Genomic DNA, 52,917 nt, shown 5'->3' with positions numbered 1-52,917 from the left:
ACCGGCGACGGCCTCCAGGGCATCAAGAAGGGCGTGCTGGAGCTCGCCGACGTGATCGCCGTGAACAAGGCGGACGGTCCGCACGAGCGGGACGCCCGCGCGGCGGCCCGTGAACTGGCGGGCGCGCTACGACTGATGCACGGCAAGGACGCCTTCTGGACGCCTCCCGTGCTGCACTGCAGCGCGCGTGAGGCGACGGGCCTGGACACGGTGTGGGAGCGGCTCGAACATCACCGGACCCTGCTCGACTCGACGGGCCGGCTGGCGGAGCGGCGCCGGGACCAGCAGGTCGGCTGGACCTGGGCGATGGTCCGCGACGAGCTCCTCGGAAGGCTCCACGCGGCACCGGCGGTGCGGGCTCTGTCGCCGGACCTCGAACAGCAGGTCAGGGCGGGCGAGTTGACGGCGACGGTGGCGGCGGAGCGGCTGCTCGCCGCGTTCCGCGACGGCGAACGCGCCACGGACCGGCCGGAGTAGAGCCTAGAGGGCGTCGCGGACCCGGCGTGAGGGCTTGAACGCGTAGAGGTCGAGGATGTCCGGGCACGGCGCGATGCCCGGACCGCCGGCCCGCACCCACGCGAGGATGTCCTCGGTCGCCTCCGCGTCGTTGACGAGCCCGAACCAGGCCGGACGGCCTCCGGCGGCACGGCCCTCGGTCGACGGCTGGACGACGATCACGTTGGCCTGGTCGCAGACGTCGAGGCACTGGGAGATCTGCACGGGCGCCCCCTCCCGCAGCCGCGCCCGCTGGGCGGCGTGGTCACCGGCGACCTTGGGGCTGCCGCAGCAGCAGTCGCGGCACACGACGATCCGGCACGGCGCTGCGGACTTCTTCGGCTTTCCCATGCCGATCATGCTATTCGGCACTCCGGCAGGCCCCTGAACCGGCCCCACCCCCCGGGTGGGGCCGTTCTGCGTGCCGCTCCGGAGGCGAACCCATTGACCAGAGGTGTCCCGCGAGTTACGTTGCCGAACAACTCAATCGTTAGCAGACGACTTGTTCAGGAACTCTTGATCCAGTAACTCGTGATCCAGCATCTCTTGACTCGGCACACCCCTCAGGAGTTCGCGCATGCCCTCCCAGCCATCCCCGCCACCGGCACTCGACGCCCCGGACTCCCTGGAGGCACCGGTGTTCGACCGGCGGCGCGCCTGGGCCGTCACCGCGCTGATCGTCACGTTCATGATCGTCAACTTCGCCGACAAGTCGGTCCTGGGCCTCGCGGCCGGGCCGATCATGCGGGAGCTGGACATCGGCCACGGCACGTACGGGCTGATCTCCAGCTCCTACTCGGTGCTGTTCAGCCTGTCCGGGCTCCTGGTCGGCTTCTTCTCGTCCCGGATCTCCAGCCGGGTGCTGCTCTTCGTGATGTGCCTGGTGTGGGGCGTGGCCCAGCTGCCGGTACTGATCGTCGCGGCGGTGCCGGCCCTGGTCGCGGGGCGGGTGCTGCTGGGCGCCGCCGAGGGTCCGGCCGCACCGATGTCGGTGCACGCCCTGTACAAGTGGTTCCCGGTGGGGCGGCGCGGGCTGCCGTCCGCGCTCCAGATCAGCGGGGCCGCGCTCGGGACGGTGGTGGCCGCGCCGCTGGTGACCTGGCTGGTCACCTCGTTCGGCTGGCGCTCCGCGTTCGCCGCCCTCGCCGTGGTGAGCGTGACCTGGAGCGCCGTGTGGTGGTTCCTCGGCCACGACGGCCCGTACGACCGCGCGGAAGGAGGGTCGGCGAGCGCGGCCGGCACGGAACCCGAGGAGCGGGGGCGGGTGCCGTACCGGCGACTGCTGCTGTGCGGGACGGTCGTCGGCAGCGTCGCGAGCGCGTTCGGCGCGCAGTGGGCGATGACGCTCGGGCAGGCGTGGCTGCCCTCGTACCTGCAGACGGAGATGGCGATGAGTCCCGGGGCGGCGGCCTCGACGATCAGCGCCGTGTCCGGGCTGAGCTTCCTGCTCCTGCTCGCGCTCTCCCCGGTGGTCGACCGGCTGACCCGGCGCGGCGTGTCACCGCGCTGGTCGAGCGGCGTACCGCAGGGCGTCGCGGTGCTGTGCGCGGGCGCGGCGATGGCTCTGATCCCCCTCGCGGCGCCGGGTGCGGGGCGGATCGCCCTGATCGCGGTCGCGTTCGGGGCGCACTCGATCGCGTTCCCACTGCACTACATGACGGTCGCGGCGGTGGCGCCGGGCGCGCAGCGGGGCGCACTGTTCGGCATCGTGGCGGCGACGGGGACGCTGCCGGCCCTGCTGGCGCCGGCTCTGACGGGGCGTTTCCTGGACTCGGGGGCGGGCTACGCGCGGTCCTTCGCGCTGGCGTCCGGGGTGATGATCGCCTGTGGTCTCGTCGCCGCCCTCCTCATCCGTCCGACCCGGGACGCCGCGCGGCTCGCCGCGTACCGTCAGGCGGCGCCGTCGGGCGCGGGCCCGTCCGGGCCGGAGAAGCCGCTGGCCCAGTAACGGCCACGCAGGGCCAGGTCGAGGAGCATGCGCACGGCCTCCTCGGCCGGCATGGGCGGGGCGTCCTGCTCGGCCCACCAGCGCAGCACGGCGACCTGTTCGCCGACCCAGACGCGGGCCAGGAGGTCGGCGTCGATGCGCGGCTGCACGTCGTTGCGCTCGGCGCGGGCCTTGAACTCCCGGGCGGCGTAGGCCGAGCAGGCTTCCATGAACATCTGGAGAGGCTTGCCGTCGCCCTCGCCGCGCAGCACCACCCGGTAGGTGTCGCGCTCGTCGCCGACGTGCCGGAGCATCTCCAGGACGGGCTTGCCGGTGAACCCGACGGCGCTGTCGGCCATCACGGGGTCGAGGCGCTGCGCGAGCTGGTCGAGCAGATCCCTCGTCACGCGGGCGAACAGGTCGTCCTTGCCCTTGAAGTGGGCGTAGAAGGTGGCGCGCGCGACATCGGCTCGCTCGGTGATGTCCTCGACGGTCAGCGCGCCGAAGCCGCGCTCCAGCACCAGCTCCACCAGTGCCCCGCCCAGCGCCCGGCGGGTACGCCTGGTGCGCCTGTCCTCGGCCATGCCGCTCCCCTTCGCCCTGCCGGGGCCGTCCCTGTCGTGGTCGCCCCTGTCGTGGTCGCGCACAGTCTAGATGCCTCTTGACAGTCCAGTAGATACCAAACAATGTGTTCAGTAACGGCCTGATTGTTTGAGATCCGGCTTCCCGCTGAACTTCCCCGGAGGAGACGGTCGATGAACCTCGGCACGTACCTGACCCGCAGCGCCCGCTACTGGCCCGACGCGACCGCCCTCGTCTGCGGCGAGCGCACCTGGACCTTCACGGAGCTCGACCGCGCCACGGACCGCCTCGCGGCGGCGCTGCTCGCCCGCGGACTGCGCCCCGGCGACGCGGTCGCCTCGCTCGCCTGGAACCGGGGCGAGCTGGTGGAGGTCGAATTCGCCCTCTACAAGGCCGGGTTGGTGCGCGCCCCGATCAACGCCCGGCTCGGCCGCACCGAGATCGGACACATCCTGGAGTACGCCCCCGTGCGCGTCCTCGTGTTCGACGCGGCGCACCGCGAGGACGCCCTGGCCGCGATCGAGGCGGCGGGCACCGACTGCCTCCCCGTCTCCCTCGACGGCACCGCAGGCGCCGAACTCGCCTACGACACCCTGCTCGACGAGGCGCCCGAGGGAGCGCCGGACCTCGTGGACGTCGACGAGCACGACGCCTGCGTCCTCAACTTCACCTCGGGCTCCACCGGCACCCTCAAGGCGGCGGTGCAGACCTTCGGCAACCGGCTCGCCAACATGCGCAAGCTGCTGATGAACGAGGAGTCCCGGCCGCGCCCGGACTCCCGCTACCTCGCCTGCGGCCCGATCACCCACGCGACCGGCATGACCCTGCTCGCCAACGTCTTCGCCGGCTCCGCGACCCATGTCCTGCCCGCCTGGGACGCCGGGACGTTCCTGGACACCGTGGAGCGGGAGCGGATCACGACGACGTTCCTGGTGCCGGCCATGGTCAACATGGTGCTCGCCCACCCCGGCGCGGACGGCCGCGACCTGTCCGGTCTGACCAGCGTCCGCGTCGGCGGCGCCCCCATCTCCCCGCAGCGGCTGAAGGACGCCGTCGCCCTCTTCGGGCCGGTCGTCGCGCAGGGCTACGGCCTGGGCGAGACCACCAGCGCCGTCGCCGCGCTCAGCAGCCGGGAGATCGCGCGTGGCCTGGCCGAGGACCCGGAACTGCTCCAGTCCTGCGGGCGCGCCGTCTACGACTCCGAGCTGCGGATCGTCGACGACGCCGGCCGGGCGCTGCCGCCGCGCGAGGTCGGCGAGCTGATCGTGCGCGGCCCGGACTGCGTTCGCGAGTACTGGCGCGAACCGGAACTGTCCGCCGAGACGTTCAAGGGCGGCTGGGTGCACACCGGCGACCTTGCCTGGATGCGCGAGGACGGCTACGTGTTCCTCGTCGACCGCAAGAAGGACATGATCATCTCGGGTGGCTTCAACATCTACTGCACCGAGGTCGAGGCCGCCCTCTACGAGCACCCGGGGGTCCAGGAGGCCTGCGTCGTCGGCGTGCCGGACGAGAAGTGGGGCGAGGCTGTCAAGGCCGTCGTCGTGCCGCGGCCGGGGCACGCGCCGAGCGCCGACGAGATCACCGCGTTCTGCGCCGACCGCCTCGACCGCTTCAAGAAGCCCCGCAGCGTCGACTTCGTCACCGCGCTCCCCCACAACCGCAACGGCAAGCTCGACCGCAAGGCCGTCCGCGAACCGTTCTGGGCCGACGCCGCCCGCCGCGTCAACTGACCCCCGCGCCCCACCCCTTGAGCCTGCCGAGGAACGACCGATGACCTTCTCCCTGCGCCCCTCCTACGCGCACGACTCCGAACTGGCCGACCTGGTCGAGCGCCTGCGCACTTATCTCGACGGCGAACTCGCCGAGTACGAGCGGCAGAGCGGCTTCACCCACGCGTCGCGGCTGACCCGCGCCGACCTCGAACCCGTCTGGAAGCGCAGCCGCGAGCTCGGCTTCTACGGCATCCACCTGCCCCAGGAGTACGGCGGCCGCGCCCTGTCGCACACCGCGCTCGCCGCCCTGAAGGAGGAGGTCGGCGCCTCCGGCCGAGTCCTCGGGCACAGCGTGCTCGGCGACATGGGCGGACCGCTGCGCGCCGGCGACATCCTGCGGCACGCCACCCCGTACCAGCTGGAGCGCTATCTGCTCCCGGTCGTCCGGGGCGAGCGGGCCTGCTGCTTCTCGCTCACGGAGACCGACGCCGGGTCCGACGTGCGCTCGATGCGGACGACGGCGGTACGGGACGGGGACGGCTACCGGCTCACCGGACACAAGGTGTTCAGCTCGGCGGGCCCGTTCGCGGACATCGCGATCGTCGTCGCGCGGATGGCGGGCGGCGGCGAGGCCGAGGGCGAGAAGCCGGCGTTCTCCGCGTTCCTCGTCGACCTCGACAGCCCCGGCTGCACGGTCGCGGAGGGCGCCACGCCGATGTCGGGCGAGCACATCGAGAGCGACATCGTGCTCGACGACTGCCGGGTCCCCGCCGCGAACCTGCTCGGCGAGGAGGGCCGGGGCATGCGGATCGCGCTCGGCCGCGTCACCACCAACCGCCTGCTGCACTGCCCGAGCGTCATCGGCGCGACACGCCGCGCCCTGGCCCTCACCCTGGAGCGGACCCGGACCCGCAAGGTCGCGGGCGGGCAGCCGCTGCTCACCCTCCAGTCCGTGCAGCACAAGGTCGCCGACATGGCCACCGAGCTGTACGCGGCCCGGTCCATGACGTACGCGGCGCTCGCCGCCCTGGACCGGGGCGAGGAGGTGCGCACCGAGGCGTTCATGAGCAAGCTGTTCGTCGCCGAGTCCGCGTTCCGCATCCTCGACCAGGCCGTCCAGATCCACGGCAAGGAGGGGCTGACGCAGGGGCACGAGATCGAGTTCCTGTTCCGCAAGATCCGCATGTTCCGGGTCCTGACCGGCACATCGGAGATCCAGCGCAACGGGATCGCCCACGGCCTCGCCTTCATGGAGTGACGGGGCGCCCCAGCAGACAGAACGGATGCCCCGCGGGGTCGGCGAACACCCGCCAGCCCCGTGCCGGTTCGCCCGCGTCGAGGAGTTCCGCGCCCAGCTCCAGGACCTGGGCCTGGGCCCGGTCCAGGTCGGGGACGTCCACGTCGAGGTGGAACTGGGCGGGGTGCCCGGGGTCCGGCCAGCGGGGCGGTCGGTGGTCCGCGACCCGCTGGAAGGCGAGGACGAGGCCGCGCTCGGTGTGCAGGGTCGCCCAGTCGTCCCCGACGGCCCAGCGCCGGTCCGGCCGGTTCACCTCGCCGCCCAGCAGCGCCGCGTAGAAACGGGACAGCACCTCGACGTCGGCGCAGTCGAGGACCACGCACTGCAGCTCTCCGATCATGGCGGCAGGGTCTCACGGGATCCGTGCCGCGCAAGGGCCGCGCCCCACTCAGCCCACCCCTGAGGCAGGACGGGTCGCGGCGGCGGAGAATCGGCCTTCCGAGACCCCTGCCGCGGAGAGGGAGGCCATGAACCGCCACCACTACCTGTGCCAAGGCTGTGCCCGGCCGCTGTTCGTGGTGGCGACCACCCAGGCCGGCAAACCCGATCTGCGCTGGGAGATCGACCACCAGGACGAGGGCAACCGCGGCTGCTCGGTGCTGCCCCTGCTCCCCCTCCTCGGCGAGGCGACGCAGCCGGAGGCCCTCGAGTACGCGTTGGACGTGCTCACCCCGCTGCGCCGCTGACCGGCCCCTCCCGGCGGCGCCCGGCGCCCGGCGTCCGGTCCGCCCCCGGCGCGCTCCCGGGCGCCGGAAAGCACCCGCCCGCACCCCCTCCCCGTGGCGGCGCGCCCGTGACACGATGCGCCGACACCGCGAGGACGGCCCACCGGGAGGCCCGTGATGTTCGGACGGACGGGCCTGGCGCCGGCGGCAGGTGACGGCGGCATCGTGCTGCGCGCCGAGAGCCGGCCGGGCGACGAGGACGAGCGCCGGGTCTCGGCGCGGACGGGCACGGGCACCGAGGTCGGCGAGATCCGCTTCCGGGTCTGCGGCCGCTGCCGGACCGGGCGCCTGCGATCGCTCTGGGTCGACGAGATGTCGCGGCGCGAGGGCATCGGGCTCGAACTGGTGCGGGCCGCCGTGCGGTCCGGGACCGGCTACCGGTGGACCACGACGGTCCAGTCGCGCCAAGGCCGACGCTTCTTCGCCGCGGCCGGGCTCCGGCTGGGCGTGGCGCTGCCCCCCGCGGGACCGTTGTGCCCGCATCTGGCGGGCCGGATCGAAGCGTGGTGGCGGCTCAGGCGGCCGGTCTGCTGATCCGCTCGACGAGATCGAGCCAGCCCGCTTCCAGCCGCTCCAGCGGCATTCCGCGCTCCTTCGTCAGGAAGTGGATGACGGCCGGGTCGAGGTAGCCGAGCAGGGCGTGGGCCTGCAGCTCGTGGTCGGCGCCGGGGTCGATCTCGCGCAGCAGGATCCTCGCGTGCAGGGTCAGGACGCGCTGCGAGGGATGGCCGACGCGGCGGGTGGGCTCGTCCTGCGCGGCGAGGAAGAGCTCCAGCTGCTCGGAGGAGCGGCGCAGCACCTCCAGGCCGAAGGCGCGCAGCCGCTCGATGGGCGGGGCGCCGGGGCCGAGCGGCGGGGGGCCGCCCATCAGGTCCGCCTGGAGCCGGGTCGCCGTGTGGTCGAGCAAGGCGGTGAGCAGGCCGACGCGGTCGCCGAAGCGGCGGAAGACCGTGCCCTTGCCGACGCAGGCCTCGGCGGCGACCGCCTCCATGGTGACGGCGGCGGCGCCGCGCTCCGCGACGAGGCGGGCGGCGGCCTCCAACAGCCGCGCCCGGTTCCGCGCGGCGTCCGCGCGCAGACAGGGCTCGTCGGCGGTCGTGCCGATCTGGAGCGGGAGGCTGCTGGACATGAACTCAGCGTAAAGCATTTCCCAGAGAAGTGGACCCCGGTCCGCTTAGGTGGTAGAAATCTAAACGGACCCCGGTCCGCATCTTCGATCGCTCGGTGACCAGCCTCAGTATCTTGGAGCTCCCCATGTCTGTTCGTATCCTCGCGCTCGTCGGCAGCCTCCGTGCCGGTTCGCACAACCGCCAGCTCGCCGAGGCGGCCGTCAAGCTCGCTCCCGAGGGCTCCGAGGTCGTGCTCTTCGAGGGCCTGGCCGAGATCCCCTTCTACAACGAGGACATCGACGTCGAGGGCAGCGTCCCCGCCGCGGCCGCCGCGCTGCGCGCCGCCGCCGGTGAGGCGGACGGCTTCCTGCTCTTCTCGCCCGAGTACAACGGCACCATCCCGGCCGTCCTGAAGAACGCCATCGACTGGCTGTCCCGTCCCTTCGGTGCGGGCGCCTTCACCGGCAAGCCGGTCGCCGTGGTCGGCACCGCGTACGGCCAGTACGGCGGCGTGTGGGCGCAGGACGAGGCCCGCAAGGCCGTGGGCATCGCCGGCGGCACCGTGCTCGAGGACGTCAAGCTGTCGATCCCGGGCTCGGTGGAGCGTTTCGCCTCGACCCACCCGGTCGACGACGCCGAGGTCGCCGCGCAGCTGACCGAGGTCCTCGCCCGCGTGCACGGCCACGCCGGTGAGGCCGTCGCCGCCTGATCGTCACCCTCCGAAAGAGCCCGGGCCGCGCGGCCCGGGCTCTTTCGTGCGCGGCAGGCTCAAACGGCCGACGCCGTCCCGGACCCGTCGGGGTGTTCGAGGCCCAGGTGGTGGCGGAGCGTCGGTCCCTCGTACTCGGTGCGGAAGACGCCGCGCTCCTGGAGCAGCGGCACGACCCGGTCGGCGAAGTCGTCGAGTCCGCCGGGCGTCAGGTGCGGTACGAGGATGAATCCGTCGGCGGCGTCGGCCTGGACGAGCGTGTCGATGCTCCGCGCGACGGTCTCCGGCGAACCGACGAAGTTCTGCCGGTTGCCGGTGTTGATGACGAGGTCGCGGATCGACCAGCCGTGCGCGGCGGCCCGCTCGCGCCACTCGCGGGCGGTGGCCAGCGGGTCCCGGTACATGCGGACCTGGGCCCGGCCCTCGGCGATGTGCCCGTCGCCGACCAGCGGGTCGATGTCGGGCAGCGGGCCGTCCGGGTCGTACGCGGACAGGTCCCGGTTCCAGACGAACTCCAGGTGGCGCAGGGCGGTGGCGCCGCTGACCTGCTGCCGGCGCACCTCGCGGGCCAGCTCCTCGGCCTCGGCGTCGGTGTCGCCGAGCGCGAAGGTCGCGGCAGGCAGGATCTTGAGCTGCTCGGGGCGGCGGCCGTACCGGGCGAGCCGCCGCTTGACGTCGGCGTAGAAGGCCTGCCCCTCCTCCAGGGTCGCGTACCGGCTGAAGATCGCGTCGGCGTCGGACGCGGCGAACTCGCGGCCCTCGTCGGAGTCCCCGGCCTGGAAGATCACGGGGCGCCCCTGGGGCGAGCGCGGAACGTTGAACCGGCCCTGGATGTCGAAGTGCCGGCCGGAGTGCACGAACGCACCGGCCTTGGCGTCGCCCAGGAAGGTCCCGGTCGCCGGGTCGGCGAGGATCTCGTCGCCGCGCCAGGAGTCGAAGAGTTCGTGCGCGGTGGCGAGGAACTCGGCGGCGCGCGTGTACCGCTCCTCCTGGGGCAGGAAGCCGCCGCGCCGGAAGTTCTCGCCGGTGAAGGCGTCCCAGGAGGTGACGACGTTCCAGGCGGCGCGGCCGTCCGTCAGATGGTCGAGGCTCGCGAACTGACGGGCCACCTCGTAGGGCTCGTTGAAGGTGGAGTTGATCGTGCCGGTCAGGCCGAGATGTTCGGTGACGGCGGCGAGCGCGGCCAGGACGGTGAAGGTGTCGGGGCGGCCGACGACGTCCAGGTCGTAGATCTCCCCCGCGTGCTCGCGCAGCCTCAGGCCCTCGGCGAGGAACAGGAAGTCGAACTTGGCGCGTTCGGCGGTGCGCGCGAAGTGGGTGAAGGAACCGAAGTCGATGTGGCTGCCGGCCCGCGGGTCGCTCCACACCGTGGTGTTGTTGACGCCGGGGAAGTGGGCGGCCAGATGGATCTGCTTCTGCGGCTTGCTCATGGCGTGCGGTCTCCGTCCGGCTCAGGCGGCGGTCGTGGCGTAGCGGTTGGCCGGGCGGGCGAGCCCGAGCAGGCCGCGCAGGGTGTCGGCCTCGTAGGCGCGGCGGAAGGCGCCGCGGTGCTGGAGCTCGGGCACGAGGCCGCGGGTGAGCGCGGGCAGGTCGTGGCCGAGCACGGCGGGCCGCAGCCGGAATCCGGACAGGCCCGCGGTCTGCAACTCCTGGAGGAGGTCGGCGAGTTGGGCGGGCGTGCCCGTGAAGACGGGGGCGTCGCTCTCGTACGGGGCTCCGGCGGCGGTGTCGAGCCGGGCCAGCCGGTCGCGGGCCGCGCGCTCCGTCTCGTCGAGGAGCACGACGATGTCGCCGAAGACGTGCAGGGGTTCGCCCGCGCGGCCCGCCGTCTCCTGCTCGGCGCGGATCTCGGCGACGATCGCCCGTGCCTGCCCGGGGTCGTGCGCGGTGACGTAGCCGATGTCGGCCTGGCGGGCGATGAGCCGGTACGGGACGGTCTGGTGGCCGAGGGCGGTGACGACGGGCTGGCCCTGGGGCGGGCGCGGGGTGATCGACGGGCCGCGCACGCTGAACCGGCGGCCTTCGAAGTCGATGGGGTGCAGCCGGTCCCGGTCGATGAAGCGGCCGGTGGCGGCGTCCCTGATCTCGGCGCCGTCCTCCCAGCTGTCCCAGAGGCGGCGCAGCACCTCGGTGTAGTCGGCGGCCTCGTCGAACAGGTCGGTGACGAGGTCCTGGGCGGCCGGGCTGTCGTAGGCGTCGATGGGCTCGATCGTGCGGCGGCCGAAGTGCGCGGCCTCGTGGGGGCGGGCGGTGATCTGCACGCGGACGCCGGCGCGGCCGGAGCTGACGTGGTCGAGGGTGGCGATGGCCTTGGAGAGGTGGAACGGCTCGGTGTGGGTGACCACCGCCGTCGGCACGAGGCCGATGTGCCGGGTGAGCGGGGCGACGCGCGCGGCGGTCAGGACCGCGTCGAGGCGGCCACGGACCTGGTCGGTGCGGTCGTCCGGCTCCAGGAAGTGGCTGGACTGGAGGCCGAGTCCGTCCTCGAAGGTGACGAGGTCGAGCAGCCCGCGCTCGGCCTCGGTGACGAGGTCGGCCCAGTAGCGGGCGGTGAACAGCTCGCGGGGCCGGGCGGCGGGCTCGCGCCAGGACGCGGAGTGCCAGCCGGTGCCGTCGAGCGCGACGGCGAGGTGCAGCGGTGCGGAGGATGCTGAGGACACGGGTGTGCCTTCCTGAGGTCCGGGAGTTCGGGTTCCGGGTGCGGCTCAGGAAGGACAGAGCGCGGCGGCCACGCGCTGGAGGTCGATGTACGGGCGGGTGTACAGGCGGACGCGCCGGCCGGGATTCACCGTGCGGGGCGCGGGCGCGCTGTCGACGTGCCGCACGTGTCTCCCCCTCCGCCCCCGGACCGGTCTTCCCGTCATGTCTAACAGGACTCGGGGCCGTGGTGCGTTGCGGCAGCGTGAAATCGTTCAGGCCCGGGCGGCGCCGCCGCTCTCCACGCGTGCGACGAGCCGCTCGTGCAGGGCCGCGAGGCCGTCCGGCGGTACGGGGACCGGGCTGCCGGTGAGCGTGTACCACTCGTCGGCGTCCGTGTACTGGATCTCGACGCGGGCCAGACCACCGTCCACCGGGACGGTGGCCAGCGTGACGTCGCCGGTGATGACACCGACCTCGTCGGTCATCGCGCCGCCGGGGCCCGCCTCGATCGCGCTGACCATCCGGCCGTCGTCCGCGGCACCGGCCGTCATGAGCAGGTGTCCAGCATCTCGGTGAGGGTGTTCTTCTCGGCCTCGGTGACGGTGAGCTCGTAGGTCGCCTTCACCGCGGTCCACGAGCGGGCGTACGCGCACCAGTAGGACTTGGCCGGCGGCTGCCACTCGTCGGGGCCCTGGTCGCCCTTGGAGCGGTTCGACGCGGCGGACACCGACAGGAGCTGCGGGTGTGTCAGGTCGTTGGCGAAGGCCTTGCGCTCGTCCTGGGTCCACTTCGAGGCGCCCGAGCGCCAGGCGTTGGCGAGCGGCACGGTGTGGTCGATGTCGAGGCCGGACGCCTCCGTGAAGGTCTTGTCGTCGTAGACGCTGACCCAGGTGCCGGACACGGCGCGGCACTCGGCGTCCTTCTTGACGTCCTTGCCGTCCCGGGCGAGCACGGTCTCCCGGGTGTTGCAGTCCTCGCCCTGCTCGGCCCAGTGCGGGAACTTGGACCGGCTGTAGCCCGACATCGAGCCGTGCGGGCCCACCTTCAGGGTCGTGAGCAGCTGCCGGGCCCGCTGGGCCGTCGGCATGCCCGGCAGGGTGCCGGTGGCCTCGGGCGCGCCCGCCGCGCCGCTCTCCTGCGGGGCGCTCGCCCCGGCCGCCGGGGTCGCCGCCCCGTCCGCGTCGTCCTGCTGCGCCGCGCAGCCGCCCACCGCGAGCACGGCCAGCAGGCTCAATCCGGCACTCCACCACCGCGTCTGACGCCCCATGACCCGCCCTTTTCCTTTTCCGCCGAACTCCGTACTCCGCGCACTCTAGGCGGAGAAACGTCTCGGCAGGGGCGTCTCGACGGCAGCTTCACGCGTGGACGGGCGATGTTCACCACCGTTCCGTACGGGCCGAACGCGCGCGCGACGGCCCGTCGTCGGAGCGGAGGTCAGGCGCCGGGCACGAGATGCTCGGCCACGATGCGGGCGGCGTCGGCGACCAGCTGGTTCTGCGAGGGGCCTTCGGGGGCGTACGTCGTGGACAGGACGGACAGGACGATCGGCGCGCGGCCGGGCGGCCGGACGACGCCCACGTCGTTGGCGACGCCGTAGTCCGAGCCGCCGCCCGTCTTGTCCGCGAGCACCCAGTCGGCGGGCAGACCCGCGCGGAAGCGGGCCTTGTTGGTCGTGTTGGCGACGAGCCAGCCGGTGAGGAGGTCACGGTCCCCCGGCGCGAGGGCCTTGCCGACGACGAGCCGCGCGTACGTGAGGCCGGCAGCGTGCGGGGTCGTGATGTCCGTACGGCGCCAGGGTTCGGCGGAGTTGAGCTGGGGCTCCCAGCGGTCAAGGCGGGTGATGTCGTCCCCGATCGAACGGCAGAAGCGGGTGACGGCGGTGGGGCCGCCGAGCTCGCGCAGCAGCAGGTTGGCGGCGGCGTTGTCGCTCTCGCTGACGGCGGCGGCGCACAGCTGCGCCACGGTGAGGCCGCCCGCGACGTTCTCGGGCCGGCCGGTGACCGGTGTGTGGCCCGCCTTGTCGACGTCGTCCTGCGTGTAGTGCAGGCGCCGGGCGAGGTAGGTGCCGTCGTGGTCGAGGTCGCGCAGGACGGCGCCCACCGCGATGCCCTTGAACACGGAGCAGACGGGGAAGCGTTCGCCGGCCCGGTGGCGGACGGTGCGACCCGTGCCGAGGTCGTGGGCGTAGACGCCGAGCCGGGCCGCGTACTGACGTTCCAGGGCGCGCAGCCGGCCGGTGACGGCGGAGCCGGGCGGGGTCGTCACCGTCTTCGTGGTCGTCTTCGTGACGGGGACGGTGGCCGAGGCGGCGCCGCTCGCGGTGAGAGTGGCCGCGAGGGCCGTGCCCGCGCCGAGGGCGAGGATCGCGCGGCGGGAGGGGGACGTGACGGTGGGCTCCAAGGTCGGTCTCCTCTGGGTCGTGCGGTGCGGGGGCCGGACCCCGTGGAGTCAACCCGCCGCCGGACGCCCATGTCGAATACGCTGTCGCCCTCGGATCGATTCACTACTCATATCGCCGCACGCCACAGGAGTGGAATGCTGACGGAACGGCATCTGGAGATCTTCGTCGCGCTCGCCGAGGAGGAGCATTTCGGTGCCGCGGCCCAGCGGGTGGGGATCACGCAGCCGCCGCTGTCGCAGGGGCTCCGCCGGCTTGAGGCGCTGCTCGGGGTGCGGCTGTTCGACCGCGACCGGGGTGTCGTGCTCACCGACGAGGGCGCGCTGCTGCTGCCGCACGCCCGGCGGGCGCTCGCGGCGCTGGCACGGCTGCGGGAGATCGGGGCCCGGGAGCAGGCCGACGGGCGGCGGCTGCGGCTCGGGTTCGCGCCCGAGGTGCCGGCCTCCCTCGCGGCGGCGGTGGCCGCGGCGCCCCACCGGGGCGGGGAGCGGCCCCGGCTCGCCGTGTCGACCGCGCCCACGACGACGCTCCTGTCCGACCTCTCCGCGGGCCGACTGGACGTCGCCGTCGTCCGGCATCCGGCGGTGCTCGACGGTCTGGCGGCGGGCGAGGTGGTGCTGGCGCCGACCTGGGTGCTCTCCCCCGACGCGCCGCGGGGCGGGTCGGCGCTGCGGCTGCCCTTCGCGGTGCGGCCTCGTGAGGAGGCGCCGGCCGCGTACGACCTGTTCGTCGACACGCTGGCCAGCCGGGGCCGTGCGGTGGAGACGGTCGTGATCTCGGACGAGCGGGCGGGGCTCGCCCTCGTCGCCGCCGGGCAGGCCGTCCTGGTCACCGCCGACCGGACGCTCGCCGCGACGGGTGTGGCGCGGCGTCCGGCCGACGATCCGGCGCTGCCACTGCGCTTGCGGGTGGTGTGGGATCCGCGCGGACCGGCGGCCGAGGAGACGGCTGTCACGGCGCGGCTGCTCGTGGACGCGCTCGCGCGGGAGGCGGCGCTGTGAGCGCGGGGCGCCGGCACGGCGAGGTGACGCGCGCGCTGCGGGAGTTGTTCGCGGACGCGGGGGTGCGGGGCCGGCTGCACGTGGCGGACCTGCGGCGGCCCGAGGCGGCCGTGACGCTCGACCCCGACGAGCGGATGCCGATCGCCTCCGTCTACAAGGTGCCGCTGATGGTGGCGTTCTGCCGGCTCGCCGACGCGGGCACGCTCGATCCGGCGGAGCGGGTGACCCTGGACCCGGCGCGGCGCGTGCCCGGGCCGACGGGGCTCTCGCTCCTCCGCGACCCCGTGTCCATGTCGCTGCGCGACCTCGTGGTGATGATGATGACGGTGTCCGACAACACGGCGGCCGACGCGGTGCTCCGCGCGGTGGGCCCGGCCGTCGTCGACGAGGTCTGCGGCGAACTGGGGCTGCCCGACACCCAGGTGCGCGGCGGCGTCACCAACACGTGGGCCCGGCTGGTGGAGGAGACCGGCGCCGGGTCGCTGAGCGCGGCGATGCGGCGCCTGTCCAGCAACGACGCGACGGTCCCCGAGGACGTCTACGAGCCGGCCCGCAAGTCGTCCTCCACGCCCGCCGACATCGCTCGCCTGCTGCACGCGATCTGGACGGACCGCGCGGCGTCGCCGGAACGCTGCGCGTTCATGCGCGAGGTGATGGCCCGCCAGGCCTGGCACCACCGGCTCGCCTCCGGATTCCCGTACGACGGCGTACGGGTGGCGGGCAAGACCGGCACACTCGGCTCCCTGCGCCACGAGGCCGGCGTCGTCGAGCTCGCCGACGGCAGCGCGTACACGGCCGTGATCTTCACGCAGGCGGCGCGGGCCGACAGCGTCCTGCCCCGGGCGGACGCGGTGATCGGAGCGGCGGCACGCTTGGCGGTGGAGGCCCTGCGCTCCGCGGAGGGCGTCTGACGGGACCGCTGCGCGGGGCTACCGGATGACGCCCCCGCCGGGCTAGCGCGCGGGGCTGCCACATCCCGCCCGGCACCGGGGGCGGCCGACTGGTGCGGGACGCGGGGCCGGTGTCCGATCAGCGACTCCGTCGCGGGGCGCGACCAGCCTGCCCCTGGGGGCGCACGAAGTGTGCCCTTCAGGGGCGCGGGGAACTGCGCGAGAAGCCCCACCGGGCGGCACCCGGCGACGATCCTCAACCCCTACGGCGATGTACCGCGGCACCCGGCAACCGCGCCGCACCCCGTCACCCCGTCACCCCGCACCACACCCACCCCGCCCCGCCGATTCGAGCCGCCCCACCGCCACCCGCCACGCCGCGATCACCGCCTTCCGGGCCCGCTCCGTGCGGGTCACCCGATCGCCGCCGGTCAGGCGAAGGGCGGGGCCGGCGTGGACGTGGAGGGCGGGGCGGCGGAGCGGCGCCGTGGCGAGGCCCGCGAGTTGCTTGGCGGCGCTGCCCGAGACGAGGCGCCGGGAGCCGGCCTGCCCCAGCGGGACGACGGGCGCGCCGGTGCGTTCGGCGAGACGCGCCAGGCCGCTGCGGAACGCGCCGGGTTCCGCCTCCCCCGCGTCGCGGCGCCGCGGCAGCCCGCCCTCGGCGTAGATGAGGACGGAACGCCCGCTGTCCAGGGCCTCGGCGGCGAGATCGAGCGAGCGGCCCGCGCGGGCGTCGGCGCGATGCACCGGAATGTGGCCCTCGCGGGTGAGGGCGCCCCCGAGCACCGGTATCCGCCACAGCCCCGCGGCGGCCATCACGGCGGGCTCCGCGCCGAGCCGGTGCAGGGCGGCGAGGACGACCGCGGGGTCGGCGGTCGAGGTGTGGTTCGCGACGAAGATGCTGCCGGGGACGAACGCGGCGTCGTCGTCGGCGCTCACGGTCAACCGTCCGGCGGCGGGCACCAGAACATCGGCGAGGCGGCTGAGCATGAGGTCTCCCCAGGTCATCGGGCTGGTCGACCCCCATCGTCCGACCCCCGCAACCCCGGCGGCCTGAGCCCTCGTACTCAACCCGCCTACTCACCCCGGCACCCGTCCACCCAGCAGATCCGCCCGGGTCACATACGCCGGACCACCACCATGGCGACGAGCAGCACGGTCGCTCCCGCGCTCATGCCGTGCGCGACGACCGCGGCGAGCGGAAAGTGCCGCTCGGCGGTGCCCGCCTGGGAGTGCCGCCCGGAACTGGGCAGCCAGCGCAGCAGCATCGTGAACCCGAGCGCGGCGACGACCAGGACGACGGCGCAGGCGGCCCAGGCCGAGCTGCGCGCGTCGCCTATCAGGAACACCCCCCACGCGACGAGCCCGCCGACCGCGAGCACGACGTGCCCGAGCACGAGCCAGAGCGGCAGCCGGGTCACCCCCGGCGTGCGCTGGCGCAACCCCCCGTTGCGCACCCACACGGTGGCGAGATAGCTCCCGAGCGCCGCCGTCACCAGCCATGCGCACAGCACGAAGACCCGCATACGCTCCCCCTGAAATCCCCGGTCGCCCCGATACCGTCCCGAGCGCTCTCGGTCCAGCACAGCGCAGTCCAGGGGGAGCTGACGGACATCCATTCACCAATTCACTCGTTGGCGTGAATGTGCGGGCTTCCCTCGCGTGTCAGCCACGCACGGATTCGAACTCCCGCTCCTGTGCGGCGGGTTCGGCCGCGGCCAGGTCCCGGTGCAGCTTCTCGCCTTCGACGTCGACGTTCGGCAGCAGCCGGTCGAGCCACTTGGGGAGCCACCACGCGGACCGACCGAGCAGCGCCATGACCGCGGGCACGATCGCCATGCGGACGACGAACGCGTCGAACAGGACGGCCACGGCGAGGCCGAAGCCCATCATCTTGATCATGTCGTCGTTCTCCAGGATGAAGCCGGAGAAGACGCTGATCATGATGATCGCGGCGGCGCCGACGACCCGCCCGCCGTGCCGGAATCCGGTCACGACTGCCTGCCCGGGCCGCGCCCCGTGGACGTACGCCTCCCGCATCCGGGTCACGAGGAACACCTCGTAGTCCATGGCGAGACCGAAGACCACGCCGATCATGAAGATGGGCATCATCGACATGATCGGGCCGGGCTGGTCGACGCCCACGATGTCCGCGAGCCAGCCCCACTGGAAGACCGCGACGACCGCGCCGAGCGCCGCCGCCACCGAGAGCAGGAAGCCGAGCGCCGCCTTCAGCGGGACCAGGACCGAGCGGAACACGAGCATCAGGAGCAGGAACGCCAGGCCGACGACGAGCAGCAGGTACGGGACGAGGGCGTCGTCGAGGGTCTGCGAGAAGTCGATCGTCATGGCGGTCTGTCCGGTGACGAGCACCTCGGAGGAGGTGTCCGCCGACCAGTCCCCCGCGTCCGCGCGGATCGTCCTGACGAGTTCCTCGGTGGCGTGGTCGCTGGGGCCCGTGGTCGGGACGACGGTGAGGATGGCGGTGTCGCCCGCCTCGTTGACCTGGGCCGGGGTGACGGCGGCGACGCCTTCGACCTTGCCGAGCGAGGTCCTGACGGTCTTCGCCGCGGCGGCCGCGTCGCTGCCGTCGACGGTCACCATCAGCGGTCCGTTGAATCCGGCGCCGAAGGACTCGGACAGCATGTCGTACGCCTTGCGCTGGGTGCTGTCCGGCGCCGAGGAGCCCTCGTCGGGCAGGCCGAGTTCGAGGCTCGCGGCCGGGACGGCGATCGCGCCGAGACCGAGGACGGCGACGAGGAGGACGGAGAGCGGGCGGCGCAGGACGAACCGGGACCAGCGGGTGCCCAGATTCGGCTTGCCCTCGCCCGGGGCCTGCGCGGGCGCCTTGCGGTCCTTGCGGCGCAGCACCTTGCGGCCGGCGAAGCCGAGCAACGCGGGGATCATGGTGAGGGCGATGAGGACGGCGATCGCGACGGTGGCGGCCGCGGCCAGGCCCATCTTGGTGAGGATCGGGATGTTGACGACGGACAGGCCCGCGAGGGCGACGATGACGGTGAGTCCGGCGAACACGACGGCGGAGCCGGCCGTGCCGACGGCGCGGCCCGCGGCCTCCTCGCCCTTGCGGCCCTCGGCGAGCTCGGCCCGGTACCGGGAGACGATGAACAGGGCGTAGTCGATGCCGACCGCGAGGCCGATCATCATCGCGAGGGTGGACGTGGTGCCGGAGAGGTTGAGGACGCTGCCGAGCGCGGCGATGCCGGAGACGCCGATGCCGACCCCGATGATCGCGGTGAGCAGCGGCATGCCGGCGGCGACGAGCGAGCCGAAGGTGATCAGGAGGACGACGGCGGAGACGGCGATGCCGATCATCTCGGCGCTGCCGCCCATCTCCTGCTCGGCCTGCACGGCGTCACCGCCGGACTCGACGGTGAATCCGTCGGCGCGCGCCTCGTCGGTGGCCTTGGTCAGGGCGTCGTGCGCGGCGTCGGTCAGCTCGGTCCCGGGGACCTTGTAGGAGACGGACGCGTAGGCGGTCGTGCCGTCCTTGCTGACGGCGTTCGCCTTGAAGGGGTCGGCGACGGAGGCGACCTGCGGGCCGGCGCCGAGCGCCTTGACCAGCTGCTCGACCTCGGTCTTCTGCGCGGGATCGGTGAGCTTCTCGCCCTGCGGGGCGCGGATCACGACGCGAGCCGTCGCGCCCTCCGCGCTCGCGGCCGGGAACTTCTCCTCCAGCAGGTCGAAGGCCTTCTGCGACTCGGTCCCCGGCATGGAGAACGTGTCGGCGGGCGGTGCGGGCGCGGCCGACGAGGCGAAGCCGATCCCGCCGAGCAGCAGCACCCACAGGAGGGCGACGTAACGGCGGCGTCGGAAGGACAGCCGCCCCAGTTTGTACAGGAAGGTAGCCACGGCGAAAGGGACTCCCGTCGGGGATGGAAGAGGCAGGATCGACCGTCCGACGGTGCGTCGGTGCACGTCAGAGTGGTCGGCAGGATCGTGTTTCCATCGTCACCGCTGCCCGGGCCCGATCCGTCAGCCTGCGGGTCGGAGTCCGAGCCCGCGCTCGGCGTAGATGCCGGTGGGGTGTGTCATCCCAGGGGAGGAGTCGTGGTGGATACGTGTAGACCCCCCGAATCGGTCACGGTCTCCTCGACTGCTCCCGTGGGTGTAGGCCTCTTGGCCGGGGCCGGGTCGTCCTGGCAGATTGGGCCCGTCGCGCCCGTACTCGGATCCGGCGTCAACTTCAGACGTGCCGACCCCACAGACGCGCCGACCCCACAGACGTGCCGACCCCACAGACGTGCCGACTTCGCAAAGGTGGACGATGAGCCCGCAGTTCGGTGACTACCAGTTCGAGATCTATCTGAACGGGCTGCGCGGGGTGACACCCACGCTGCCCATGGACTGGGCCTCCCTGGAGCAGCGGGCGCAGGCCGCGATGCCTGCCTCGATCTGGTCCTACGTGGCCGGTGGCGCCGGCGACGAGCACACCCAGCGGGCCAATGTCCGGGCCTTCGAGCGGTACGGGCTGATGCCCCGCATGCTGGTGGGCGCCGCGCGGCGCGACCTGTCGGTGGACCTGTTCGGGCTGCGCCTGGAGTCGCCGCTGTTCATGGCGCCGGTCGGCGTGATCGGCCTGTGCGCCCAGGACGGGCACGGGGATCTGGCGACGGCGCGGGCGGCGGCCCGCACCGGGGTGCCGATGGTGGCGTCCACTCTGTCGGTCGACCCCATGGAGGACGTGGCGGCGGAGTTCGGCGACACCCCGGGCTTCTTCCAGCTCTACACGCCCACCGACCGGGAGCTCGCCGAGAATCTCGTGCGGCGGGCCGAGGCCGCCGGCTTCAAGGGCATCGTCGTCACCCTGGACACCTGGGCCACCGGCTGGCGCCCCCGCGACCTGTCGACCTCCAACTTCCCGCAGTTGCGCGGCCATTGCCTGGCCAACTACACCTCCGACCCGCGCTTCAGGGAGCTTCAGCCGTCGACGGCCACGGACGACGTCGTCGGCACTTGGGCCGGTGTCTTCGGCAACCCCCTCACGTGGGACGACCTGCCCTGGCTGCGCTCCCTCACCGATCTGCCGCTGATCCTCAAGGGCCTGTGCCACCCCGAGGACGTGCGGCGGGCCAAGGACGGCGGCGTCGACGGCATCTACTGCTCCAACCACGGCGGCCGCCAGGCCAACGGCGGGCTGCCCGCGCTCGACGCGCTGCCCGGTGTGGTCGAGGCGGCCGACGGGCTGCCGGTGCTCTTCGACTCCGGGGTGCGCTCGGGCGCGGACGTGGTCAAGGCGCTGGCGCTGGGCGCGACCGCGGTGGGCGTCGGCCGCCCGTACGCGTACGGGCTGGCCGTCGGCGGCGAGGACGGGCTCGTGCACGTCCTGCGGTCGCTGCTCGCGGAGGCCGATCTGACGATGGCCGTGGACGGCTATCCGACGCTCGCCGATCTCACCCCGGAGTCACTCGTCACCGTTCCGCGCGCCTGACGGGGAGCCGCGCGAGGGCGGCGCGGGCCGCGTCCCAGCCGAAGTCGCCCTCGGCGAACCGCACGCCCATGTCGCGCAGCCGTCGCACGCTCGCCCCGTACGCGGGGTGCTTCGCCAGCGGGCCGTTCACGCTGGGCAGGGCGAGGACGGGGACGCCCGCCCCGTACGCCTCGCAGAGCGTCGCCACGGCGAGGGTGTCCGCGATGCCTCCCGCCCACTTGTTGACGGTGTTGAAGGTCGCGGGGACGACGACCATCGCGTCGGCGGGCGGGAACTGACGCGGGTCGGCCGGGGTGCGCCACTCGGAGCGGACCGGGCGCCCGGTGCGGGTCACTACGTCGTCCACGTCGAAGAACTCGCTGCCGAGGGCGGTGGGCGTCGCGATGACGCCGACCTCCCAGCCGCGGTCCTGTGCGGCGCCGATGAGTCCCCCGACCCCGTCGGCGGCCCCGGCCGCGCACACGACCACGTAGAGGAAGGGCGCGTTCGCCTCAGCCACGCCCCTCCCCCTCCGTGATCTCTGTTCCGATCTCTGTTGCGTCTGCGACGAAGGCGGCGAGCGCGGCGGCGGCCAGGTCCAGGCCGTCGTGCGGGGTGACGGGTTCGTCGAGATACGTGTCCCGGCGCAGCTCCAGCATCAGGGCGCTCACCCTCGGGTCGGTGCGGTAGTGGCGCAGGGGGACGTAGACGCCGGCGAACGGGGTGTCGAGCGCGCTCTCGCCCAGCGGGGCGAAGGCCTTGCGGGCCAGGTCGGTCAGGGCGGCGGGCGTGTGGAACGGGTCCGTGCCGAGGCACACCGGCGGGCGCGGGTCCGTGCCGTGGAGTTCGTACGGCAGGGCGCGGCTCGGGTAGGAGTGGACGTCGACGATCACGGCGCGGCCGGTCGCGGCGAGCCGGTCGTCCACGGCGCGGGTCATCGCCTCGGCGTAGGGGGTGAAGTAGGTGTCGAGGAGCGCCGCCTCGTCGGCGGGCGGGTCGGGGCGCAAGGGTGCGCGGTGCGTCGTGCGGGTGTAGACGGCGCCCATGCCGACGGCGCGCATCTCCTCTCGCTCGTCGGGGAACCGTTCGGGGTCGACGACGAGGCGTGAGCGTTCGTTGACGAGCATCCACGGGGCGGGGGCCCGGGTCGAGCCCGCCGCCCGCTCGGCGAGGGTCGCCGTGTGCGCGTCCGTGATGAGGTCCAACTCCCGCTCCAGCTGCGCGTCATCGAGCAGCAGGCCCCTCCTGACCTGGGGCGGGACGGTGCGGGAGCCGTGCGGTACGTGCAGGATGACCGGCGACTGCGGGCTGCCGGGGACCAGCCGGAACGCGGGCCCGCAACCGTCGGGTACTGAGGTGTCCATGATTGCCATGCCGGGGAATATGCCCGGCCGGGGCCTGGTTGAGGCGGTCAGGCAAGGAGGAAACAGTGGAGCAGAAGTACTACGAGCACGGATCGGCCGCGGAGCGGTGGGAGCGTGCGCAGATGTTCTTCGACGCGAAGGAGTACACGACCGCGGCGAAGATCCTCGACGGACTGGTCGAGGAGGTCCCGGAGCAGACCGGACCGCGTCTCCTGCTGGCCCGTTCCTACTACCACTCGGCCCAGCTGCGCCGCGCCGAGACGGAGCTGCGCACGATCGTCGAGCGCGACCCGGTCGACCACTACGCCCGCCTGATGCTGGGCCGCACCCTGGAGCGCCAGGGCCGCGACACCGAGGCGTCCCCCCACCTGAAGATGGCGTCGGCCCTCGCGGGCGACTTCCCGGAATCCTGACGCGCCGCCTCACCGGCGGGGACGCGACCACCAGGCCCCCTGGGCGCACGAAGTGTGCCTCCAGGGGCGCGGGGAACTGCGCGACCAGCCACGACGGCGCAGCACTCGGCGACGGCGCTCAGCCACTACGGCGGCGACGCAGTAGCGGAAGCCGACCGAATCACGCACCCGGCACCTGGGTGCCGCCTTGCCCACCCGTGCCGCCCCAGGCGGCAGACTGCCCAAGGCTAGGTCGACCCGACCGAGTACGTACCCGGACACGGGCCCAGCGGCAGACGGGCGAGGGCTGATCACGAGGCGAGGGGCGGGCCCCGTCAGGGGCGCGGGGAACTGCGCGACCATCCACGACGAGACGGGAAACCGGACCACGACCACGGACCCCCGGCGGAGCCGAAGCGCTCCGGACCGATCAGCCACCGCACCCCCAGCGGAGCGCCTCCGTTAGCCTTGCCGGACGATGAACCGCACCGATCAGCCCACCCCCGCACTGCCCAGCCCCTGGGGCGACCTGAATCTCACCCGCTACCCCGTGGACCCCCGCGACCGACTCCGCGCCTGGGACGCCGCCGACGCGTATCTGCTCCGGCACCTCGCCGCCGCGGGCACCGATCTGTCGGGCTCCGTGGTCGTGCTCGGCGACCGCTGGGGCGCCCTCGGTACGGCCCTGTCCGGCGCCCCGGGCTGCGCTCCGGCCCTGATCACGGACTCGTACCTGGGCGAGTGCGCCGCGCGGGAGAACCTGCACCGGCACACCCGCGCCGGCACCCGCCTGCTCACGACGCAGGACGCCCCGCCGGAGCGGATCGACGTGCTGCTCGTCCGGGTCCCCAAGAGCCTCGCGCTCCTGGAGGACCAGCTGCACCGGCTACGCCCCGCGCTGCACGCCGGGACCGTCGTGGTCGGCACCGGCATGGTCAAGGAGATCCACACCTCGACCCTCCAGCTGTTCGAGCGGATCATCGGCCCGACCCGCACCTCGCTCGCCGAGCAGAAGGCACGGCTGATCTTCACGACTCCGGACCTCTCCTCGGAGCCGGGCCCGAACCCGTGGCCGTACCGCTACGAACTCCCGGGCGACATCGGAGTCCTCGCGGGCCGCACGGTGGAGAACCACGCCGGTGTGTTCTGCGCGGACCGCCTCGACATCGGCACCCGGTTCTTCCTGAAGCACCTCCCCGCGGGCACCGCGGCCCGCCGCATCGTCGACCTGGGCTGCGGCAACGGCGTGGTGGGCACGGCGGCGGCGCTCACGCACCCCGACGCGGAGGTGCTGTTCACGGACGAGTCGCACCAGGCCCGCGCCTCCGCGGAGGCGACGTACGCGCTGAACGCGGCGGACCGGCCGGGTTCGGCCGAGTTCCGGGTGGGCGACGGGCTCGCCGGCGTGCCCGAGGGCAGCGTGGACCTCGTCCTGAACAATCCGCCGTTCCACTCGCACCAGGCGACGACCGACGCGACGGCGCTGCGCATGTTCGCGCAGGCCCGCGAGGCGCTCGCCCCCGGCGGCGAGCTGTGGGTGGTCGGCAACCGCCACCTCGGCTACCACGTGAAGCTGCGCCGCCTGTTCGGCGGCAGTGAACTCGTGGCGAGCGACCCGAAGTTCGTGGTCCTCAAGGCGACGAAGCGCGCCCCGCGCAAGGGCCGCGCCTGACCTCACCGAGCCGGACGCGGCGTCAGCCGGCCGGCTCGTCGTCGGACGCGTAGGCGAAGCGCACGATCATCGAGTGGAACAGGTCCCGCTCCTCGGGCGTGAAGCACGCGGTCACCCGCTCCTCCGTACGCGCGACCGCCGCCGCGACCTGGTCGTACATCGCCCGACCCGCGTCCGTCACGACGATGGCGTGGGCCCGGCGGTCCGTCGGGTGCGCTTCGCGGCGCACCAGGCCGCGCGCCTCCAGGATGTCCAGCGTGCGGACCATCATCGACTTGTCCACGCCCATGCTGTCCACGAGTTGGCGCTGCGTCTGCATGCCGAGCAGGCAGATGTGCAGGAGGATCCCGGCGTGGTGGTTCTCCAGCTCCAGCGGCGCCAGCTCCTGCGAGAAGCGGCGCGCCGCCCGGAGATGGGCGTGACGAAGGGCCAGGCCCAGGGACGGCTGCTGCGGGGCGGGGGTCTCGTTCATCGAATCCAGTATAGGGGTGTGCAAGACAGTCTCATATGAGACTGTCTCTCCAGACACGACATTCGCTCTGGGGGGGTACGCCATGTCGCTCCAACCTGTCCGCCCGCGTTGGCCGTTGGTCACGCTGCGGATCACCGCCGCGCTCGTCGCTCTGCTGGCACTGACACAGCCGTTCCTGGCCGGGGGGTTCCTGCAGGGGTTCTACACGCTGCTCGACGCGCACGAGATGGCCGCGATGATCCTGGGGACGGCCGTCCTGCTCGCCATCGCGGCCGCGTTGCTGGTGTGGCGCCTCGGCGGTGGGCCCGCCGCGTTCGCCGTTCGCTACGCGATCCTGCTCGTCCTGTGCGTGGCGCAGATCAGCCTCGGGTACAGCCGCGTGCTGATCCTGCACATCCCGCTCGGTGTCGGCATCTTCGTGATGGCCGAGAAGTTCGCCGTCGATGTCTTCCGCCACAAGTCCGCGGCCGAGCCCGCCTCCGCGCACGACGCCGAAGCAGCCGCGTCCACCGAACCGGCCGGGGCCCAGGCATGAGCGACGCGAACGTCTGGAGCCGGCGCAGGTTCCTCGGCGTGGGCACCGCGGGCCTGCTCGGCGCCGGAGGCGTCGCCGTCGGCCTGCCCGCGCTCGGCGCGCTGATCCCTGCCGGACAGCCCGGCCTCCTGCTGCGCAGCAAGGTCCCGCTGCCCGAGCGGTACGCGACACGGCTGCCGGTCCCGCCCGTGCTCCGGCCGACCCGCACCGACGGCACCACCGACCATTACGAGATCACCGCGCGTCCGGGCCTGGCCCGGCTGGTGCCCGGCCACGACACCGCGGTCTGGGGCTACGAGGGCCTGTTCCCCGGCCCGACGATCGAGTCGCGCTCGGGACGCCGGACGGTGGTCACCCACCGCAACGAACTGCCGCGCCCGACCGTCGTGCACCTGCACGGCGGCCACACGCCGCAGTCCTCCGACGGTTATCCGACGGACCAGATCGCCCCGCTCGGCGCCGCCGGGCACCACGCGGGCGGGACGCACGGGATGCCGGGCATGGGCCGGCCGACGCTCCGGCCCGAGCGCGTCTACGACTACCCGATGAACCAGCGGGCCGCGACGCTCTGGTACCACGACCACACGATGGGCTTCACCGGTCCGCACGTGTACCGGGGGCTGGCCGGCTTCCACCTGGTCCGTGACGACGAGGAGGAGGCGCTCGGCCTGCCGCGGGGCCCGCGGGAGCTGCCCCTGATGATCGCGGACCGCGCGTTCGCCGCCGACGGCTCCTTCGCCTACCCCGCGCCGGGCGCGCACGGTTCCGAACCCGGCGTCCAGGACACCTACATGAACGGCGTGCTGGGCGACGTCATCCTGGTCAACGGCGCCCCCTGGCCGGTCGCTCCGGTGGAGCGCGCTCGCCACCGGCTGCGCCTTCTCAACGCCTCCAACGCGCGCCGCTACCGGCTGGAGCTGGACCCGCAACCGCCGGGCGGCGGCGGGCTGGTGCAGATCGGCTCCGACGGCGGCCTGCTGGAGCGCCCGGTCGCGCACGACGCCGTCGAACTGGCTCCGGCCGAACGCTTCGACGTGGTGGTCGACTTCGCCCGCTACCCGGCCGGCAGCCGGGTGCGGCTGGTCAACCGGCTCGGCAGCGGCGGGACGGCCGAGGTCATGCGCTTCGACATCGGCACCGCCCGGGTGCGGGACGACTCCCGGGCGCCCCGCGGCAGACTGGCCGAGGTCGCGAAGCTGGATCCGGCCAAGGCGGTGGCCACGCGGACCTTCGTCTTCCAGAAGTCGGAGAAGAACTGGACGATCAACGGCCAGGACTACCGGCCCGGCCGTTCCCTGGCCGCGCCGAAGCTCGGGAAGGTGGAGATCTGGCGGTTCGTCACCGACTTCCACCACCCGGTCCACGTACACCTGGACCCGTTCCAGGTGGTCAGCCGCAACGGGGCCGCCCCCGGGAGGTTCGACGCGGGCTGGAAGGACACCGTCGACGTCCTGCCCGCCCAGGGCGTCGAGGTCGCGGTCCGCTTCACCGACTACGCGGGCCGGTTCCTGCTGCACTGCCACAACCTCGAGCACGAGGACATGGCGATGATGGCGGAGTTCGTCACCGAGCGGTGAGCGATGAGCGGCGGCAAGGCCGGGCGCCGTCATCGATGCGTGACGGCGCCCGGCCCCGGCGAAGAACGTCTGCGGCAGCAACCCGCGGCGGATTGTGGCTACTTGACGCAGGCGAGGCCCGCCGCGAGCAGGCACACGCCGCCGCAGCCGGCCAGGAACACACCGGCGCCCCAGGCCTCGGAGACCAGGCCCGCGAGGGGAAACAGGAGCGGGCTGAGCCCGAGCGTGCACAGGGAGGTGACGGAGGCGACGCGGCCGAGGTAGGCGGGGTCGGTGGCCTGCTGGAGCAGGGCGTGCCCGAGGACCATCGGGATCCCGCTCGCGGCGCCGAGCGCGGCGCACAGGGCGACGGCGGCGCCGGGGGCCGGCCCGGTCAGGCCGAGCGACGAGACGAGTGCGGCGGTGAGCAGCAGGGAGCCGGCGAGCACGACGCGGGGTGCGGGCACTCCTCGTACGGCGCTCAACGCGATGCCCGCCGCCGCGCCGGCCGCGCTGAACGCGCCCAGCAGCAGGGACAGCGTGCCGGGGCTCCAGCCGCGCTCGCCGGTGAGCAGGACGAGGGCGGTGCCGACGGGGCCGCTGAAGCACATCTCGCCGAGGCCGATGACGGCGACGAGGCGCAGGAGCGCGGGGTGGCCGCGCACGTACCGGATCCCGTCGAGGAGTTGGGCCCGCATCGAGATTCGTTCGCATGCGGGCGGGCTCGGGCCGCGCACCCGGAGCGCGACCAGAAGGACGAGCGAGACGGCGAACAGGATGCCGACGGCGGCGAACGCGCCGGACGCCCCGCCCGCGGTGAGGGCCGCGGCGGCGCCGAGCGGGCCGACGGTGTTGGCGAGGCGCACGGCGAGCGAGCGCAGTCCCTGGACCCGGGTGAGTCGGTCGCGGGTGGTCAGCCGGGCGGGCAGCGCTCCGACGGCGGGCAGGAACAGGGCGTCGGCGATACCGAAGCAGACGGCGAGCACGCACAGCGGGACGAGTTCGGGACCCCGGGCGTAGGTCACGGCCGCGGCGCCCAGGACGGTCAGGCAGCGCACCAGGTCACTGCCGATCAGGACGCCGCGGGGCCCGAACCGGTCGGCGAGCACGCCGCCGCCGAGCATCAGGAGGGCCCGCGGCACGGCGCCGGCCGCGAGCACGAGCCCGGCGCGGGCCGGTCCGGCGGCTTCGGCGACCGCCCAGGTCAGGGCCGTGAAGTAGGCGACATCGCCGGTGACCGAGCTGGTGTACGCGCCGAGCCAGCGCAGGACGTCGCGGTCCCGGCGGACGTGCGTGCCGTGCGCGGTGGCGGTCACGTCACGTCCCCGCGTCCGGATGTGCGGGGAACGCCTGGAACTGGACGACGGCGGACTCCGCGCCGGGGCTGGGCTCCCGCTGCCGGTACCGGTCGACGACGGCGTACAACTCGTCCTTGAGAGCCGCGAGTTCGCCCGGCGTGACCTGGACCGAGAAGTCGCTGAAGGCGGAGACGGCGAACCAGGCCTCGGGCAGGGCGGGCACCGTACGGGCGGCCGCACGGCGCAGCGTCTCGGCGGCGGCCAGTGCCACCGCCTGCGTGTAGGCGCGCCCGTCGGGCCCGCCGCGCTCCGCCGGGTCGTGCTGCGAGGCGGGGTGCAGGGCGCGCCACCAGCGGTCGCGCCGGGTGCCGCGCCCGGTGTCCTCCTCGATGAGCCCGCCGGCGGCGAGGCGCCGCAGATGGTAGCTGGCGGCGCCCGGGTCCAGCTCGAAGTGGCGGGCCAACTGCCGTGCGGTGGACGGGCCTTCGCGGCGCAGCCGGTCGAGGAGGGCGATCCGCGTCGGGTGGGCGAGGACCCGCAGGGCCTGAGTGTCGAGCGTGACGTCGTCGTCGGTCATGGCGCCTGAGCGTAGAAGCAGAAGAGTTCTTCCGGAAGACTTGTTCGCGAAGAACTCGCCGGGAAGAGGTCTTCGCGGTGCGACCGCCTTCCCGCCGAGGAACGCTCACCACGGTGAGCGTTTACTACGGCCGGCAGGGACATCGCCCCCGTCCGGCCATAGTAAAAAGCAGTAACTCCCCGCCCCCTCTTGCCAGTTCACAGCAACCGCTTACATCCTTCCGCCCATGAGACCTCCCACCCCACGCACACGCCGGGTGCTCGTCACCCTCGGCGCCGCCGCACTGCTCATTCTGGGCTCCGCCGGTCAGAGCTGGGCCTCGACCCCCACCGTCCGCTGGTCCTCGGGCGCACCGACACCCGTCACCGAACTGCGCCTGCCGATGTCGGTCGACGCCGCGCCGGACGCCTCCGGCCTCTACTTCGCGTACTACACGACGCTGGAGAGCGGCACGCGCCCGTACGCCGGGTTCCAGCCCAAGCCCGTGGACAGCAGCGGGCGCTCCCAACTCCAGGCCATCTTCAGCTCGTTCAACGCGAACGCCACCACGACCGACAGTCACTGCCAGTACGGGGCCGACGGCGGAGCGGGCGTCAGCTGCGCGGTCCGCTTCCCGTACACCAAGGGCACGATGTACAGCCTCGTCCTGAAGCGGGCCGGGGACGACGGGAGCACGCAGCTGATGACCGGCGACGTGGTGAACACGTCCACCGGGGCGCAGGTCGCGCACATCGGCAGCTTCCGGCTGCCCGTGGCCTCGGGCCGCTTCAGGGCGTCGGACTCCGGCTTCATCGAGCCGTATCTGACGGCGGGTTGCGCGCAGAAGGTGACCGTGACGTACGGCAAGCCGCAGGGCGTCGAGGGCGGCGCCACCTACACGGGCGGCCTGCCGACGGTCACCGATCCGTCCTCCGGCAGCTGCCTGAGCAGCACGTCCACGGACACCGGGGCGGGCCGGAGCGTCACCGTCACCGGGAATCAGTACACGGGCGGTTGACCCTCATCACCGCGCACCGGGACGAGGCTTGTCGGAACGAATCCCTCCGGGCGACGATGCCCCTATGAAGGGTGATCTTTTCGCGAGTGAGTTCATGGTGCAGCCCGCTGTCGCGCCGGGCATGACCGTCGAGAACGCCAAGTCGATCCGGTACGTGGTCGACGGCGAGATGCTGGCGCGGCAGGGGGCGATGATCGCCTATCGGGGGAACCTGCAGTTCGAGCGCAAGGGCCAGGGCGTGGGCGGCATGCTCAAGCGGGCCGTCACCGGCGAGGGCCTGGCGCTGATGAAGGTGCGCGGCCAGGGCGAGGCCTGGTTCGCGCAGGAGGCGCAGAACGTCTTCGTGGTGGACATCGAGCCCGGCGACGTCTTCACGGTCAACGGGCGCAACGTCCTGTGCTTCGACTCCACCCTGTCCTACGAGATCAAGACGGTGAAGGGCGCGGGCGTCACCGGCGGCGGCCTGTTCAACAGCGTGTTCACCGGCCAGGGCCGGCTCGGTCTGATCTGCGAGGGCAATCCGCTCGTGCTGCCGGTCTCGCCGCAGCAGCCGGTGTTCGTCGACACGGACGCGGTCGTCGGCTGGACCGCGCAGCTGCGCACGTCGCTGCACCGTTCGCAGTCGATCGGCTCGATGATCCGGGGCGGCTCCGGCGAGGCCGTCCAGCTGAAACTGGAGGGTGAGGGCTTCGTCGTGGTCCGCCCGAGCGAGTCGACGCCACAGAAGCCGCAGCAGCACTGAGCGGACGTTCCGCTACGTGCGGGCCGGGGTCCGGTGGCGGTGTTCCCGGACCGCGATCTCGGCGAGCTTGGTGAGCATCATGCCGTTGCGCACCTTCACCAGGTAGTCCACCGGGAGGCCGTGCATACGGGTGCCGGGGCCGCGCAGCGGATGCCAGTCGAGTTCGAGCAGGGTGTGCTCGCCCCAGGGGATCAGCCGCATGGCGATCCGTGCGGCGCCGAAGGGGTCGGCCTTCGCCTCCAGCTCGAGCCGGCGCTGCGGCTCGCAGATGCGGACCGTGCTGGTGTCGTCGAGCGTCAGCGGCCCCACGCCGACCCGTACCTTCAGTGCGGCGCCCACCTCGGGCCAGTCCGGATCGGCACCGAGCACCCGCTGCGTTCCGGTCACCCATTCCCCGTACCGGTAGCCGTCGCTCAACAACCCCCAGACCTCGGCGGGTGAACTGAGAATCAGCCGACGATTACGGGCCACGGCCCTCACGCTCCTTCCCGGACTCCAGATCCAGCCTCCGGCCGCGGACCGCGTCCTGCAACCGCCGCCGGGGCACTGGGCCGCTCCCCGCGGGGTACCCGGCACTCCCGTGGCGGAAGACCCGCGACGGACGACCACCGAGGGGACACGTCATGAACGGCGACGGCCTGCGCATCGCGGTCACGGGGGCGACCGGGAATCTCGGAACCAGCGTGGTGCGGCAGTTGGGCGAGGACCCACGCGTCGGCTCGATCCTCGGGATCGCCCGCCGCGTTCCCGAGCGGACGCCGGCGAAGACGGACTGGGCGGCCGTGGATCTCGCCGAGGCCGAGGGCGACGAAGTGGACCGCTTGTTCCAGGGCGTCGATGCCGTGGTGCACCTGGCGTGGCGCATGCAACCCGCCAGGGACCCGTTCCTCACCTGGCGGACGAACGTACTCGGGAGCGTGCGCGTGCTGCACGCCGTCGCGGCGGCCCGTGTCCCCGCGCTGGTCCACGCGTCGTCCGTGGGCGCCTACTCCCCCGGTCCCGAGGACCGGGCCGTCGACGAGTCGTGGCCCACGCACGGCTGGCCCGAAGCCGCGTACTGCCGGGAGAAGGCCTATCTCGAGCGGGCGCTGGACGCCTTCGAACAGGCTCACCGGGAGGTCCGGGTGGTGCGGATGCGGCCGGCGTTCATGTTCAAGGAAGGGTCGGCCAGTGAGCAGCGGAGGCTGTTCGCGGGGCGCTTCGTGCCGGGGTTCCTGGGCCGCCCCGATCTGCTGCCGTTCCTGCCGGACATCGCGGGGCTGCGCGTCCAGACGCTGCACACCGAGGACGCGGCCCGCGCCTTCGTCACCGCCACGCTGGGCACCGCGCGGGGCCCCTTCAACCTGGCGGCCGATCCGGTGCTGGACGCGCACGTTCTGGGCCTCAAGTTCGACGCGCGTCCGGTACGGCTCCCCCGGCCGCTCGCCCGCTCGGCGCTGGCCGCCGCGTACGGGCTGCGGCTGCTGCCGTCGTCGCCTCAGTTGTTCAACGCGGTCCTGCGCCTGCCGCTCATGGACTGCTCGCGCGCCCGCGCCGTCCTGGGCTGGCAGCCGCGCAAGACGGCGCTCGCGGCGGTCGACGAACTGCTGCACGGCATGCGCACCGGCGCGGGCGAGCCGACGGCCCCGCTGCGGGGAAGCGTCTTCGGCACCTGAGGGCCCGGGCCGCACGGCGTGCGCGGCCGGTGGGCGGGCTCAAGGGTGGTCGGGGAGCTCCTCGGGCGGGGTCCCGCCACCGGGCCCGCCGCCCTTGCTCCCCTCGACATCCGTCCCGTGCGCCTTCCCGCGCTCCCGGGTGCGGGCCTGCCGCGCCTTGAGTTCGGCACTGTCCTGCGGCGTCGCGGCACCCTTCGCGCTGCGGCGCTGTTCCGGCTGCTGCGGATTCGACATGTCGGCGGCTCCTTTCGTGTCCCGTCCACATCGGTTGTCGCCCCGGCCAGGTTCCCGGGTCCGAACTGCGCAAACTCCGTGCTGCGGCCGGAGAAATGTGGGTACCCGCTTCCTGCCCTGACCGACTTCGGCTCCCTCCGGAGGACCGCATGACGAAGGAACGCGCACGCGCACCCCGCGACGACGGTGACGACCGCGACGACGCCCGCAAGGACACGGCACCGGCCGACGGGGGCGCCGAGGAAGGGCTCAAGGAGTTCCTCCTCGCCCGGAAGGACGACGGCGAGGCGGCGGACGCACTCACGCCCGACGACAAGGCGCAGGAATCCGCCCGGAAGGACTGAACCGCCGGGAGCAAGCCGCGCACGCCGCCGAGCCGAGGAGCCCTTCGTGGACCGGATCGCACACCCCTGGGGTCCGCGGACCCCGTACACCGCCGGCACCCCGTGGCCCTACCGGACCGACCGGTATCTGGCCCCCGGCACGCGTGAGGAGGACGTGGAGCGGTGGGTGCCCTCCGCGTCCCTGCTGCATTCCAACGGCGACGCGATGGACATCGCCGTGGCGCGGGGCGAGATCGTCGGCGTGCGGGGCCGCGCGTCCGACCGGGTCAACCACGGCCGCCTCGGGCCGAAGGACCTGTTCGGCTGGCAGGCGAACGCCTCCCGCGACCGGCTGACCCGGCCCCTGGTGCGCGAGCACGGCCGCCTCGTCGACTGCGACTGGGACCGGGCCATGAGCCTGATCGTCCGGCGCTCGAAGGAGCTGCTGGAGCGGCAGGGCCCCCGCGCCGTCGGCTTCTACACCTCGGGGCAACTGTTCCTGGAGGAGTACTACACGCTCGCGGTACTGGCCCGGGCCGGTGTCGGCACCCCCCACCTCGACGGCAACACCCGCCTGTGCACGGCGACGGCGGCCGAGTCGCTCAAGCAGTCCTTCGGCTGCGACGGCCAGCCGGGCTCGTACACGGACGTCGACCACGCCGATGTGATCGCACTGTTCGGGCACAACGTCGCCGAGTCCCAGCCCGTTCTGTGGATGCGTATGCTCGACCGGCTGGAGGGGCCCACCCCGCCCCGCCTCCTGTGCGTGGACCCCCGGCCCACGCCGGTGGCCCGGCGCGCCACCGTACACCTGGCCCCGCGGCTCGGCACGAACGTCGCGCTCCTCAACGCCCTCCTGCACGAGCCGATCCGCACCGGCCGCGTCGACCGCGTCTTCGTCGAGCGGCACACCATCGGCTACGAGGAGCTGGCCGCCCGCGTCGAGAAGTGCACCCCGCGCTGGGCCGCCAGGATCTGCGATCTGCCCGCCGCCGCGATCCAGGAGGCCGCGGAGCTGGTCGGCGGCGCCGAGCGGCTGCTGTCCACCGTCCTCCAGGGCGTCTACCAGTCCCACCAGGCCACGGCCGCCGCCGTCCAGGTCAACAACCTGCACCTGCTGCGCGGCATGCTCGGCCGCCCCGGTGCCGGCGTCCTGCAGATGAACGGGCAGCCGACCGCCCAGAACACCCGGGAGTGCGGCGCCGACGGCGACCTGCCCGGCTTCCGGAACTGGCAGAACCCCCGGCACGTGGCCGACCTCGCCCGCGTCTGGAACGTGGCCCCGGAGCGCATCCCGCACGACGGCCCGCCCACGCACGCGATGCGGATGTTCCGCGAGGCCGAGGAGGGATCGCTGCGGATGCTGTGGATCAGCGGCACGAATCCCGCGGTGTCACTGCCCGAACTGGAGCGCGTCCGCGCGATTCTCGGCCGGGACTCGCTCTTCACGGTGGTGCAGGACCTGTTCCTGACCGAGACGGCGCACCTGGCCGACGTGGTGCTGCCGGCCGCGACGTGGGCGGAGAAGCGCGGCACGTTCACGAACGCGGACCGGACGGTGCACCTGTCGGAGAAGGCGATCGAACCGCCCGGTGAGGCCCGCCCCGACCTGGACATCTTCCTCGACTACGCGCAGCGCATGGGCTTCACCGACCTCGACGGCGCACCGCTGGTCGGCTGGCACGACGCGGAGTCGGCGTTCGAGGCGTGGAAGCGGTGCAGCGCGGGCCGCCCGTGCGACTACAGCGGGCTCACCTACGCCCGGCTGCGCGACGGCGACGGAATCCAGTGGCCCTGCCCCGATGCGTCGTCCCCCGGCACCGAGCGTCTGCACACGGCCGGATTCCCCTGGGCCGCTCCCGACGTCTGCGAGACGTACGGCAAGGACCTGGCGACCGGCGATCCGGTCGACCCCGCGACGTACCGGGCGCGCAACCCGCTCGGCAAGGCACTGCTGCGGGCCGCCGACCACACGCCCCCGGGCGAGGACACGACCGCCGAGCATCCGCTGCAACTCACCACGGGTCGCACGCTCTATCACTTCCACACCCGGACGAAGACGGGTCGCGTCCCGCAGCTGAACGCGGCCGCACGCGACGTGTGGGTGGAGATGAGCCGCCGCGACGCCGACGAACGCGGCCTGGCGGAAGGCGACTTGGTGGACGTCTCCACGCCGCGCGGGTCGGTCCGCGCCGCGCTGCGGGTCACCGGCCTGCGCGACGGCGTGGTCTTCCTGCCGTTCCACTACGGCTATTGGGACATGGGCGGCGCGCCCGAGGACGCCGCCGCCCCCGAGAACGTCCCGCCCACCACGGGCGGCCCCGCCGCCGAGGCCTCCTCCGGCGCCCAGCCGCCCAGTTGACGTCACGAGGCGGCGGTCGCCCCACGGGCCGCGATCACGTGGTCACGGTCACGGCCGGAACAGGGTCTTCACCATGCCGTCGGTCTTGGCCTGGAACATCTCGTACGCGCGGGGTCCGTCCTCCAGCGGCATGTGGTGCGTGGCGAACGTGTCCACCCCGAGCGGGTCCTCGTCGGTGAGCAGCGGCAGGATGTCCCCGACCCAGCGCTTCACGTTCGCCTGCCCCATGCGCAACTGGATCTGCTTGTCGAACATGGTCAGCATCGGCAGCGGGTCCGCCGCTCCGCCGTACACGCCGGAGACCGAGATCGTGCCGCCCCGGCGGACGATGTCGACGGCGGCGTACAGGGCGCTGAGGCGGTCGACGCCGGCGCGTTCCATGACGCGTGCGGCCAGGGCGTCGGGGAGCAGGTTCACGCCCCATTGGGCCGCCTTCGGGACCGGGCCGCCGTGCGCCTCCATGCCGACGGCGTCGATCACCGCGTCGGTGCCGCGCCCGTCGGTGAGGTCGCGGACGGCCCGCCCGATGTCCTTGCCGTGTTCGCGCAGGTCGAGGACGGTGGCGCCGTCCTGCCGGGCCCGGGCGAGCCTCGCGTCCACCAGGTCGACGCCCACGACGAGGCCGGCGCCCCGGTGCAGGGCGATGCGCGCGGCCATCGCGCCGATGGGGCCCAGGCCGAGCACGGTGACGCTGCCGCCGGGCGGGATGTCCGCGTACGCGACCGCCTGCCAGGCCGTCGGCAGGACGTCGGAGAGGAAGACGTACCGGTCGTCCGGCGGGCCGTGCGGGACCTTGACGGGCAGGTCGTTGCCGAACGGGACGCGCAGGAACTCGGCCTGTCCGCCCGGGACCTGACCGTAGAGCTTGGTGTAGCCGAAGAGCGCGGCTCCCGTGCCACGCTCCTTCACCTGCGTCGTCTCGCACTGGGAGTGCAGCCCGAGTCCGCACATGTGGCAGTGCCCGCACGAGATGTTGAACGGCACCACGACCCGGTCACCCACGGCGAGCTCCGTCACGTCCGCGCCGATGTCCTCGACGACGCCCATGGGTTCGTGTCCGAGGATGTCGCCGGGATCCAGGTAGGGCCCGAGGACTTCGTAGACGTGGAGGTCGGATCCGCACAGGCCGGTCGACGTGGTGCGGACGAGGATGTCGTCCGGTTCCTGGGGCACCGGGTCCTTCACGTGCTCCACTCGCACGTCCCGTTTGCCGTGCCAGGTCAGTGCGCGCATGGGGCTCCTCCGTCTCGGTCGCTGTCCCTGCTCAGTGCCTGCCGTGGGCGGTGTCGGACGCACCGCCGAAGAGGCGGGCGACGGCACGGAAGGGCAGGGTGACGACGGTGGCGATGGCGCCGCCGATCGCCCGGAGGACGTCGGCGATGGCTTTCAGCATGGCGAGCTCCTCCGCCTGGTGTGCTGTGGGGGGTGACCACGATGAAGCTGGCGGTCAGTCCTCGCCCCGGACGATGTTCGGTTCGCGTTCGCGCTTCGGCGGTCCTTCGATGATCGCCGTCGCCTGGACGCACGTGCGGATCGCGCTCTTGCGGAGCCGCCGTGCCTTGGCCCAGCCCGTCTCCGGTCGCTCGGTGATCGCGGCTTCTCTGACTTGCGCGGCCACGGCTTTCCATCCCCTTCCGGATCCTGCGTCCCACCCTCAGAACGGGTGTCGGTGGCGTCGTTCCGCCACTCACCTGCAGCCGGGTCCCCGTCGCCCTCACGGTCAAACGCGGCGCGTGGCCCGCCGTCCGGTGACGTTTCGCCCCGCACCCCAGGGGCACTCCGGGCAGCACGGGAAAGATCGGCGGACAGCGCGTCCCACCCCTACCAGCGCGAGGTCTCTCATGAGCGACCAGGAAGACCGCACCGACCCGGACGGCCAGGGCAGGGCGGACGACGCCTACCAGCCCGCCGGCGGCAACGAGGAGCAGGAGGACGCCGCGGCGCTCGATCTGCAGAACGCGGTGGACGAGCGGACGTACGACGACATGGTCGACGAGGGATACTCGCCGCCCGAGAAACCGCTGGGCGTCACCAAGAAGGGCACGACGGCGGCCGAGCAGCACGAGGGCGAGACGCTCGACGAACGGCTGCGGCAGGAGCGCGGCGAGCAGGAGCCGCCCCCGGGTGACGGTGTCGGCGATCTGCCCGGCGGCGAGGGCGAGCCGGTCGACCCTGAGGCCGGTGACCGCAGGTCCGGACGGCTTGTGGCACCCGACGAGGGCGCTCACCCGGATGCCACGAAGGAGTCCGTCGCGGCCGACCGGGGCGTCGACGGCGGCGCGGCCGGCGCCGAGGAGGCGGCGATGCACGAGATCCACGACGTGGACCTGCCGCCGCTCCCGGACGACCGTGAGGAACGAACGGAGCGGACATGACTCCGCACGCGGAGGGCGCCACGCCCCACCGGTCCGATGCGGTGACGGAGCTGCGGCCGGTCACTCCCGTGAGACCTCCCGCCGAGCTGCCGCCCGACCTCAACCAGGCCATTCTGGAGGCGGCCAAACAAGTCGCCTCCGTACTGAAGAAGCAGGGCCATGATTTCGCCCTCGCCGGAAGCGTCGCGGTCTTCGCGCACGGCGGTGCCGGGAACCTCCAGCACGACGTGGACTTCTGCATCAGGCCCGACGACGCCGAGGCGGTCGCCGCCACGCTCGAGAACGCCGGCCTCACCGTCCACGTACCGCCCGAGGACTGGCTCATCAAGGCCACGTGTCTCGGCCAGGACGTCGACCTCATCTTCGAGCTGGCGCACCAGCCGGTGACCTCGGAACTGCTGGCCCGTGCGACGGAGTTGCCGCTCGACTCGGTCCGTATGCCCGTGCTGGCGCCGACCGATCTGCTGTGCGCGCTGCTGTCCGCGTTCTCCGAGCACTACTGCGATTTCGGCGCCGTGCTGCCGATGGCGCGGCAACTGCGGTAGAAGATCGACTGGCAGCGGGTCGACCGGGAGTGCGGGGACGCGCCCATGCCCGACGCGTTCCTCTATCTGCTGGAGCGTCTGCAGATCATCACGCCCCGGATCCGCGCCCTGGACGAGGAGGAGCGGTCGGCACCGGGGAGGCACCCATGACGTCGCCCGGCACCATCGAGTACCGCATCGCCCATCTTCACGAGCATCTCGCGGAGGGCGGGGCGGGTGAGCTCGGCCTCCGCATCGAGGCCGGTGGAACGCGGGTGACGGTCATCGGCTCCGTGCCCACCGCCCGCTGCCGCGCCGAACTGATGGAGACCGTGCGCCGGGAACTGGCCGACCTCACCGTCCACTTCGACATCGTGGTCACGGAGGCGTCGGTGCCGACCGGGGAGGAAGAGCTGCCATGACGCGCGTCGCAGCGGTGGGCGACATTCACATGGGTCCGGACAGCCAGGGCCTGCTGCGGCCCGCGTACGAGACGCTGCCCGAGCACGCCGACCTGCTGCTGCTGGCCGGCGATCTCACCCGGCACGGCACACCGGAGGAGGCCCGGGTCGTGGCGCGCGAGGTCGCGGGGCTCCCGGTGCCGGTGATCGCCGTCCTCGGCAATCACGACCACCACGACGACCGGCCGGACACCGTCCGCGCCGTGCTCCGCGACGCGGGCGTCCACGTCCTGGAGGGGCAGGGGACGATCGTCGACGTGGACGGCGTACGGGTGGGGGTCGCCGGGACCAAGGGGTTCGGCGGCGGTTTCGCAGGGCGGTGCGGCAGCGAGTTCGGTGAGCCGCTGATGAAGGAGTTCATCCGGTACAGCCGCCGCTGCGCCGAGGGACTGCGCACCGCGCTGGAGGAGTTGGCGGAACAGGACTGCGCGGTCCGCGTCGCGCTCACGCACTTCTCACCGGTGCCGGACACGCTCGCCGGGGAGCCGCCCGAGATCTATCCGTTCCTCGGCAGTTATCTGCTGGCGGAGGCCATCGACACGGCGGGCGCCGACCTCGCCGTGCACGGGCATGCGCACGCGGGCACGGAGCACGGGATGACCGGCGGCGGCGTCCCCGTACGCAATGTGGCGCAGCCGGTGATCCGGAAGGCCTTCAGCGTGTACAGCTTCCCCGACGCGGCCTGATCCGCCCGCTGTTGCCGGCCGGGACGTTTACGCGTCCCGCATCGGGTCACTCGGGTGGCAGGCCGGACGGGACGGCCGTGAGGGAGTGTGGGGACACATGTGGAGGCGCCGCTGCTGCGGCGCCTCCATCATGATGCGTGGGCCTCAGCGGCCGGACCGCTTCGCCCGGTCGGCCACCTTCGACGCGGCCTCCTGCATCTGACCCTGGGCCTGTTCGGCGCGTCCTGCCGCCCGCATGCCCTGGTCGTCCATGGCCTTTCCGGCGGCCTCCTTCATCTTGCCCTTGACCTGCTTCGCCTTGCCCTTGGACTTACTCATGGTGAGCACTCCTTTACGTTGAGTGGTGGGAGTGCTTCCACCTTGCGCCGCCCTGCGGGACCCCGCAACCGAGACAAACACGCAGGGTCAGCAAAACGGGAGGGGCCCGGATCGACCGGGCCCCTCACCACATCAACGCACCACCGCTGTCGACTACTTGACCCCGAGGAGCTGCTCGATCGGGTCGATGGCGAAGTAGACGAGGAAGAGGACCGAGGTCCCCCACAGCAGCCAGTGCACCTCACGCGCCTTGCCGAGCGCCGTCTTGATGATGACGTAGGCGAGGAAGCCGGCGCCGATGCCGTTGGTGATGGAGTACGTGAACGGCATGACGGCGATCGTGAGGAACGCCGGGATGGCGATGTCGTAGCGGTCCCAGTCGATGTGCTTGACCTGCGTCATCATCAGGAAGCCCACGGCCACGAGGGCGGGGGCGGCGGCCTGGAGCGGCACGATGGTGAGCACGGGGGTCAGGAACAGCGCGAGGGCGAACAGGCCGCCGGTGAAGAGGTTGGCGAAGCCCGTACGGGCACCTTCGCCGACGCCCGCCGCCGACTCGATGTAGGTCGTCGCGGAGGACGCCGACGCGGCGCCGCCGGCCACGGCCGCGGCACCGTCGATGAGGAGCACCCGGCCGAGGTTGGGGACCTGGCCGCGCTCGTCGAGGAGTCCGGCCTCCGCGGTCACGCCGACGACCGTGCCCATCGTGTCGAAGAAGTCCGACAGGATGAGCGTGAAGACGAGCAGCAGCACGGTGATGACGCTGACCTGGCCGAACGCACCGAACACGTCGAAGTGGCCGAGCAGTCCGAAGTCCGGGGACGCGACGACGGAGTCCGGGATCGCCGGCGTGGTCAGGCCCCAGGTCTTGATGTCGGCGAGCTGGTCGAGGACGACGGCGAGGGCGGTCATCGCGACGATGCTGATGAGGATCGCGCCCTTGACCTTGCGGGCGAGCAGCACGATGGTCAGCACGACGCCGAGGGCGAAGACGAGCATCGGCCAGCCGGTGAGGCTGCCGGTGCCGAGCTGCACGGGCACGGTGGTGTGGGCGGCGTCGGGGACGCGGGTGACGAAGCCGGCGTCGACGAAGCCGATGAACGCGATGAACAGGCCGATGCCGACGCTGATGGCCTGCTTGAGCGGCTGCGGGATGGCGTGCATGACGGCTTCGCGCAGGCCGGTCAGGACCAGCACGCAGATGATGAGCCCCTCCAGCACGATGAGACCCATCGCGTCGTCCCAGGTCATGAGCGGGGCGAGCTGGAAGGCGACGACGGCATTGAGGCCGAGGCCCGCGGCGAGCGCGAGGGGGAGGTTGCCGCCGACGCCCATGATGACGGTCATGACGGCGGCGACGAGCGCGGTCGCGGTGACGAGCTGGACCGGGTCGAGCTGGGCGCCGGTCTTGTCCTCGGCGCTGCTCAGGATGATCGGGTTGAGCACGAGGATGTACGCCATCGTGAAGAAGGTGGCGACACCACCGCGTATCTCACGGCCGTACGTCGAACCGCGTTCGGTGATGCGGAAGTAGCGGTCGAGCGGCCCACCGGGGGTGCGGGAAGGGCTGCCGGCCGGAGGACGCGCGTCGTACGGTGCGCCGGTCGCGCTGGGGGAACTCATCGATTCTCCTGCATCTGCGTGTGTCGCGGGCACGACACATCGGCGGACATGGGGAATGCATCCGGAATCAAGGACAGTTGGGAGGATCCTCTGACATCGCGACAGCCGTCACGATGCACGAACGCACATGCGAAGCGCTGAGGATCATACGGACAACCACCGTGGCGAGCGGGGCGGAAGCTGTTCCATCGGTCAGTAGTTGCAAGGATGTTATGGAGATCCCACAACCCGGGCCCTGTACTGGCTGTTCATGGTCGGGCACGGTTTGGTGACCCTCACAAAACGCACTGTTGACTGAACACACAGTAGCCAAAACACATATGCCCCTCTATCATCCCGGCTGTGCCTGGTCCCCCCTCCCCCCATGCCCCGCCCCCACCCTTCGACGCGGTGGCGGCCCGCCGTATCCGCGAGTCGCTCGGCATGGCTCCGGCCCACGTCGCGCACGGCCTGAGCGCCTCGTTCGGCCTGACGCACATCACCCCCGGGACGGTCACCGCCTGGGAGCGCGGCCTCGCGTCCCCGAGCCCCGGTGAACTCACCGCACTGGCCAGCGTGCTGTGGTGCGATCCGACCCAACTCATCGGTACGCCACGCGCGTTGCGCGAGCATCGCCTGATCCGTGGCTACGCGGTCACGGACGTGGCGCGCGCGGTCGGCATGGACCTCGGCATGTACGAGGAAGCCGAGCGCACCGGCGTCTGGACCGGCGACGAACGGCAGACGAAGGCACTGGCCTCGGTCCTCGGCCTGTCGCAGCGCGACCGCATGACCGTCACCGGCGACAACGGCCGCCTCGCCGAACTCCTCGGCGAGGCGGTGACCACCCGCTGGCAGGCCCACGCCCGGGCGATCGCCAAGCTCACGGGGCTCGACCGCCGTACCCTCGCCGAGCCGCTGCGCACAATGCACCAGGAGTACCAGCACCTGATGACGGCCACCCTCAGCCGCGCCACGACCGCGGCGGCCTCCGGGGAGCAGGGCCGCGCCTATCTGGAGCGGGTCACCGACCGCTTCTGGGACCTGCTGGAGGCGCAGGACCAGGGCCGGCCTCTCTGAGTCCGGGGCGACGTCCTCGCGATCCGACGGCTTAGCGACGGCGCGACGAGTTCGGTCGCCTCGGGCAGTCTGTATGTGTGTCGGGTGGTCACCGGACCTCACGACACCCTGCGACCGCCACCTCGGAGTGAAGCCGATGTCCGACACCACCTGCCACATGTCGATCTCGCTCGACGGCTTCGTCGCCGGCCCCGGGCAGAGCCGGGACGATCCGCTGGGCCGGCGCGGCCAGGAGCTGCACGGCTGGCACATCGGCGACCCGCGCGCGACCGAAGCCGACCGGACGGCCGACGACTGGCTGATGCGCTCGCGCGGCGCCTACGTCATGGGCCGCAACATGTTCGGTCCGGTCCGCGGCGAGTGGGACGAGCCGTGGGAGGGCTGGTGGGGCCCCGAGCCTCCCTACCACGCCCCGGTCTTCGTGCTCACCCACTACGCTCACGAACCGATCGAGAAGGAGGGCGGGACCACCTTCCATTTCGTCACCGGAGGATTCGACGCCGCCTACGCGCAGGCGCTCGAAGCCGCGGGCGGCGAGGGGGTGGACATCGCCGGTGGCGCTTCGACGGTCCGACAGGCGCTCGACGCGGGCGTGATCGATGAACTCACCCTCGACATCGCCCCCGTCCTGCTCGGCAGCGGCGAGCGCCTGTTCGACGGCGTCGAGACCTTCGATTTCGAGCCCGTCGAGGTGCTCCACTCACCGCTGACCACCCATGTCCGCTACCGCAGGCGCGCCGCCGCCGGCTGAGCGGCCTCGGAAAAGGCGGCCGCGTGGTGGGCGACCCACTGCGCGTACGTACGGGCCGGGCGGCCGGTGATCTGCTCGACGGTCGTCCGGACGGGCACGGGCGCCGACCGGGCGGCGGAGAGCTGGTCCAGCAGGAAGTCGGCGGCGGGAGGCGGCAGCCGGTCGAGGAGCTGTCGGTGCGTGTCCTCGCGGGGCACCTCTTCGAAACGGGTGGAGATGCCGAGCGTCTCGCCGATGATCCGGACACGGTCGATCTGGCTGAGCGCCTGCGGCCCGGTGAGCTCGTACGTCGTTCCGGGGTTCGGCGCGAGGAGGGCCCGTGCGGCGACCGCGGCGATGTCACGCTCGTCGACCGGGGCCATGGCGGCGTCGCCGTAGGAGCCGCGTACGGTGCCGTCGCGCCGGATCGGGCGGGCCCATCCGAGGTCGTTGGCCATGAAGAGGCCGGGGCGGACGAACGTCCACGACAGCGCGGAGTCCGCGACCGCCCGCTCGCCGGCGAGGTGCCGCTCGCCGATCCAGCCGGGCCGGCGGAACGTGACGGAATCCGAGGAGAGCAGCACGATGTGCCGGACGCCGGCCTGTTCGGCGGCGGCGAGGAAGGCGTCGAGGGCGCCGTGGACGGGGAACAGGAAGGCTCGGTCCACACCCTGGAGAGCGGCGGGAAGGGTCTCGGGGCGGGTGAGGTCGCCGGCGACGGTCTCGACCCCGTCGGGCAGGCCGGCCGTGGCCGGGTCGCGCGTGAGGGCACGTACCGGCTCACCGGCGTCGACCAGTTCGCGCACGAGGTTGCGACCGACGTTTCCGGTGGCGCCGGTGACCAGGATCATGCGGATGTCTCCTCGTACTCGCTACAGCCTGAGTGTTGGTGGCACCAACACTATGCCCGCCGTGTTGGTGCCACCAACACTGTTACGGTGTCGGCCATGGAGCAGATGCCCGAGCGCATGGCGGCCAAGCCGAGTTGGCTGATCACACAACTGGCCGTGCACACCCGCCGGTTGGTGTTCGACACCCTCGCCGACGCGGGAGGCGGCGGCCACCCGTACCGGGTCCTGGCCGTGCTGCACGAGTTCGGGGCGATGAGCCAGGCCGAGCTGGGCCGCCGCGCCCGCATGGACCGCAGCGACGTCGCGGCGGCCGTCGACGCACTGGTGGAGCAGCGCTTCGCCGAGCGGGCACCGGACCCCGACCACGGGCGGCGCAACCGGATCACCGTCACCCGGCAGGGCGTACGGCACCTGCGGCGCCTGGACGACGTCGTCGACCAGGTCCAGGACGAGCTGCTTCAGCCGCTGTCCGCCGAGGACCGGCGAACCCTGACCCGACTCCTCCGCCGGGTCCTGGACCGGCACGAACCAGCCTGACCGCTCATCACCACGAGGCCCGGGCCCCGGTTCGGGGGTGGTGCCGGCACCACCCCCGAACCGGGGCCTGGGCCGACTGCCCTACGAACGATCGGGGAGGAGGCTGGTTCCCGTCGCCACCAGTGCGGCCGACGGAACCGGCATCGACCACGGGACGGGGATACATGATGGCCAGTCACACACGGCGGGGACTCCTCAAGGGAGCCGCGGTCGCCGCGGCGGGCGGCGCGGTCGGCAGCGGCCTCGGGACGGGCCTCTTCACGGCCGCGGCCGGGACGGGTGGCGCGGCCCGGACAGGTGGCGCGGCCGGGACGGGTGGCGCGGCGGGGAAGAACGGCCGAAGTGGTGCGAGGCCGTTCCTGGAAGGGGCCCTCGCCCCGGCCGGCGAGGAGGTGACCGCCTTCGATCTGGAGGTGACCGGGCGCATCCCCCGCGACCTCGACGGCCGCTACCTGCGCAACGGCCCGAACGCCCTGGGCCTGGAGGACGTCCGCGCCCATCACTGGATGCTCGGCGACGGGATGGTGCACGGGGTCCGGCTGCGCGGCGGACGCGCGGAGTGGTACCGCAACCGCTGGGTCCGTTCCTCCCAGGTGACCGCGAAGCTGGGCGAGCGGTACCCGGGGCAGGTGCCGCCGGACGACTTCGCGTGCAACACCCACGTGATCCCGTACAAGGGGCGCGTCCTGGCGCTGCAGGAAGGCGGCCCGCTCCCGTACGAGCTGGACGACGAGCTGGGCACGGTGCGTCCGTACGACTTCCGCTCCACGCTGGAGGGCGCGTTCACCGCGCACACCAAGTACGACGCGGCGGCGGACGAGTTGCACGCGATCGCGTACTACCCCACCTGGGACCATGTACGGCACATCATGATCGACCGGACCGGCCGGGTGGCGCGGGCCACGCGGGTGCCCGTCGCGGACGCGCCGATGATGCACGACTTCGCGCTCACGGAGAAGTACGTGGTGATCGTGGACGTGCCGATCACCTTCGACGCCGCGGCGGCGGAGGCGGGCGCGATCGTGCCGTACGTGTGGAACGACGAACACCCCATGCGGATCGGGCTGTTGCCGCGCACCGGCGGCAGCACGCGCTGGTTCGAGATCGACCCCGTCTACTACTCGCACACGCTCAACGCCTACGACCAGGGCGACACCGTCGTGCTGGAGTACATCGGGTTCCCCGCCCCGTTCTACGCCGCCGGGCGCGGCATGGGCGGTCCGTGCGCGACCGGTTCCCCGACCCTGGACCGCTGGACGATCGACACCCGCGCGGGCCGGGTCCGCAGCAGCCGCCTCGACGACCGTCCGCAGGAGTTCCCCCGCATCAACGAATCCCTGGTCTCGCGCCGCCACCGCTACGCCTACACCGCGAGCGCCGCCGAGATGTGGCGCGCGTACGAGACGGTCGACGGCGTGCCGCCGGACGAGAAGTTCACCAACCACCTGATCAAGCACGACATGCTGCGGGGCAGCCGGCAGCTGGTCCGTTTCCCCGCGGGCGCGGCGGTCAGCGAGCCGGTGTTCGTCCCGCGGCGCGGGGCGCGGGACGAGGACGACGGTTACGTCCTGTCGTACGTGAACGACCCCGACCGGGGCGCGACCGACCTCGTGATCCTCTCGGCCCAGGACTTCGGCGGCCGGCCCCTGGCCCGGATCCACCTGCCCGGCCGCGTCCCCCTGGGCTTCCACGGCAGCTGGGTCGCGGACGCGTAGGGCGTGTCCGGCGGCTCAGGCGCCGCGCCAGATGTTGTCGAACGCGGCGTTCTCGACGGACCTGCGCTGCCGCTCCGCCTCCAGTTCCAGTTCGGCGCCGCCGACCGCGGCCAGCACCGTCACCACGGGGTCCGGCAGGCCCGAGGCGTCGACCGCCGACTCGTCCGCGCGCCGGAGGGCGGCGGCCAGGGCCTGGAGCACCGGCTCGCCCTCCTCCCAGCGGGCGACCGCGGCCTGGCGCGCCGCCGACGGGAGGGCCTCGGGCCGGCCGGGCATCAAGTGGCCGGGCACCGCGCGGCGCGGCTTCCGGGCGACCAGACCCTCGGCCCGGAGGCCGGCCACGTACTCCGCGGCCAGCCCCCTCCCCCGGCGCCACAGCCAGTCGTCCACCACCTCGTACGGCTCCTCGCGCACCAGCGAGGAGACGGCCCGGCGCAGCAGGTCGTCGTCCTGCGAGGGCGCGAGTCCCGGCACGATGCGCTCGTCGGGCACGGCGACGGCCTCCACGCCGATGAGGTCGATCAGCTCCCCGCCGGCCAGCGCGAGCGACAGGGCGCCCTGGTCTGCGGGGGCTCCGTGCTCCGGATCCAGGGTGATGAGCAGCAGGTCACGTGCCGTGTTCATGAGCGCTCCCTCTGACGGTGTCGGCCAGCGTACGAGGCTTTGCCCCGAAGCGCCGCGCTCGGGGGTCGCGGGCGGCGGCCGGATACAGTGCGCGTCGGCAGCCCCTTCGCCCGGCTGCCCGAGGAGGGGAAGCGTGACCGACACCCACGAGCAGCGATCCGCCGACGGCACGACGCGCGAGGCACAGCAAAGACGCCTGCGTCGCCTGCTGCGCCTGCTCCCCCTGATCGCCCCCGTTCTGCTGTGGACCGTCCCCTGCTGGCTCCTGCTGTACGCCGGTCAGGACTGGCCGCTCCCCGCCACGCTGACCGGCACCGCCGTGTTCGCCCTCGGTCTCGTCGGTATGCCGTTCGCCATGGTGCGCGGCCACGGCAAGCGGCAGCAGGACCGGGCGGCGATCGTCGGGGACACCCTGCTGGGCACCAGTTGGGTGCTGTTCACCTGGTCCGTGCTGCTCGGCGTCCTGCTGCGCCTCGCCCTGACCCTGGCCGGTGTCGGTGACGGCCAGGACCGGGCCCGGATCGTCACCTGGGCGACCCTCGGCACCGCCGCGGTGCTGCTCGCCTGGGGGTACGCCGAGGCCCGCCGGGTGCCGCGGGTGCGCCGACTCGACGTCGAACTCCCGCGCCTGGGCGCCGGCTTGGACGGCATCCGCGTCGCGCTCATCACGGACACCCACTACGGGCCCCTCGACCGCGCCCGCTGGTCGGCCCGGGTCTGCGACACGGTGAACACCCTCGACGCCGACCTGGTCTGCCACACCGGCGACATCGCGGACGGCACGGCCGCACGCCGCCGCGCCCAGGCCGCTCCGTTGGGCACCGTGAAGGCGGCGCACGCCCGGGTCTACGTGACCGGCAACCACGAGTACTACAGCGAGGCGCAGGGCTGGGTCGACCTCATGGACGAGCTGGGCTGGGAGCCGCTGCGCAACCGCCATCTGCTGCTCGAACGCGGCGGCGACACCCTCGTGGTCGCCGGCGTGGACGACGTCACCGCCGAGTCCTCCGGCCTGGCGGGCCACCGCGCCCACCTCGCCGGAGCCCTGGACGGCGCCGACCCCGACCAGCCGGTCCTGCTCCTGGCCCACCAGCCCAAGTTCGTCGACGAGGCCGCGGCCGGCGGCGTGGACCTCCAGCTCTCCGGCCACACCCACGGCGGCCAGATCTGGCCTTTCCACCACCTGGTCCGCATCGACCAGCCCGCCCTCGCCGGCCTCAGCCGCCACGGCGCCCGCACCCTCCTCTACACCAGCCGCGGCACCGGCTTCTGGGGCCCGCCGTTCCGCGTCTTCGCCCCCAGCGAGATCACCCTCCTCGTCCTGCGCTCCCCGGCCTCGGACCGGCCCTAGCCCCGGTAGGCCTCCAGCAGCCGCAGCCACACCTCGCTGACCGTCGGGTACGCCGGGACCGCGTGCCACAGGCGGTCGATCGGGACCTCGCCCGCGATCGCGATCGTCGCGGAGTGGATCAGTTCGCCGACTCCGGGGCCGACGAAGGTGACGCCGAGGAGGATCTCGCGGTCGAGGTCGACGATCATGCGGGCCTTGCCCGTGTAGCCGTCGGCGTACAGGCCCGCGCCGGCGACGTTCTCGATGGCCTGGTCGACGGCGCGCACCCGGTGGCCGGCCGCCTCGGCCTCGGCGAGGGTGAGGCCCGCGCTCGCCGCCTCCGGGTCGGTGAAGACGACCTGCGGGACGGCGTCGTGGTCGGCGGTGGCGCTGTGGGCGCCCCAGCGGTCGGTCTCCAGGAGCGGGACGCCCTGGGCGCGGGCGGTGATCGCGGCGCCGGCGATGCGGGCCTGGTACTTGCCCTGGTGGGTGAGGAGCGCGCGGTGGTTGGAGTCGCCGACCGCGTACAGCCAGTCGTGCCCTTCGACGCGGAGCGAGTCGTCGACGGGCAGCCACGTGCCCGGTTCCAGGCCGACGGTCTCCAGGCCGATGTCGTCCGTGCGCGGCGCGCGGCCGGTCGCGAAGAGGATCTCGTCGGCCTCGACGGTCGAGCCGTCGTCGAGCGTCGCCGTGACGGTGCCGCCCGAGCGCGCGACGCCCTTCACGGAGACGCCCGTACGGATGTCCGCGCCCGCCTCGCGCAGCGCGTCGGCGACCAGCTCCCCGGCGAACGGCTCCATGCGGCCCAGCAGGCCGTCGCCGCGCACCAGCACCGTGACCCGCGAGCCCAGCGCCTGCCAGGCCGTGGCCATCTCGGTGGCCACGACGCCGCCGCCGACCACGATCAGGCGGTCCGGGACCGTACGGGAGCTGGTGGCGTCGCGGCTGGTCCACGGCTTGACCTCGGCGAGTCCCGGCAGGTCGGGAAGGGCGGCGCGGGTGCCCGTGCAGACCGTCACGGCGTGCCGTGCGGTGAGCGTCGTGACCGTGCCGTCGTCGGCGGTGACGGTGACCGTGCGGGGTCCCGCGAGACGGCCGTGGCCGCGGTACAGGTCGGCGCCGATGGACTCCACCCAGCGGACCTGGCCGTCGTCCTTCCAGTGGGAGGTGTAGGCGTCCCGGTGATCGAGGACCGCCTGGGCGTCGAGGGGTCCCTGCACGGCCTGGCGCAGGCCCGGCACGCGGCGGGCGTCGGCGCGGGCGATCACCGGGCGCAGCAGCGCCTTGCTGGGCATGCACGCCCAGTACGAGCACTCGCCGCCGACCAGTTCGCTCTCCACGACCGCCACGCTCAGGCCCCCGGCCCGCGCCCGGTCGGCCACGTTCTCCCCGACCGGTCCGGCTCCCAGTACTACAACGTCGTACGCGATGGCTTCCGTCATGGACCCCAGTCTGGTGGCAGGTGTGCGCGCGGGCCACATGGGTACGAGCGCGGAATACGTCCGCGACGCGGACCGTTGTGCACAGCGGCATTGCCCCCACGGCTTCGCCCCCCGACCCAGGAAGCAGGAAGAGGGAAACACCATGAGCAGCACCACCGTGGAGCTGACCAAGGAGAACTTCGATCAGACGGTCACGGAGAACGGATTCGTGCTGATCGACTTCTGGGCGTCCTGGTGCGGGCCCTGCAAGCAGTTCGCTCCCGTCTACGAGAAGGCCGCCGAGGCCAACCCGGACCTGATCTTCGGCAAGGTCGACACGGAGGCGCAGCCGGAGCTGGCCGCCGCGTTCGGCATCCAGTCGATCCCGACGCTGATGATCGTCCGCGACCAGGTGGCGGTGTTCGCCCAGCCGGGCGCGCTGCCGCAGGAGGCTCTGGACGACGTGATCGGCCAGGCGCGCAACCTGGACATGGACGAGGTCCGCAAGTCCATCGCCGCGCAGCAGGAGCAGCAGGGGCAGTCCCCCTCCGCCGAGGGCTGAGCCACCGCACGGCCGAAGGGCCGGACCCCACCACCCGGGGTCCGGCCCTTCGCGCTGTCTCAGGTGGACGCGCGGACGACGGCCGTCGCGCCGAGCACGTCCCGTACGAGGGGCTCGGCGGCCGGGTCGCGGACCAGCCGGTCGACGAGCTCGGCGATCTCGCGGCCCGAGGGCAGGTCGATGCGGACGGTGCTCAGGCGCGGGCGCAGCAGCCGCCCCAGCATGAGGTCGTCCGCCCCCATCACGGCGACGTCCCCGGGCACGTCGGCGCCCGTGTCCTGGAGGGCGCGCATCAGCAGCATCGCGTACTCGTCGTTGTACGCGAACACGGCGCCGGGGCCGCCGTCGCGGAGCTCGCGGGCGAGTCGGGCGGCGTCCTCCTCCTCGTAGGAGAGCGGGAGCGGGACCGCGTCGGCGCCGGTGGCGCGGACGCCTTCGAGGCGAGGTTCGGCGTAGGTGCCGAGGCCGTGCTCGCGCGGCATGACGACACCGATCCGGTCGTGGCCGCGCGAGCGCAGGTGCTCGGCGGCGGCGCGGCCGACCGCGCGGTGGTCCATGAGCAGGGCGTGGGCGCCCTCGACGGGTTCGGGACCGAGGGTGAGGACGGCCTTGGTGCCGGAGCGCCGGAGCACGGCGGTGCCGTCGGGGCCGATGCCGGTGGGCGCGAGGACGGCGACGGGGCGCAGCTCGGCCCAGGCGCGGGCGGCGTCCTCGCCGGTCAGGCCGACGCTGCCGTACTGGACGACGGTGTGGTCGAGGCGGCTGAGCGCCCACTGGAGTTCGTTGAGGAACGCGCTGTGGAGCGGTCCCGCGGGCATCTCCGGGGTGGGCAGCAGGACGATGCGGGTGTGCCCCGCGCGCAGGCTGCGGGCGGCGGCGTGCGGGACGTAGCCGAGTTCTCTGGCGGCCTCGCGGACGCGGGTCCGGGTGGGTTCGCTGATGCGGACGGCGCCGGTGTTGTTGAGGACGTAGCTGACGGTGGCGCGCGAGACGCCGGCCAGGCGCGCCACGTCGGCGCTGGTCGGTACGGAGGACGAGGGCGGGCGCGGGTCGGGCTGCTGGTTCGGTATCTGCACCATGACCCCCGGCATCCTTCCAGACCGCCCCGCGGCGACGGCCCCCGGGCGTGCCGTTGCGCGCGCGGACCGCTAACGTGCGGGCACCACAGGGGAATTGGAGGTGTCGTTGATGGCCACGGAGACGCTGCCGGGTCTGCGGGACGCCGCGCGGGCCCTCGCCGAGGGGACGACGTCCTCGCGCGCGCTGGTGGAACGGTCGCTGGAGCGGATCGCGGCCACGCAGCCGGTGCTGAACGCGTTTCGGCTGGTGCGGGCCGAGGCCGCGCTCGCCGAGGCGGACGCGGCGGACGCGCGGCTCGCCGCCGGGGAGCGGCTGCCGCTGCTCGGGGTGCCGGTGGCCGTCAAGGACGACATGGACGTGGCGGGGGTGCCGACCGCGTTCGGCTGCGCCGGCGCGTTCCCGCCGCAGGTGCGGGACGCGGAGGCGGTGCGGCGGCTGCGCGCGGCGGGCGCGGTGATCGTCGGCAAGACCAACACGTGCGAGCTGGGCCAGTGGCCGTTCACGGAGGGGGCCGCGTTCGGCGAGACCCGCAATCCGTGGGCGCCCGGGCACACGCCGGGCGGCTCGTCCGGCGGTTCGGCCGCGGCCGTCGCGGCGGGTCTGGTGCCGGCGGCGCTGGGCTCGGACGGTGCGGGCAGTGTGCGGATCCCGGCGGCGTGGACGCATCTGGTGGGCATCAAGCCGCAGCGGGGCCGGATATCGACGTGGCCGTGGGCGGAGGCGTTCCAGGGGATCACGGTGAACGGGACGCTGGCGCGCACGGTAGGGGACGCGGCGCTGCTGCTCGACGCGGCGAGCGGCGCGCACGACGGCGATCTGCATCGGCCGCCCGCCGTGGAGGCGGCCGAGGCGGCGCGCCGCGAGCCGGGGCGGCTGCGGATCGCGCTGTCGCTGCGGATGCCGTTCACGGCGACGCCGAAGCGGCTCGATCCGCAGGTCAGGTCGCGGGTCGTGGCGCTCGCGGAGCGGCTCGCGGCGCTCGGGCACGACGTGGAGGAGGCGGATCCGCGCTACGGGCAGATCGGCCTGGCGTTCGTGCCGCGGGCGACGGCCGGGATCGCCGAGTGGGTGGAGCGGGTGCCCGACCCCGCGCTTCTGGATCCGCGGACCCGGGAGGCGGCCCGCATGGGCCGCACGCTCGGCAGGGGGCCGCTGCGGCTCGCCCGGCGCGCCGAGGCGGCCCTGCACCGGCGGGTCGGGGCGGTGTTCGACACCTACGACGTGGTGCTCGCCCCGACGACGGCGACGCCCGCGCCCCGGATCGGCGCGATGGCGGGGCTCAGCGGCTGGCGCACGGACCGGGCGATGATCGCGGCGTGTCCGTACGCGTGGCCGTGGAACGTGCTGGGCTGGCCCGGGGTGAACGTGCCCGCGGGCCTGGCCGGCGGCGGCCTCCCGGTGGGCGCGCAACTGCTGGGGCCCGCCCACAGCGAGCCGCTGCTGATCTCGCTGGCGGCTCAACTGGAGGCGGACCAGCGCTGGTTCGAGCACCGGCCGCCCGGTTCCTGCTAGAGCGTCCCCAAGGTGGGCCACAGTTCGGGTTCCTCGAAGCCGAGGGCCCACAGGGCGGTGGCGCGGACCCCGTACTTGCGCAGCACGGGCAGGTGCTGCGCGACGCCGCGCGCGTCCTGATACCAGACGTCGTGCTCCTCGCCGTCCTTCGTGTACGTGAAGTGCGGGGTGCGGGAGTCGGGGTCCAGGGTGTAGGCGGCACCGACCTCGCGGCGCAGGGTTTCGGCCTGCCGCGCAGTGACGTGCCCGGCGCGGCCGAGCTTGCCGCGTGTCCAGTCCCAGCCGTAGGCGGGCAGCCCCATCTCCAGTTTGTCCAGCGGGACTTCGGCGGTGGCGCGGGTGAGGATCTCGTCGTACCACTGCGGGCTGGAGAGGGGGCCGGGCGTGCCGGCGGCGTCGTGCAGGTTGTAGGCC

Annotated in this window: 59 protein-coding genes and 1 pseudogene (2 of these 60 only partly in view); 30 read left to right on the top strand and 30 right to left on the bottom strand. The window is 73.0% G+C overall.

What is annotated here, in order from left to right; all coding sequences use genetic code 11:
* On the top strand, positions 1-477 hold the 3' end of the coding sequence (gene meaB, locus ACZ4E1_RS22815; protein WP_467541907.1) for a methylmalonyl Co-A mutase-associated GTPase MeaB. 531 nt of this gene lie to the left of the window's left edge; 477 of the gene's 1,008 nt are visible here — the last part of the coding sequence; the start codon falls outside the window, past its left edge; it ends in the stop codon at positions 475-477.
* Positions 478-480: 3 nt separating this feature from the next.
* On the opposite strand, the gene ACZ4E1_RS22810 is transcribed toward meaB, so the two are convergent.
* Positions 481-846: a (2Fe-2S) ferredoxin domain-containing protein gene (locus ACZ4E1_RS22810; RefSeq protein WP_467541905.1), complete on the bottom strand. Its 366-nt coding sequence runs from the start codon at positions 844-846 to the stop codon at positions 481-483.
* Between the two features lie 226 nt (positions 847-1,072).
* On the opposite strand from ACZ4E1_RS22810, the gene ACZ4E1_RS22805 reads away from it, so the two are divergent.
* Positions 1,073-2,443, top strand: coding sequence for an MFS transporter (locus ACZ4E1_RS22805; RefSeq protein WP_467541903.1), 1,371 nt, complete (start codon positions 1,073-1,075; stop codon positions 2,441-2,443).
* On the opposite strand, the gene ACZ4E1_RS22800 is transcribed toward ACZ4E1_RS22805, so the two are convergent.
* A complete protein-coding gene (locus tag ACZ4E1_RS22800) occupies positions 2,386-3,006 on the bottom strand; it encodes a TetR/AcrR family transcriptional regulator (RefSeq protein WP_467541901.1) in 621 nt (206 codons plus the stop codon). The two genes, ACZ4E1_RS22805 and ACZ4E1_RS22800, sit on opposite strands and share 58 nt — an antisense overlap.
* A gap of 171 nt (positions 3,007-3,177) precedes the next feature.
* On the opposite strand from ACZ4E1_RS22800, the gene ACZ4E1_RS22795 reads away from it, so the two are divergent.
* Both ACZ4E1_RS22795 and ACZ4E1_RS22790 read left to right on the top strand, forming a co-directional pair.
* Positions 3,178-4,737: an AMP-binding protein gene (locus tag ACZ4E1_RS22795; protein WP_467541899.1), complete on the top strand. Its 1,560-nt coding sequence runs from the start codon at positions 3,178-3,180 to the stop codon at positions 4,735-4,737.
* Positions 4,738-4,777: 40 nt separating this feature from the next.
* Entirely contained in the window at positions 4,778-5,977 is a 1,200-nt protein-coding gene (locus ACZ4E1_RS22790; protein WP_467541897.1) for an acyl-CoA dehydrogenase family protein, read from the top strand.
* On the opposite strand, the gene ACZ4E1_RS22785 is transcribed toward ACZ4E1_RS22790, so the two are convergent.
* Entirely contained in the window at positions 5,967-6,356 is a 390-nt protein-coding gene (locus tag ACZ4E1_RS22785) for a VOC family protein (RefSeq protein WP_467541895.1), read from the bottom strand. The two genes, ACZ4E1_RS22790 and ACZ4E1_RS22785, sit on opposite strands and share 11 nt — an antisense overlap.
* A 127-nt stretch (positions 6,357-6,483) precedes the next feature.
* Here ACZ4E1_RS22785 and ACZ4E1_RS22780 point away from each other — a divergent pair, with 127 nt between their 5' ends.
* Both ACZ4E1_RS22780 and ACZ4E1_RS22775 read left to right on the top strand, forming a co-directional pair.
* Positions 6,484-6,702, top strand: a complete 219-nt coding sequence (locus tag ACZ4E1_RS22780; protein WP_467541893.1) for a hypothetical protein — start codon at positions 6,484-6,486, stop codon at positions 6,700-6,702.
* A 156-nt stretch (positions 6,703-6,858) separates the two neighbouring features.
* Positions 6,859-7,275, top strand: a complete 417-nt coding sequence (locus ACZ4E1_RS22775; RefSeq protein ID WP_467541891.1) for a hypothetical protein — start codon at positions 6,859-6,861, stop codon at positions 7,273-7,275.
* Here the strand turns inward: ACZ4E1_RS22775 and ACZ4E1_RS22770 are convergent.
* Positions 7,256-7,888: a TetR/AcrR family transcriptional regulator gene (locus ACZ4E1_RS22770; RefSeq protein WP_467541889.1), complete on the bottom strand. Its 633-nt coding sequence runs from the start codon at positions 7,886-7,888 to the stop codon at positions 7,256-7,258. The two genes, ACZ4E1_RS22775 and ACZ4E1_RS22770, sit on opposite strands and share 20 nt — an antisense overlap.
* Positions 7,889-7,995: 107 nt before the next feature.
* On the opposite strand from ACZ4E1_RS22770, the gene ACZ4E1_RS22765 reads away from it, so the two are divergent.
* Positions 7,996-8,559, top strand: a complete 564-nt coding sequence (locus tag ACZ4E1_RS22765) for an NAD(P)H-dependent oxidoreductase (protein WP_467541887.1) — start codon at positions 7,996-7,998, stop codon at positions 8,557-8,559.
* A gap of 59 nt (positions 8,560-8,618) precedes the next feature.
* Here the strand turns inward: ACZ4E1_RS22765 and ACZ4E1_RS22760 are convergent, their stop codons facing one another.
* The 6 genes from ACZ4E1_RS22760 to bla form a co-directional block, all read right to left on the bottom strand.
* Positions 8,619-9,989, bottom strand: a complete 1,371-nt coding sequence (locus ACZ4E1_RS22760) for an NtaA/DmoA family FMN-dependent monooxygenase (RefSeq protein WP_467541885.1) — start codon at positions 9,987-9,989, stop codon at positions 8,619-8,621.
* 21 nt (positions 9,990-10,010) lie between these two features.
* Complete coding sequence (locus ACZ4E1_RS22755) at positions 10,011-11,219, bottom strand: LLM class flavin-dependent oxidoreductase (RefSeq protein WP_467541883.1); 1,209 nt, start codon at positions 11,217-11,219, stop codon at positions 10,011-10,013.
* A 45-nt stretch (positions 11,220-11,264) separates the two neighbouring features.
* The gene (locus ACZ4E1_RS22750) at positions 11,265-11,384 is read right to left on the bottom strand and encodes a putative leader peptide (RefSeq protein ID WP_467541880.1); all 120 of its coding nucleotides are present in this window, start codon (positions 11,382-11,384) and stop codon (positions 11,265-11,267) included.
* Between the two features lie 87 nt (positions 11,385-11,471).
* A complete protein-coding gene (locus tag ACZ4E1_RS22745) occupies positions 11,472-11,750 on the bottom strand; it encodes a hypothetical protein (RefSeq protein WP_467541878.1) in 279 nt (92 codons plus the stop codon).
* Positions 11,747-12,466, bottom strand: coding sequence for an HNH endonuclease family protein (locus ACZ4E1_RS22740; protein ID WP_467541876.1), 720 nt, complete (start codon positions 12,464-12,466; stop codon positions 11,747-11,749). The genes ACZ4E1_RS22745 and ACZ4E1_RS22740 overlap by 4 nt, the downstream gene beginning before the upstream one ends.
* A 167-nt stretch (positions 12,467-12,633) precedes the next feature.
* Complete coding sequence (gene bla / locus ACZ4E1_RS22735; RefSeq protein ID WP_467541874.1) at positions 12,634-13,599, bottom strand: class A beta-lactamase; 966 nt, start codon at positions 13,597-13,599, stop codon at positions 12,634-12,636.
* A 135-nt stretch (positions 13,600-13,734) separates the two neighbouring features.
* Here bla and ACZ4E1_RS22730 point away from each other — a divergent pair, with 135 nt between their 5' ends.
* Entirely contained in the window at positions 13,735-14,598 is an 864-nt protein-coding gene (locus ACZ4E1_RS22730; RefSeq protein ID WP_467541872.1) for a LysR family transcriptional regulator, read from the top strand.
* A complete protein-coding gene (locus ACZ4E1_RS22725; protein WP_467541870.1) occupies positions 14,595-15,509 on the top strand; it encodes a serine hydrolase in 915 nt (304 codons plus the stop codon). Before ACZ4E1_RS22730 ends, ACZ4E1_RS22725 begins: the two co-directional genes overlap by 4 nt.
* 294 nt (positions 15,510-15,803) lie before the next feature.
* Here the strand turns inward: ACZ4E1_RS22725 and ACZ4E1_RS22720 are convergent, their stop codons facing one another.
* The 3 genes from ACZ4E1_RS22720 to ACZ4E1_RS22710 form a co-directional block, all read right to left on the bottom strand.
* A complete protein-coding gene (locus tag ACZ4E1_RS22720) occupies positions 15,804-16,478 on the bottom strand; it encodes a lysophospholipid acyltransferase family protein (protein ID WP_467541965.1) in 675 nt (224 codons plus the stop codon).
* A gap of 128 nt (positions 16,479-16,606) precedes the next feature.
* The gene (locus ACZ4E1_RS22715) at positions 16,607-17,014 is read right to left on the bottom strand and encodes a hypothetical protein (protein ID WP_399127060.1); all 408 of its coding nucleotides are present in this window, start codon (positions 17,012-17,014) and stop codon (positions 16,607-16,609) included.
* A 139-nt stretch (positions 17,015-17,153) separates the two neighbouring features.
* Positions 17,154-19,358, bottom strand: coding sequence for an MMPL family transporter (locus ACZ4E1_RS22710; protein ID WP_467541868.1), 2,205 nt, complete (start codon positions 19,356-19,358; stop codon positions 17,154-17,156).
* Between the two features lie 415 nt (positions 19,359-19,773).
* On the opposite strand from ACZ4E1_RS22710, the gene ACZ4E1_RS22705 reads away from it, so the two are divergent.
* Complete coding sequence (locus ACZ4E1_RS22705) at positions 19,774-20,937, top strand: alpha-hydroxy-acid oxidizing protein (protein WP_467541865.1); 1,164 nt, start codon at positions 19,774-19,776, stop codon at positions 20,935-20,937.
* On the opposite strand, the gene ACZ4E1_RS22700 is transcribed toward ACZ4E1_RS22705, so the two are convergent.
* Both ACZ4E1_RS22700 and ACZ4E1_RS22695 read right to left on the bottom strand, forming a co-directional pair.
* On the bottom strand, positions 20,918-21,436 hold the full coding sequence (locus tag ACZ4E1_RS22700) for a flavoprotein (protein ID WP_467541863.1): 519 nt from the start codon (positions 21,434-21,436) through the stop codon (positions 20,918-20,920). The two genes, ACZ4E1_RS22705 and ACZ4E1_RS22700, sit on opposite strands and share 20 nt — an antisense overlap.
* Positions 21,429-22,289: an N-formylglutamate amidohydrolase gene (locus ACZ4E1_RS22695; protein WP_467541861.1), complete on the bottom strand. Its 861-nt coding sequence runs from the start codon at positions 22,287-22,289 to the stop codon at positions 21,429-21,431. The genes ACZ4E1_RS22700 and ACZ4E1_RS22695 overlap by 8 nt, the downstream gene beginning before the upstream one ends.
* Before the next feature lie 113 nt (positions 22,290-22,402).
* On the opposite strand from ACZ4E1_RS22695, the gene ACZ4E1_RS22690 reads away from it, so the two are divergent.
* Together ACZ4E1_RS22690 and ACZ4E1_RS22685 are read left to right on the top strand one after the other, a co-directional pair.
* Positions 22,403-22,693, top strand: a complete 291-nt coding sequence (locus ACZ4E1_RS22690) for a tetratricopeptide repeat protein (RefSeq protein WP_467541963.1) — start codon at positions 22,403-22,405, stop codon at positions 22,691-22,693.
* 487 nt (positions 22,694-23,180) lie between these two features.
* Positions 23,181-24,344 (top strand): methyltransferase, encoded by a 1,164-nt coding sequence (locus ACZ4E1_RS22685; RefSeq protein ID WP_467541961.1) that lies wholly within the window; start codon positions 23,181-23,183, stop codon positions 24,342-24,344.
* A gap of 22 nt (positions 24,345-24,366) precedes the next feature.
* Here ACZ4E1_RS22685 and ACZ4E1_RS22680 read toward each other — a convergent pair whose 3' ends face one another.
* Positions 24,367-24,816, bottom strand: a complete 450-nt coding sequence (locus ACZ4E1_RS22680) for a MarR family winged helix-turn-helix transcriptional regulator (protein WP_467541859.1) — start codon at positions 24,814-24,816, stop codon at positions 24,367-24,369.
* Positions 24,817-24,898: 82 nt separating this feature from the next.
* Between ACZ4E1_RS22680 and ACZ4E1_RS22675 the strand changes: the two genes are divergently transcribed.
* Positions 24,899-25,351, top strand: coding sequence for a hypothetical protein (locus tag ACZ4E1_RS22675; protein ID WP_467541857.1), 453 nt, complete (start codon positions 24,899-24,901; stop codon positions 25,349-25,351).
* Complete coding sequence (locus ACZ4E1_RS22670) at positions 25,348-26,928, top strand: multicopper oxidase family protein (protein WP_467541855.1); 1,581 nt, start codon at positions 25,348-25,350, stop codon at positions 26,926-26,928. The genes ACZ4E1_RS22675 and ACZ4E1_RS22670 overlap by 4 nt, the downstream gene beginning before the upstream one ends.
* A gap of 98 nt (positions 26,929-27,026) precedes the next feature.
* On the opposite strand, the gene ACZ4E1_RS22665 is transcribed toward ACZ4E1_RS22670, so the two are convergent.
* Together ACZ4E1_RS22665 and ACZ4E1_RS22660 are read right to left on the bottom strand one after the other, a co-directional pair.
* Positions 27,027-28,223, bottom strand: a complete 1,197-nt coding sequence (locus tag ACZ4E1_RS22665) for an MFS transporter (protein ID WP_467541852.1) — start codon at positions 28,221-28,223, stop codon at positions 27,027-27,029.
* Between the two features lies 1 nt (position 28,224).
* The gene (locus ACZ4E1_RS22660) at positions 28,225-28,782 is read right to left on the bottom strand and encodes a helix-turn-helix domain-containing protein (protein ID WP_467541850.1); all 558 of its coding nucleotides are present in this window, start codon (positions 28,780-28,782) and stop codon (positions 28,225-28,227) included.
* A gap of 226 nt (positions 28,783-29,008) precedes the next feature.
* Between ACZ4E1_RS22660 and ACZ4E1_RS22655 the strand changes: the two genes are divergently transcribed.
* Both ACZ4E1_RS22655 and ACZ4E1_RS22650 read left to right on the top strand, forming a co-directional pair.
* The gene (locus ACZ4E1_RS22655) at positions 29,009-29,779 is read left to right on the top strand and encodes a DUF3472 domain-containing protein (RefSeq protein ID WP_467541848.1); all 771 of its coding nucleotides are present in this window, start codon (positions 29,009-29,011) and stop codon (positions 29,777-29,779) included.
* Positions 29,780-29,843: 64 nt separating this feature from the next.
* The gene (locus tag ACZ4E1_RS22650) at positions 29,844-30,521 is read left to right on the top strand and encodes an AIM24 family protein (RefSeq protein ID WP_467541846.1); all 678 of its coding nucleotides are present in this window, start codon (positions 29,844-29,846) and stop codon (positions 30,519-30,521) included.
* A 12-nt stretch (positions 30,522-30,533) separates the two neighbouring features.
* Here the strand turns inward: ACZ4E1_RS22650 and ACZ4E1_RS22645 are convergent, their stop codons facing one another.
* A complete protein-coding gene (locus ACZ4E1_RS22645; RefSeq protein ID WP_467541844.1) occupies positions 30,534-30,992 on the bottom strand; it encodes an SRPBCC family protein in 459 nt (152 codons plus the stop codon).
* Between the two features lie 152 nt (positions 30,993-31,144).
* On the opposite strand from ACZ4E1_RS22645, the gene ACZ4E1_RS22640 reads away from it, so the two are divergent.
* Positions 31,145-32,176, top strand: coding sequence for an NAD-dependent epimerase/dehydratase family protein (locus tag ACZ4E1_RS22640; protein ID WP_467541842.1), 1,032 nt, complete (start codon positions 31,145-31,147; stop codon positions 32,174-32,176).
* A gap of 39 nt (positions 32,177-32,215) precedes the next feature.
* Here ACZ4E1_RS22640 and ACZ4E1_RS22635 read toward each other — a convergent pair whose 3' ends face one another.
* Positions 32,216-32,410, bottom strand: coding sequence for a hypothetical protein (locus ACZ4E1_RS22635; protein ID WP_467541840.1), 195 nt, complete (start codon positions 32,408-32,410; stop codon positions 32,216-32,218).
* A gap of 149 nt (positions 32,411-32,559) precedes the next feature.
* On the opposite strand from ACZ4E1_RS22635, the gene ACZ4E1_RS22630 reads away from it, so the two are divergent.
* Both ACZ4E1_RS22630 and ACZ4E1_RS22625 read left to right on the top strand, forming a co-directional pair.
* Positions 32,560-32,754: a hypothetical protein gene (locus ACZ4E1_RS22630; RefSeq protein ID WP_467541838.1), complete on the top strand. Its 195-nt coding sequence runs from the start codon at positions 32,560-32,562 to the stop codon at positions 32,752-32,754.
* A 46-nt stretch (positions 32,755-32,800) separates the two neighbouring features.
* Entirely contained in the window at positions 32,801-35,095 is a 2,295-nt protein-coding gene (locus ACZ4E1_RS22625) for a molybdopterin oxidoreductase family protein (protein ID WP_467541836.1), read from the top strand.
* 48 nt (positions 35,096-35,143) lie between these two features.
* Here the strand turns inward: ACZ4E1_RS22625 and ACZ4E1_RS22620 are convergent, their stop codons facing one another.
* From ACZ4E1_RS22620 to ACZ4E1_RS22610, 3 genes are read right to left on the bottom strand one after another with little or no spacing between them, the layout of a single operon-like run.
* Positions 35,144-36,328, bottom strand: a complete 1,185-nt coding sequence (locus ACZ4E1_RS22620; protein ID WP_467541834.1) for an alcohol dehydrogenase catalytic domain-containing protein — start codon at positions 36,326-36,328, stop codon at positions 35,144-35,146.
* A gap of 31 nt (positions 36,329-36,359) precedes the next feature.
* Positions 36,360-36,488 carry an LPFR motif small protein gene (locus tag ACZ4E1_RS22615; RefSeq protein ID WP_262928305.1) on the bottom strand — a complete coding sequence of 43 codons (129 nt, stop codon included), beginning with the start codon at positions 36,486-36,488 and terminating at the stop codon, positions 36,360-36,362.
* 54 nt (positions 36,489-36,542) lie between these two features.
* Positions 36,543-36,713, bottom strand: coding sequence for a hypothetical protein (locus ACZ4E1_RS22610; protein WP_467541832.1), 171 nt, complete (start codon positions 36,711-36,713; stop codon positions 36,543-36,545).
* 223 nt (positions 36,714-36,936) lie between these two features.
* Between ACZ4E1_RS22610 and ACZ4E1_RS22605 the strand changes: the two genes are divergently transcribed.
* The 4 genes and pseudogenes from ACZ4E1_RS22605 to ACZ4E1_RS22590 all read left to right on the top strand — a co-directional run bounded on the left by ACZ4E1_RS22605 (position 36,937) and on the right by ACZ4E1_RS22590 (position 39,141).
* A complete protein-coding gene (locus ACZ4E1_RS22605; protein WP_467541830.1) occupies positions 36,937-37,470 on the top strand; it encodes a DUF5709 domain-containing protein in 534 nt (177 codons plus the stop codon).
* A pseudogene (locus tag ACZ4E1_RS22600) lies at positions 37,467-38,165 on the top strand (nucleotidyltransferase family protein). Before ACZ4E1_RS22605 ends, ACZ4E1_RS22600 begins: the two are co-directional and overlap by 4 nt.
* On the top strand, positions 38,162-38,416 hold the full coding sequence (locus ACZ4E1_RS22595; protein WP_467541828.1) for a hypothetical protein: 255 nt from the start codon (positions 38,162-38,164) through the stop codon (positions 38,414-38,416). The pseudogene ACZ4E1_RS22600 and the gene ACZ4E1_RS22595 overlap by 4 nt, the downstream one beginning before the upstream one ends.
* Positions 38,413-39,141, top strand: a complete 729-nt coding sequence (locus tag ACZ4E1_RS22590) for a metallophosphoesterase family protein (RefSeq protein WP_467541826.1) — start codon at positions 38,413-38,415, stop codon at positions 39,139-39,141. Before ACZ4E1_RS22595 ends, ACZ4E1_RS22590 begins: the two co-directional genes overlap by 4 nt.
* A gap of 144 nt (positions 39,142-39,285) precedes the next feature.
* On the opposite strand, the gene ACZ4E1_RS22585 is transcribed toward ACZ4E1_RS22590, so the two are convergent.
* Complete coding sequence (locus ACZ4E1_RS22585) at positions 39,286-39,459, bottom strand: CsbD family protein (protein WP_467541824.1); 174 nt, start codon at positions 39,457-39,459, stop codon at positions 39,286-39,288.
* 153 nt (positions 39,460-39,612) lie between these two features.
* Positions 39,613-41,082, bottom strand: a complete 1,470-nt coding sequence (locus ACZ4E1_RS22580; RefSeq protein WP_467541822.1) for an NCS2 family permease — start codon at positions 41,080-41,082, stop codon at positions 39,613-39,615.
* A gap of 342 nt (positions 41,083-41,424) precedes the next feature.
* Here ACZ4E1_RS22580 and ACZ4E1_RS22575 point away from each other — a divergent pair, with 342 nt between their 5' ends.
* Positions 41,425-42,141, top strand: a complete 717-nt coding sequence (locus ACZ4E1_RS22575; RefSeq protein WP_467541820.1) for a helix-turn-helix domain-containing protein — start codon at positions 41,425-41,427, stop codon at positions 42,139-42,141.
* 136 nt (positions 42,142-42,277) lie between these two features.
* Positions 42,278-42,892, top strand: a complete 615-nt coding sequence (locus ACZ4E1_RS22570) for a dihydrofolate reductase family protein (RefSeq protein ID WP_467541818.1) — start codon at positions 42,278-42,280, stop codon at positions 42,890-42,892.
* On the opposite strand, the gene ACZ4E1_RS22565 is transcribed toward ACZ4E1_RS22570, so the two are convergent.
* Positions 42,865-43,722, bottom strand: a complete 858-nt coding sequence (locus tag ACZ4E1_RS22565; RefSeq protein WP_467541816.1) for an NAD(P)H-binding protein — start codon at positions 43,720-43,722, stop codon at positions 42,865-42,867. The two genes, ACZ4E1_RS22570 and ACZ4E1_RS22565, sit on opposite strands and share 28 nt — an antisense overlap.
* Positions 43,723-43,818: 96 nt before the next feature.
* Between ACZ4E1_RS22565 and ACZ4E1_RS22560 the strand changes: the two genes are divergently transcribed.
* Together ACZ4E1_RS22560 and ACZ4E1_RS22555 are read left to right on the top strand one after the other, a co-directional pair.
* Positions 43,819-44,259 carry a MarR family winged helix-turn-helix transcriptional regulator gene (locus tag ACZ4E1_RS22560; RefSeq protein ID WP_467541814.1) on the top strand — a complete coding sequence of 147 codons (441 nt, stop codon included), beginning with the start codon at positions 43,819-43,821 and terminating at the stop codon, positions 44,257-44,259.
* Between the two features lie 167 nt (positions 44,260-44,426).
* A complete protein-coding gene (locus ACZ4E1_RS22555; protein WP_467541812.1) occupies positions 44,427-45,974 on the top strand; it encodes a carotenoid oxygenase family protein in 1,548 nt (515 codons plus the stop codon).
* 15 nt (positions 45,975-45,989) lie between these two features.
* Here the strand turns inward: ACZ4E1_RS22555 and ACZ4E1_RS22550 are convergent, their stop codons facing one another.
* On the bottom strand, positions 45,990-46,598 hold the full coding sequence (locus ACZ4E1_RS22550) for a GOLPH3/VPS74 family protein (protein ID WP_467541810.1): 609 nt from the start codon (positions 46,596-46,598) through the stop codon (positions 45,990-45,992).
* 133 nt (positions 46,599-46,731) lie between these two features.
* On the opposite strand from ACZ4E1_RS22550, the gene ACZ4E1_RS22545 reads away from it, so the two are divergent.
* The gene (locus ACZ4E1_RS22545) at positions 46,732-47,949 is read left to right on the top strand and encodes a metallophosphoesterase (protein ID WP_467541808.1); all 1,218 of its coding nucleotides are present in this window, start codon (positions 46,732-46,734) and stop codon (positions 47,947-47,949) included.
* Here the strand turns inward: ACZ4E1_RS22545 and ACZ4E1_RS22540 are convergent.
* Positions 47,946-49,370 carry a dihydrolipoyl dehydrogenase family protein gene (locus ACZ4E1_RS22540; protein ID WP_467541806.1) on the bottom strand — a complete coding sequence of 475 codons (1,425 nt, stop codon included), beginning with the start codon at positions 49,368-49,370 and terminating at the stop codon, positions 47,946-47,948. The genes ACZ4E1_RS22545 and ACZ4E1_RS22540 overlap by 4 nt on opposite strands.
* Before the next feature lie 142 nt (positions 49,371-49,512).
* Here ACZ4E1_RS22540 and trxA point away from each other — a divergent pair, with 142 nt between their 5' ends.
* A complete protein-coding gene (gene trxA / locus ACZ4E1_RS22535; protein ID WP_467541804.1) occupies positions 49,513-49,911 on the top strand; it encodes a thioredoxin in 399 nt (132 codons plus the stop codon).
* Between the two features lie 59 nt (positions 49,912-49,970).
* On the opposite strand, the gene ACZ4E1_RS22530 is transcribed toward trxA, so the two are convergent.
* On the bottom strand, positions 49,971-50,990 hold the full coding sequence (locus ACZ4E1_RS22530; RefSeq protein ID WP_467541803.1) for a LacI family DNA-binding transcriptional regulator: 1,020 nt from the start codon (positions 50,988-50,990) through the stop codon (positions 49,971-49,973).
* A 109-nt stretch (positions 50,991-51,099) separates the two neighbouring features.
* Between ACZ4E1_RS22530 and ACZ4E1_RS22525 the strand changes: the two genes are divergently transcribed.
* Positions 51,100-52,503, top strand: a complete 1,404-nt coding sequence (locus ACZ4E1_RS22525) for an amidase (protein ID WP_467541801.1) — start codon at positions 51,100-51,102, stop codon at positions 52,501-52,503.
* Here the strand turns inward: ACZ4E1_RS22525 and ACZ4E1_RS22520 are convergent.
* Positions 52,500-52,917, bottom strand: the final stretch of a protein-coding gene (locus ACZ4E1_RS22520) for a glycosyl hydrolase family 18 protein (protein ID WP_467541799.1). 746 nt of this gene lie beyond the right edge of the window; only the last 418 of its 1,164 coding nucleotides appear in the window; the start codon falls outside the window, past its right edge; the stop codon is at positions 52,500-52,502. The genes ACZ4E1_RS22525 and ACZ4E1_RS22520 overlap by 4 nt on opposite strands.

The sequence above is a fragment of the Streptomyces sp. NPDC025806 genome, from assembly GCF_055558275.1.
The sequence above is the reverse complement of the archived record's forward strand: the minus strand, read 5'-3'. Positions and strand labels throughout refer to the sequence as shown.

What these genes read in the sequence shown, in the direction of transcription:
- ACZ4E1_RS22810 (WP_467541905.1), bottom strand. Translation starts at nt 846, where the DNA reads ATGGGAAAGCCGAAGAAGTCCGCAGCGCCGTGCCGGATCGTCGTGTGC.
- ACZ4E1_RS22805 (WP_467541903.1), top strand. Translation starts at nt 1,073, where the DNA reads ATGCCCTCCCAGCCATCCCCGCCACCGGCACTCGACGCCCCGGACTCC.
- ACZ4E1_RS22800 (WP_467541901.1), bottom strand. Translation starts at nt 3,006, where the DNA reads ATGGCCGAGGACAGGCGCACCAGGCGTACCCGCCGGGCGCTGGGCGGG.
- ACZ4E1_RS22795 (WP_467541899.1), top strand. Translation starts at nt 3,178, where the DNA reads ATGAACCTCGGCACGTACCTGACCCGCAGCGCCCGCTACTGGCCCGAC.
- ACZ4E1_RS22790 (WP_467541897.1), top strand. Translation starts at nt 4,778, where the DNA reads ATGACCTTCTCCCTGCGCCCCTCCTACGCGCACGACTCCGAACTGGCC.
- ACZ4E1_RS22785 (WP_467541895.1), bottom strand. Translation starts at nt 6,356, where the DNA reads ATGATCGGAGAGCTGCAGTGCGTGGTCCTCGACTGCGCCGACGTCGAG.
- ACZ4E1_RS22780 (WP_467541893.1), top strand. Translation starts at nt 6,484, where the DNA reads ATGAACCGCCACCACTACCTGTGCCAAGGCTGTGCCCGGCCGCTGTTC.
- ACZ4E1_RS22775 (WP_467541891.1), top strand. Translation starts at nt 6,859, where the DNA reads ATGTTCGGACGGACGGGCCTGGCGCCGGCGGCAGGTGACGGCGGCATC.
- ACZ4E1_RS22770 (WP_467541889.1), bottom strand. Translation starts at nt 7,888, where the DNA reads ATGCTTTACGCTGAGTTCATGTCCAGCAGCCTCCCGCTCCAGATCGGC.
- ACZ4E1_RS22765 (WP_467541887.1), top strand. Translation starts at nt 7,996, where the DNA reads ATGTCTGTTCGTATCCTCGCGCTCGTCGGCAGCCTCCGTGCCGGTTCG.
- ACZ4E1_RS22760 (WP_467541885.1), bottom strand. Translation starts at nt 9,989, where the DNA reads ATGAGCAAGCCGCAGAAGCAGATCCATCTGGCCGCCCACTTCCCCGGC.
- ACZ4E1_RS22745 (WP_467541878.1), bottom strand. Translation starts at nt 11,750, where the DNA reads ATGACGGCCGGTGCCGCGGACGACGGCCGGATGGTCAGCGCGATCGAG.
- ACZ4E1_RS22740 (WP_467541876.1), bottom strand. Translation starts at nt 12,466, where the DNA reads ATGGGGCGTCAGACGCGGTGGTGGAGTGCCGGATTGAGCCTGCTGGCC.
- ACZ4E1_RS22730 (WP_467541872.1), top strand. Translation starts at nt 13,735, where the DNA reads ATGCTGACGGAACGGCATCTGGAGATCTTCGTCGCGCTCGCCGAGGAG.
- ACZ4E1_RS22720 (WP_467541965.1), bottom strand. Translation starts at nt 16,478, where the DNA reads ATGCTCAGCCGCCTCGCCGATGTTCTGGTGCCCGCCGCCGGACGGTTG.
- ACZ4E1_RS22715 (WP_399127060.1), bottom strand. Translation starts at nt 17,014, where the DNA reads ATGCGGGTCTTCGTGCTGTGCGCATGGCTGGTGACGGCGGCGCTCGGG.
- ACZ4E1_RS22705 (WP_467541865.1), top strand. Translation starts at nt 19,774, where the DNA reads ATGAGCCCGCAGTTCGGTGACTACCAGTTCGAGATCTATCTGAACGGG.
- ACZ4E1_RS22695 (WP_467541861.1), bottom strand. Translation starts at nt 22,289, where the DNA reads ATGGCAATCATGGACACCTCAGTACCCGACGGTTGCGGGCCCGCGTTC.
- ACZ4E1_RS22690 (WP_467541963.1), top strand. Translation starts at nt 22,403, where the DNA reads ATGTTCTTCGACGCGAAGGAGTACACGACCGCGGCGAAGATCCTCGAC.
- ACZ4E1_RS22680 (WP_467541859.1), bottom strand. Translation starts at nt 24,816, where the DNA reads ATGAACGAGACCCCCGCCCCGCAGCAGCCGTCCCTGGGCCTGGCCCTT.
- ACZ4E1_RS22675 (WP_467541857.1), top strand. Translation starts at nt 24,899, where the DNA reads ATGTCGCTCCAACCTGTCCGCCCGCGTTGGCCGTTGGTCACGCTGCGG.
- ACZ4E1_RS22670 (WP_467541855.1), top strand. Translation starts at nt 25,348, where the DNA reads ATGAGCGACGCGAACGTCTGGAGCCGGCGCAGGTTCCTCGGCGTGGGC.
- ACZ4E1_RS22660 (WP_467541850.1), bottom strand. Translation starts at nt 28,782, where the DNA reads ATGACCGACGACGACGTCACGCTCGACACTCAGGCCCTGCGGGTCCTC.
- ACZ4E1_RS22655 (WP_467541848.1), top strand. Translation starts at nt 29,009, where the DNA reads ATGAGACCTCCCACCCCACGCACACGCCGGGTGCTCGTCACCCTCGGC.
- ACZ4E1_RS22650 (WP_467541846.1), top strand. Translation starts at nt 29,844, where the DNA reads ATGAAGGGTGATCTTTTCGCGAGTGAGTTCATGGTGCAGCCCGCTGTC.
- ACZ4E1_RS22640 (WP_467541842.1), top strand. Translation starts at nt 31,145, where the DNA reads ATGAACGGCGACGGCCTGCGCATCGCGGTCACGGGGGCGACCGGGAAT.
- ACZ4E1_RS22635 (WP_467541840.1), bottom strand. Translation starts at nt 32,410, where the DNA reads ATGTCGAATCCGCAGCAGCCGGAACAGCGCCGCAGCGCGAAGGGTGCC.
- ACZ4E1_RS22630 (WP_467541838.1), top strand. Translation starts at nt 32,560, where the DNA reads ATGACGAAGGAACGCGCACGCGCACCCCGCGACGACGGTGACGACCGC.
- ACZ4E1_RS22620 (WP_467541834.1), bottom strand. Translation starts at nt 36,328, where the DNA reads ATGCGCGCACTGACCTGGCACGGCAAACGGGACGTGCGAGTGGAGCAC.
- ACZ4E1_RS22615 (WP_262928305.1), bottom strand. Translation starts at nt 36,488, where the DNA reads ATGCTGAAAGCCATCGCCGACGTCCTCCGGGCGATCGGCGGCGCCATC.
- ACZ4E1_RS22605 (WP_467541830.1), top strand. Translation starts at nt 36,937, where the DNA reads ATGAGCGACCAGGAAGACCGCACCGACCCGGACGGCCAGGGCAGGGCG.
- ACZ4E1_RS22595 (WP_467541828.1), top strand. Translation starts at nt 38,162, where the DNA reads ATGACGTCGCCCGGCACCATCGAGTACCGCATCGCCCATCTTCACGAG.
- ACZ4E1_RS22590 (WP_467541826.1), top strand. Translation starts at nt 38,413, where the DNA reads ATGACGCGCGTCGCAGCGGTGGGCGACATTCACATGGGTCCGGACAGC.
- ACZ4E1_RS22585 (WP_467541824.1), bottom strand. Translation starts at nt 39,459, where the DNA reads ATGAGTAAGTCCAAGGGCAAGGCGAAGCAGGTCAAGGGCAAGATGAAG.
- ACZ4E1_RS22580 (WP_467541822.1), bottom strand. Translation starts at nt 41,082, where the DNA reads ATGAGTTCCCCCAGCGCGACCGGCGCACCGTACGACGCGCGTCCTCCG.
- ACZ4E1_RS22570 (WP_467541818.1), top strand. Translation starts at nt 42,278, where the DNA reads ATGTCCGACACCACCTGCCACATGTCGATCTCGCTCGACGGCTTCGTC.
- ACZ4E1_RS22565 (WP_467541816.1), bottom strand. Translation starts at nt 43,722, where the DNA reads ATGATCCTGGTCACCGGCGCCACCGGAAACGTCGGTCGCAACCTCGTG.
- ACZ4E1_RS22560 (WP_467541814.1), top strand. Translation starts at nt 43,819, where the DNA reads ATGGAGCAGATGCCCGAGCGCATGGCGGCCAAGCCGAGTTGGCTGATC.
- ACZ4E1_RS22555 (WP_467541812.1), top strand. Translation starts at nt 44,427, where the DNA reads ATGGCCAGTCACACACGGCGGGGACTCCTCAAGGGAGCCGCGGTCGCC.
- ACZ4E1_RS22550 (WP_467541810.1), bottom strand. Translation starts at nt 46,598, where the DNA reads ATGAACACGGCACGTGACCTGCTGCTCATCACCCTGGATCCGGAGCAC.
- ACZ4E1_RS22540 (WP_467541806.1), bottom strand. Translation starts at nt 49,370, where the DNA reads ATGACGGAAGCCATCGCGTACGACGTTGTAGTACTGGGAGCCGGACCG.
- trxA (WP_467541804.1), top strand. Translation starts at nt 49,513, where the DNA reads ATGAGCAGCACCACCGTGGAGCTGACCAAGGAGAACTTCGATCAGACG.
- ACZ4E1_RS22530 (WP_467541803.1), bottom strand. Translation starts at nt 50,990, where the DNA reads ATGGTGCAGATACCGAACCAGCAGCCCGACCCGCGCCCGCCCTCGTCC.
- ACZ4E1_RS22525 (WP_467541801.1), top strand. Translation starts at nt 51,100, where the DNA reads ATGGCCACGGAGACGCTGCCGGGTCTGCGGGACGCCGCGCGGGCCCTC.